Annotated in this window: 36 protein-coding genes, 1 tRNA gene and 1 riboswitch; of the genes, 29 read left to right on the top strand and 8 right to left on the bottom strand. The window is 39.3% G+C overall.

Translation table 11 applies throughout. The annotated features are described in order from the left end of the window. The first annotated feature begins 412 nt into the window (after positions 1 to 412). Together B4C08_RS10880 and B4C08_RS10875 are read left to right on the top strand one after the other, a co-directional pair. On the top strand, positions 413 to 2020 hold the full coding sequence (locus B4C08_RS10880) for an NAD(P)/FAD-dependent oxidoreductase (RefSeq protein WP_296665310.1): 1608 nt from the start codon (positions 413 to 415) through the stop codon (positions 2018 to 2020). Continuing rightward, positions 2008 to 3162: an ATP-grasp domain-containing protein gene (locus B4C08_RS10875; protein ID WP_296665309.1), complete on the top strand. Its 1155-nt coding sequence runs from the start codon at positions 2008 to 2010 to the stop codon at positions 3160 to 3162. Before B4C08_RS10880 ends, B4C08_RS10875 begins: the two co-directional genes overlap by 13 nt. An 8-nt stretch (positions 3163 to 3170) precedes the next feature. Here the strand turns inward: B4C08_RS10875 and B4C08_RS10870 are convergent, their stop codons facing one another. Beyond that, positions 3171 to 4181 (bottom strand): radical SAM protein, encoded by a 1011-nt coding sequence (locus tag B4C08_RS10870; protein ID WP_296665307.1) that lies wholly within the window; start codon positions 4179 to 4181, stop codon positions 3171 to 3173. Positions 4182 to 4184: 3 nt separating this feature from the next. After that, positions 4185 to 4586: a hypothetical protein gene (locus B4C08_RS10865; protein WP_296665305.1), complete on the bottom strand. Its 402-nt coding sequence runs from the start codon at positions 4584 to 4586 to the stop codon at positions 4185 to 4187. Positions 4587 to 4664: 78 nt separating this feature from the next. On the opposite strand from B4C08_RS10865, the gene B4C08_RS10860 reads away from it, so the two are divergent. The 4 genes from B4C08_RS10860 (at position 4665) to B4C08_RS10845 (ending at position 7438) form a co-directional block, all read left to right on the top strand. Then, positions 4665 to 5204, top strand: coding sequence for an NUDIX hydrolase (locus B4C08_RS10860; protein WP_296665304.1), 540 nt, complete (start codon positions 4665 to 4667; stop codon positions 5202 to 5204). Further along, positions 5194 to 5475: a hypothetical protein gene (locus B4C08_RS10855; RefSeq protein ID WP_296665302.1), complete on the top strand. Its 282-nt coding sequence runs from the start codon at positions 5194 to 5196 to the stop codon at positions 5473 to 5475. Before B4C08_RS10860 ends, B4C08_RS10855 begins: the two co-directional genes overlap by 11 nt. Before the next feature lie 49 nt (positions 5476 to 5524). Further along, a tRNA-Cys gene (locus B4C08_RS10850) sits at positions 5525 to 5596 on the top strand. A 156-nt stretch (positions 5597 to 5752) separates the two neighbouring features. Further along, entirely contained in the window at positions 5753 to 7438 is a 1686-nt protein-coding gene (locus B4C08_RS10845; RefSeq protein WP_296665300.1) for a glycoside hydrolase family 3 protein, read from the top strand. A gap of 44 nt (positions 7439 to 7482) precedes the next feature. Here the strand turns inward: B4C08_RS10845 and trxA are convergent, their stop codons facing one another. Further along, positions 7483 to 7791, bottom strand: a complete 309-nt coding sequence (gene trxA / locus B4C08_RS10840) for a thioredoxin (protein WP_296665298.1) — start codon at positions 7789 to 7791, stop codon at positions 7483 to 7485. A gap of 14 nt (positions 7792 to 7805) precedes the next feature. Further along, on the bottom strand, positions 7806 to 8003 hold the full coding sequence (locus tag B4C08_RS10835; protein ID WP_288984750.1) for a ferredoxin thioredoxin reductase catalytic beta chain: 198 nt from the start codon (positions 8001 to 8003) through the stop codon (positions 7806 to 7808). Positions 8004 to 8265: 262 nt separating this feature from the next. Here B4C08_RS10835 and B4C08_RS10830 point away from each other — a divergent pair, with 262 nt between their 5' ends. After that, entirely contained in the window at positions 8266 to 10338 is a 2073-nt protein-coding gene (locus B4C08_RS10830) for a tRNA uridine-5-carboxymethylaminomethyl modification enzyme MnmG/GidA (RefSeq protein WP_296665296.1), read from the top strand. Continuing rightward, a complete protein-coding gene (locus tag B4C08_RS10825; RefSeq protein WP_296665294.1) occupies positions 10338 to 11354 on the top strand; it encodes a Gx transporter family protein in 1017 nt (338 codons plus the stop codon). The genes B4C08_RS10830 and B4C08_RS10825 overlap by 1 nt, the downstream gene beginning before the upstream one ends. Here B4C08_RS10825 and B4C08_RS10820 read toward each other — a convergent pair. Together B4C08_RS10820 and murJ are read right to left on the bottom strand one after the other, a co-directional pair. Next, complete coding sequence (locus B4C08_RS10820) at positions 11351 to 12484, bottom strand: M24 family metallopeptidase (RefSeq protein WP_296665291.1); 1134 nt, start codon at positions 12482 to 12484, stop codon at positions 11351 to 11353. The two genes, B4C08_RS10825 and B4C08_RS10820, sit on opposite strands and share 4 nt — an antisense overlap. 18 nt (positions 12485 to 12502) lie before the next feature. After that, on the bottom strand, positions 12503 to 14113 hold the full coding sequence (gene murJ / locus B4C08_RS10815) for a murein biosynthesis integral membrane protein MurJ (RefSeq protein ID WP_296665289.1): 1611 nt from the start codon (positions 14111 to 14113) through the stop codon (positions 12503 to 12505). A gap of 82 nt (positions 14114 to 14195) precedes the next feature. On the opposite strand from murJ, the gene B4C08_RS10810 reads away from it, so the two are divergent. From B4C08_RS10810 to B4C08_RS10795, 4 genes are all read left to right on the top strand, one after another. Then, entirely contained in the window at positions 14196 to 15926 is a 1731-nt protein-coding gene (locus tag B4C08_RS10810) for an adenylate/guanylate cyclase domain-containing protein (protein WP_296665287.1), read from the top strand. Beyond that, positions 15905 to 17404 (top strand): hypothetical protein, encoded by a 1500-nt coding sequence (locus tag B4C08_RS10805; protein ID WP_296665285.1) that lies wholly within the window; start codon positions 15905 to 15907, stop codon positions 17402 to 17404. The genes B4C08_RS10810 and B4C08_RS10805 overlap by 22 nt, the downstream gene beginning before the upstream one ends. 96 nt (positions 17405 to 17500) lie before the next feature. Next, complete coding sequence (locus tag B4C08_RS10800) at positions 17501 to 18310, top strand: pseudouridine synthase (protein ID WP_296665283.1); 810 nt, start codon at positions 17501 to 17503, stop codon at positions 18308 to 18310. Beyond that, positions 18303 to 19982 carry a formate--tetrahydrofolate ligase gene (locus tag B4C08_RS10795; RefSeq protein ID WP_296665281.1) on the top strand — a complete coding sequence of 560 codons (1680 nt, stop codon included), beginning with the start codon at positions 18303 to 18305 and terminating at the stop codon, positions 19980 to 19982. Before B4C08_RS10800 ends, B4C08_RS10795 begins: the two co-directional genes overlap by 8 nt. 117 nt (positions 19983 to 20099) lie before the next feature. Here B4C08_RS10795 and thrH read toward each other — a convergent pair whose 3' ends face one another. Then, a complete protein-coding gene (gene thrH, locus B4C08_RS10790; protein WP_296665280.1) occupies positions 20100 to 20705 on the bottom strand; it encodes a bifunctional phosphoserine phosphatase/homoserine phosphotransferase ThrH in 606 nt (201 codons plus the stop codon). 338 nt (positions 20706 to 21043) lie between these two features. Between thrH and cimA the strand changes: the two genes are divergently transcribed. From cimA to B4C08_RS10705, 17 genes are all read left to right on the top strand, one after another. Then, positions 21044 to 22645 (top strand): citramalate synthase, encoded by a 1602-nt coding sequence (cimA, locus tag B4C08_RS10785; protein ID WP_296665279.1) that lies wholly within the window; start codon positions 21044 to 21046, stop codon positions 22643 to 22645. Positions 22646 to 22743: 98 nt separating this feature from the next. Next, the gene (gene leuB, locus B4C08_RS10780) at positions 22744 to 23829 is read left to right on the top strand and encodes a 3-isopropylmalate dehydrogenase (RefSeq protein ID WP_296013388.1); all 1086 of its coding nucleotides are present in this window, start codon (positions 22744 to 22746) and stop codon (positions 23827 to 23829) included. A gap of 230 nt (positions 23830 to 24059) precedes the next feature. Then, the gene (locus tag B4C08_RS10775; RefSeq protein WP_296665277.1) at positions 24060 to 26186 is read left to right on the top strand and encodes a hybrid sensor histidine kinase/response regulator; all 2127 of its coding nucleotides are present in this window, start codon (positions 24060 to 24062) and stop codon (positions 26184 to 26186) included. Between the two features lie 82 nt (positions 26187 to 26268). Further along, positions 26269 to 27537: a diaminopimelate decarboxylase family protein gene (locus B4C08_RS10770; protein WP_296665275.1), complete on the top strand. Its 1269-nt coding sequence runs from the start codon at positions 26269 to 26271 to the stop codon at positions 27535 to 27537. A gap of 38 nt (positions 27538 to 27575) precedes the next feature. After that, the gene (locus B4C08_RS10765) at positions 27576 to 27989 is read left to right on the top strand and encodes a bacteriohemerythrin (protein WP_296013382.1); all 414 of its coding nucleotides are present in this window, start codon (positions 27576 to 27578) and stop codon (positions 27987 to 27989) included. Positions 27990 to 28205: 216 nt separating this feature from the next. Then, positions 28206 to 28415, top strand: a complete 210-nt coding sequence (locus B4C08_RS10760) for a FeoA family protein (protein WP_295795719.1) — start codon at positions 28206 to 28208, stop codon at positions 28413 to 28415. A 62-nt stretch (positions 28416 to 28477) separates the two neighbouring features. Continuing rightward, positions 28478 to 28699 carry a FeoA family protein gene (locus tag B4C08_RS10755; protein ID WP_295795717.1) on the top strand — a complete coding sequence of 74 codons (222 nt, stop codon included), beginning with the start codon at positions 28478 to 28480 and terminating at the stop codon, positions 28697 to 28699. A gap of 1 nt (position 28700) precedes the next feature. Continuing rightward, the gene (feoB, locus tag B4C08_RS10750) at positions 28701 to 30968 is read left to right on the top strand and encodes a ferrous iron transport protein B (protein WP_296665273.1); all 2268 of its coding nucleotides are present in this window, start codon (positions 28701 to 28703) and stop codon (positions 30966 to 30968) included. A gap of 238 nt (positions 30969 to 31206) precedes the next feature. After that, a complete protein-coding gene (locus B4C08_RS10745; protein ID WP_296029426.1) occupies positions 31207 to 31365 on the top strand; it encodes a hypothetical protein in 159 nt (52 codons plus the stop codon). A 76-nt stretch (positions 31366 to 31441) separates the two neighbouring features. After that, positions 31442 to 31540: riboswitch (glycine riboswitch) on the top strand. A gap of 79 nt (positions 31541 to 31619) precedes the next feature. Continuing rightward, complete coding sequence (locus B4C08_RS10740; RefSeq protein ID WP_296665271.1) at positions 31620 to 33041, top strand: alanine/glycine:cation symporter family protein; 1422 nt, start codon at positions 31620 to 31622, stop codon at positions 33039 to 33041. 111 nt (positions 33042 to 33152) lie between these two features. Beyond that, positions 33153 to 33479 carry a hypothetical protein gene (locus B4C08_RS10735; RefSeq protein WP_295795708.1) on the top strand — a complete coding sequence of 109 codons (327 nt, stop codon included), beginning with the start codon at positions 33153 to 33155 and terminating at the stop codon, positions 33477 to 33479. A 23-nt stretch (positions 33480 to 33502) separates the two neighbouring features. Further along, positions 33503 to 34078, top strand: a complete 576-nt coding sequence (locus B4C08_RS10730) for an RNA polymerase sigma factor (RefSeq protein WP_296665269.1) — start codon at positions 33503 to 33505, stop codon at positions 34076 to 34078. Then, positions 34075 to 34527 (top strand): hypothetical protein, encoded by a 453-nt coding sequence (locus B4C08_RS10725; protein ID WP_296665267.1) that lies wholly within the window; start codon positions 34075 to 34077, stop codon positions 34525 to 34527. The genes B4C08_RS10730 and B4C08_RS10725 overlap by 4 nt, the downstream gene beginning before the upstream one ends. A gap of 20 nt (positions 34528 to 34547) precedes the next feature. Further along, positions 34548 to 36686, top strand: coding sequence for a glycogen debranching protein GlgX (glgX, locus tag B4C08_RS10720; protein WP_296665266.1), 2139 nt, complete (start codon positions 34548 to 34550; stop codon positions 36684 to 36686). A 103-nt stretch (positions 36687 to 36789) separates the two neighbouring features. Beyond that, on the top strand, positions 36790 to 39237 hold the full coding sequence (locus tag B4C08_RS10715) for a glycogen/starch/alpha-glucan phosphorylase (protein ID WP_296665263.1): 2448 nt from the start codon (positions 36790 to 36792) through the stop codon (positions 39235 to 39237). 127 nt (positions 39238 to 39364) lie between these two features. Then, positions 39365 to 40261 carry a DMT family transporter gene (locus B4C08_RS10710; protein WP_296665261.1) on the top strand — a complete coding sequence of 299 codons (897 nt, stop codon included), beginning with the start codon at positions 39365 to 39367 and terminating at the stop codon, positions 40259 to 40261. Positions 40262 to 40386: 125 nt separating this feature from the next. After that, positions 40387 to 41691: an OmpP1/FadL family transporter gene (locus B4C08_RS10705; RefSeq protein ID WP_296665259.1), complete on the top strand. Its 1305-nt coding sequence runs from the start codon at positions 40387 to 40389 to the stop codon at positions 41689 to 41691. Here the strand turns inward: B4C08_RS10705 and B4C08_RS10700 are convergent. Then, positions 41688 to 42233, bottom strand: a 546-nt coding sequence (locus tag B4C08_RS10700; protein WP_349675603.1) for a helix-hairpin-helix domain-containing protein, incomplete at its 5' end; no start/stop codon positions are given. The genes B4C08_RS10705 and B4C08_RS10700 overlap by 4 nt on opposite strands.

Genomic DNA, 42233 nt, shown 5'->3' with positions numbered 1-42233 from the left:
AATAGTCCGACTTCTTCTGTTGTTGCCGGCACAACATCGGAATGCAAGAGCGCGCAGACACTTTCGTACAGCGGCACTCTGATTGATATGCTTAACGCTTATGTTTCTGCAAGCTCTGATTTCGGGCTCAAGAAATGGAAGTCAGGAGCAGACGGCTCGCTTGCATTGGATTTTTAGTTTTTAGATTACCGTGTCAGGCACGGTAATGACAGTAAGTCGTTTTGTCATCTTAGGGTACATTAATGACAGGACGCACGTGATACTCCGGTCAAGCCGGAGTATGACATAAAATCATTATTGCCGAATTAAAATAAACTTGTCATATTTAGGCAAAGAATGCCATCTTCTAGCTTGACCCGAAGATTTTTTTGTGGTTGTTGATTCCTCTTTCTTTTCTATATAAACTGTCTGCATGATAAAAGAAGTTTCCATTGCGATTCAGCCAGAAAAAGAAAAAGACGAAAAATTCATACAAAAAGAAATCCGCCTTGCATTAAAAAAACAAGGAATCAGTTTTGAAGAAAAAGATATTTCAACTGTATTTGTAAAAAAATCGATTGACGCGCGCCATAGAAATATTAAATTTTTTTTGCGCTACAAAGTTTACATCGGAGAAAATCCTGCTGATGAATTTGCTTTGCCTGACTGGAAAACTGCGGACGGAAAAAAATCTGTCGCCATAATAGGTTCTGGACCTGCAGGACTTTTTGGCGCACTGAAACTTTTGGAGCATGGAATCAAGCCGGTTGTTATTGAGCGTGGCAGCGAAACTTCAAAACGAAAACGCGACATCGCCATGATAAGCACAACTGGAATTGTGGATGAAAATTCGAACTATTGTTTTGGCGAAGGCGGAGCTGGAACTTTTAGCGATGGAAAACTTTACACACGCAGCAATAAGCGCGGAAATATAAATGGCATTTTAAAAATTTTTGAGCATTTCGGGGCGGACAAAAAAATTCTTACAGACGCTCATCCGCACATCGGCACAGACAAGCTTCCGGCAATTGTAAACAACATTCGGAATTTTATTTTGCAAAAGGGCGGAGAATTTCTTTTTGATACTGAATGTGTTGATTTCATTTTAGAAAAATCCGGCGATGAAAAAATTGTAAAAGGTGTTGTTGTAAAAAATCAGGGGGAAACAAAAAATATTTTTGCGGATGCAGTTCTTTTGGCAACAGGACATTCAGCATCTGACATTTATGCTTTGCTTGCAAAAATTTCCCCGGAATCTCTTGAAGCAAAAACTTTTGCAATGGGTGTTCGTGTTGAGCATCCAAGAACTTTGATTGATTCAATTCAGTTTCACGGAGAAAAAAAACAGGAGCTTGGAGCTGCGGAATACAGGCTCACTTCACAAATTGACGGTCGCGGTGTTTACAGTTTTTGTATGTGCCCCGGAGGTTTTGTTGTTCCAAGCAGCACTGGCCCTAACGAAATTGTCGTAAACGGAATGTCTGCCGCAGGACGCAATAGCAAGTGGAGCAACTCGGCAATTGTCGTAGAAATTCGTCCAGAAGATATTCCTTTGGAATTTGTTGAAGAAGCAAAATCAATTGGAACTGAAAAAATTGCAGGTCTCCTTTTTAGAAAATTTATTGAACAGAAAACTTTTGAAAATGGAAAAGGTCAAAAAGCTCCGGCTCAGTGTCTTGTGGATTTTTTGAAACACAAGGCAAGTGAAACTCTTCCGCCTGCAAGTTATGCTCCAGGTGTTGTTGCAAGTCGTTTGGATAAATGGCTTCCTGCTCAGATTTCAAATCGCCTTGAAAAAGCTTTTGTAGAATTCAACAAGCTGATGAAAGGCTTTGTCTGCAATGATGCGCTTTTGATTGCTTCGGAAACACGCACAAGTACTCCTATAAGAATTCTGCGCAGCAAGGAAAAGTTTGAGTGCATTGGTTTGCGAAATCTTTTTCCGGCTGGAGAAGGAAGCGGATACTCTGGCGGCATTGTAAGTTCTGCAATGGACGGTGAAAATGCCTGTGAAAGGATTGCATTGCAATGGAGCAAATAGTTTTAGCCGGGGCTTCTTTTGTTTTTGGCTTGGACGAAATACGAGAAGCTTTTTTGAGTATTGGAATTGAAGCCTTTTTTGCGGAAGTTCCCTATATGCTCAAGTATCAAGAAATTCCAGAAAAAGAAAAAATAGAATTTACTGATAAAATTCCAGAAAATAAAATTGTTGTTCCTCTGTCTGAATATTGGATTTCTGAATGTATAAAAAATATTGAGAGTTGTAAAATTTCAAAAAACGCATTGCTGGCTTCACGCTCCAAAAAAAAACTTTATGACTTGTTGAACTATTTTAAAGTTCCAAGAATTTTTGATTCGATTCAGCTGGCAAAAGATTTTGTTAATCAAACTGGAAAAAGTATAATTGTAAAACCCGACGGACTTTTTTCTGGCTACGGAATAAAAATTGCAAGCAAAGAAAATATTGGTGAAGTTGAAAAATTTATTTTTAATGCCCGAAATGTGAATAACCGTGCGTTAAAACTTTTTGAAATTGAAAATAAAAATGCGCTTGTTACAGAATATATTTTGGGAAAAGAATACAGTGCGGACATTTTTTATTTTAAAGGAAATGTTTCTTTAGTCCGACTTTGCAAAAAAGAAATTGTTTTTATTCATGGAACGCCGTGCACTGCGGTTTATCAGCTTTTAAATCCTAGCACAGAAATAAAAGTAGCCCTTGAAAAATGGTGCGATGTTTTATTTGAAAAAGAAAATATTTCGTTTGGACAGTTTGATTTTATTGAAGACCAGGAAGACACTCTTGTTCCGATTGATTTTGCGCCTAGAATTGGCGGTGGAATTGAAGAGCTTTTAAAGTGCTGCAAAAAAAATGTTTATGCTAGCGCAGTGCTGAATGTTTTTGAACAAAATGGAAATAATATTTTTTCTTCGGATGAAAATTGCCTTTCTCAGTTCAATTATCTTCCTACAAAAAGCGGAAAAATTTTCAACGACAGCTATAATCTTCTTTCAGGAAAAAAAAATATTTATAAGCACAAGAAAGACTTTGTTCCTGAATGTCCTTCAAGTTCCGCAAGCAGAATCGCAGTTGTAATTGCGCATCATAAATCACCTGTTGAAAAAGAAATTTTAGATTCACTTTTAATCGGCAGCGAGCATATTGAGTTTTGGAAAAAGTAAGTTAAAAATCAGTTTTTTAAAAATTTTTCTTTCCAGTGCCAGACTGGTTTTGCAAGCGCATTGCTGAAAGGCTGTGTTTTGTTAAAATCTGGAAGCCAGCTTGTGTCGTCGCTTAAATCTTGATAGAACAAATATTCAAAGTTATAAGCTTCAATAATGTCGCGTAGGATTTCATCTTCGTCTTTGCTGATTAAACGATTTTCAAAAGTGCTAAGTGAATTTTCTCTCCAGTTTTTTTCTGCTTCGGTTTTTGAGTTGAATGGAACTGGCGTGTACTGCGACATAAGTGAAATGCAGCTTTTTCCGTCAGCATTTTTTTTCAGCCATTCAAGCGCAAAAATTGTGTCATCAATTTTTCCAGGCAAGGCAAGATGTCTTATTATAACGCCGCCTTTTATTTTTTCTTTCTTTTCAGCGTTTTTTGAAACTTCCTCTATTTCAAGCGGAAAATTTTTTATCATCCAACTGATGCTTTTTTTTGCAACAAGCGGATAATCTTCTGCCATAAAAAGTTTTTTGCTTGCTTCACTGCTGATTGTTTTAAAATCCGGAAGCCATATATCAACGACATCTTTTAAAAGCTCAAGAGCTTCAACTGATTCATAAGCACTGGAATTCCATGCAACTGGAATTTTAAGCCCTGAATTTTTTGCGATTTCTAGGAACTGCGCGATTTTTGAAATGTGATGGCTTCCTGTAACTAAATTTATATTTTCTGCTCCCAGCTCTTGAAGCTTGAGACAAATTTCTGCAAATTCTTTTTCATCTACATTTGCGCCCATTCCTTGCTGGCTTATCTGATAGTTTTGGCAGAATGCGCATTTTAAAGTGCAACCTGTAAAAAATATTGTTCCGCTTCCGCCGAAAACTGTGATTAGCGGTTCTTCTCCAAAATGCAATCCTGCAGAAGCGATTTTCAAATTTTCTGTTTCTCCGCAGAATCCCGTTTTTCCATTACTTCTGTCTGACTTGCATTTTCTTGGGCACTGAACACATTGCTGGTAAAAGTTATTTTCCATTGATTACATTGCCTGCTTGTCTAAAAAAATCATCATCATATTGTTTAAAGTTTCAATTGGAATTTCTTCTGCCTCGCAATTTGTAATTTGGCAAAGTTCTTTCCAGTCGTCATTGCTCAAAGCTTCTGTTGAAGAAACGTCATTGTCTATGAGAGCCTGCATTGCTCCAAGAATTTTTACGTGCTCTTCTGTAGGTTCGTTTTCTAGCTGACTTGAATTTAAAATGTATTTATTCATCCAGTAATCAGAAAAAGCATCTGCTAGCGACTTTAAATTTCTATTTGAGTTTGAAAATAAATTTTGAATTTGAATGCAGACTTTTTTTCCGTCATAAACAGGATTTTCTGAACGGTAATGTTTTTTGATTTTTTGAACATCTGAAAAAAATTTTTGAATGTTATCCATGAAGTAAATATACATTTAATTTGTAAAAAATAAAATAGCAGTTTTTCATTGCGTTTGTTTTGTGCTATAATATTTTTTATGGAAAATAATAAATTTAATTTTTGTCCTGATTGCAGCTCAAAAAAAATCCAAACGCTTTTGAATGGAAGGCAATGGTGTTGTCCTGACTGCGGACTTGAACTTTTTAATAATGTCGCTTCTGCTGTGGGCGTAATTCTTGAAAATGAAAAACATGAAATTCTTTTTGAACGCCGGGCAAAAGAACCTAGAAAAAATTTCCTTGCATTTCCCGGAGGATTTTGTGAACCTGATGAAGAACCTGAAAAAAGTGCAATGCGTGAGTGTTCAGAAGAAATTGGAGTTGTGCCTGAAAATATAAAATTTGTTGGAGCTTTTCCAAATACTTATGTTTACAAAAAAATAATTTATAAAACCTGCGATATGTTTTATTCAGCGTCTTTGCCTTCTAATTTTGAATTTAAAACTCAGCAAAGCGAAGTTGTTTCACTTGAATGGATAAAAGCTGAATCTTTGGCGGATATAGAAAAAATTCCTTTGGCATTTGAGTCTGCAAAAAAAGCTCTTTTAAAATATCTGGAGATAAAAAATGCGCGCTAGTTTTTTTGTTTGTATTGCAGGAATTGCAGTTTATCTTTGCGTTTTGCTTTTTTACTTCATGAAAATTTCAGCGAAAAAAAATGCCATGAAAAAGGAAGGCAAGAAAATTCAAAAAGCCAGTGCATCGTTTGTAAGCAGTTTGCTTCTCTGCGCACTTGTTGAACTTCTTCCTATTTTGATTCCGCTGAAAATTTATGTGATTGCAATTGTATGTTTGTGCGGCATTTTGGGCTCTTATCTTGTTCTAAAGGAACGTCTTGAAAAATTGTAAATTCCACTAGACAAGAATCTTTTTTCTTGCTATAGTATTTTCACGTTATGGCGTCATACCCAAGTGGTAAGGGACTGGTCTGCAAAACCACTATGCATCGGTTCGATTCCGATTGACGCCTTTCGCAATTGAAGATGTCTTTTTTAAGGCATCTTTTTTTTGCGCTTACGGATTTTACAAGCAAAGCTGGAATCCGATTTTATATATTGCTGCCTTCGGGCGGCATTTTTTTTATAAAATTGCATTTTTTGTCTGTTTAAGCTAAAATATTTTCTCAATGAAATTAAAAGTTGTAGCATTTTTTTTCTGTTCAGTAATTTTTACAGTTGCTTTTGCTGATTCTGCAAAGATAGATTTTTGGAGTGATATTCCGCCAGAACCACTTTCTCAGAAGCTTGTTGACTCTATGAGCGATGAAGAACTTCTTGCGCAGATTCTTATGTTCGGTTGGGCTGGAGCCGAGCCGAGTGATTTGCTGAATTCTTGGGTAACTCAGCGCGGACTTGGAAGTGTAAAAGTTTTTGGGTGGAATACTGACAATATTCAAAAAGTCGCAAAGTCAGTGCGGATTCTTCAGCAGGAGGCAGCAAGCAGGCCTTTAAAGATTCCGCTTTTTGTTGCTACAGATCAGGAAGGCGGTTGGATTCGCCATGTAAAAGGTGAAACTTCTGATACCCCGGGGAACCTTGCAATTGGAGCTTCTGGGTATCCGCTTGATGCTTATTATTCTGGCTTTTATATAAACCGTGAAATCCGTGCGCTTGGAATTAACATGAATTTTGCTCCTACTGTGGATTTGTATACGAATTTGAATTCAAGTGTGATTGGTCCGCGGTCATTTGGTTCTGACCCTGTTGATTCTGGAATTTTAGGTGAGGCTTTTGCAGCAGGTTCAATGGACGCTGGTGTTATTCCGACTGCAAAACATTTTCCAGGACATGGCGACACGAGTCTTGACAGCCACGGAAGGCTTCCGCAGATTGAAATTGATGCGCGGACTTTGGTGAACCGTGAGCTTGTTCCTTTTGAATATTTGATAAAGGCAAAAATTCCTGCAATTATGAGCGGGCATCTTTCATTTCCTCAGATTGAAAGCGACGGAACTCCTGCAAGCCTTTCTAAAAAATTTCTGACTGATATTTTGCGCCGCCAGATGAATTACGATGGTCTTATAATTACTGATGACATGATGATGAACGGAGCGACTTTGTTTGCAGGCTCTTTTCATCGTGCTGTAATGATGGCAATTGAAGCAGGAAACGATATTATAATTTCTTCTACGACTGCCGGGCTTTATGACAATATGTGGACTAGAAATCTTGAGCGGATGAAAACAAATTCGAAATTTAAAGAACGTGTAAAGGATGCTGCCCGGCGTGTTGTTTTTGCCAAACTAAATTATTTTAAAAGTGAAAATCATGCGCCGCTTTATCCTGATGAGAATTCAATTTTTGAGCACATTCCAGATAAAGACGGTCAAAAATTTTTTCTTGAGCAAGCCTGCCGTTCAGTGAGCGTTTACAAACAAGGTTCAGCTTTGCCGTTGAAGCCTGCAGAAGGTGAGCGCGTTTTAATAGCAGGTCCTTTTCTTTCGCTTTATAGTGAAGGTCGAAAACGTTATCCAAATGTTTCGACTTTTCATTTCAGCTATGAATTAAAAAACGACAATAGCAATTTTGATAATTGGAATGCGGCTTCTTTAGTTTCCGTGGCGGATAGCTATGATACAATTATTATCTGTGTTTACGACAAGCACACGGCGAATATTGCGAAACGTTTGCGCTACATGGACAAGCGGATTGTTATTCTTTCTATTATGTCTCCGGTTTTTGTTCTTGATGATTTTGATTGGGCGGACACAATCCTTTGCGGATACAGCTACTCAAGTTATTCGTTTGCGGCTTTGTTCGGAGCTTTGAGCGGAGAATTTGTTCCGCAGGGAATTATTCCTTTAAAGCGTTAAAAAATCCGTCTAACGATAAAAAATCTTCAGGCGGATTTTAAATGCTATTCTATGAATTTTAGAATTTCATCTTTTGGCTGATAACCAACGCTGGTTTTTACTGCTTTGCCGTTTTTAAAAAGCACAAGCATCGGAATGCTTACAACTCCAAATTGTGTTGCAAGAGCTGGCTCTTCATCGACATTTACTTTTCCAACTTTTAAATTTTCTGATTTTTCCGCCGCGATTTCTTCAATTACGGGAGACAGCATTCTGCAAGGTCCGCACCAAGTAGCCCAAAAGTCAACAAGAACCGGCTTGTTTGAATTTAAAACTTCTTCTTTGAAATTTGATTCTGTGATTTTTACTTCCATAATTTCCTCCAAAATTATTTTGATTTATAATAAAGCATGCAATGGCAAAATCCTTCAAAGTCAGGATCTTTTATCTGGTCTCTGAATTCCTTGCACATACATTTTGTGTCTGGAGTTTTTTCAACTCTGCACGGACAGTAGCCGCCTTTTTGTTTTAAGCCTTCTTTTACAGTTTGCGCAATTTCAGAATTTGGATTTTCAGTTATTTTCATTTTTCCTCCAAATAAATTGAATAAATCATGTTTCTTAAAAAATCTTGTGCAAATTTTTCTGTCATAATAAAAGATACAAAATGTTTTCGCGTAAGACAAGTTGATTCTAAATGCTGCTTGTAAAATGTGTTTCTTCCATTTAAGTTTAAAATTTGGTATACTTGGCACATTTAGAAAATTGAAGATTCGGGCTTTTGAGTTTTTATTTTACGCTGAAAAATTCTGCTTTTAAAAACTTCCCGCTTTTTTAAATAGAGGAACTATGGCTTTTTATGATTCATTCGATGTAGCGGTTTGCGGCGGAGGTCATGCTGGAATTGAAGCTTCCCTTGCTTGCGCTAGAATGGGACTAAAGACGATTTTAATTACACAGTCGATTGACTCAATTGGAAGAATGAGCTGCAATCCTTCAATCGGCGGAATTGCAAAAGGAAATATTGTCCGGGAAATTGATGCTCTTGGAGGAGAGATGGGAAAATTGATTGACCGCTCAATGATTCAATTTAGAATGCTGAACAAAAGCCGCGGTCCTGCAGTTCAGGCTCCTCGTTCACAAGCAGACAAAATTGTTTATTCATCTCTTGCGCGCCATGTTGTGGAATCTACGGAGAATCTTTCAACTTTGATGGACACTGTTGTTGATGTTTTGACTGTAGCTTCGGATGTGCCGTTGCCAAAAGACAGTTCTGGTTCTATGGAAGCAGGCTCGATTCCAGGAGAAAAACGTTCAGGCTCTTCATACACTTTTGCGACACAAGCTTGCCGTAGCGGAATGAGGCAAAAAATTATCGGTGTAGTTACAGAGCGTGGAAGAATTATTCCTTGCCGGGCTGCAGTTCTTACAACGGGAACTTTTTTAGGCGGAAGAATTTTTATCGGTGAATACGATGCTCCCTGCGGACGTTTAGGCGAGACTGGCGCATTTGGCTTGACTGAAAGTTTGAGCCGTCTTGGATTTACAACAGGCCGGCTTAAGACAGGAACTCCTCCGCGGATTTTAAAGCATACAGTTGATTTTTCAAAATTTGAACTTCAGGAAGGAGATAAAGAAATTGTTCCTTTTAGCTTTGATGATGAAAAAATTGAACGTCCGATGGTGCCGTGCCATTTGGTTTATACAAATGAAGAAACTCATAAAATAATCAGGGAAAATATAAACCGCTCGCCATTGTATTCTGGAAAAATCAGCGGAGTTGGTCCTCGCTATTGTCCGAGCATTGAAGACAAAGTTATGCGTTTTGCTGAGCGGAACAGACATCAGCTTTTTGTTGAGCCGGAAGGTCTTGAAACTGATGAGATTTATCTTAACGGATTAAGTTCCAGTTTGCCGGAAGAAGTTCAAGATGCTTTTTTGCGGACTATGCCTGGGTTTGAAAATTGTGTTGTAAGCCGCCCGGGGTATGCTGTTGAGTATGACTATATTGAGCCGACACAGCTTTTTCCTTCTCTTGAAACAAAACGTGTTGCAGGTCTTTTTAATGCCGGGCAAATCAATGGAACTTCAGGCTATGAAGAAGCTGCAGGTCAGGGACTTGTTGCTGGAATAAATGCTGCGCTCTATGCAAGGGAACATAAAAAATTATGCGGACCGATTTGCGCTTCTGATTCATCATTTAGGTCTTCTCCTGCAAGTTCTGAGCCGGGAAGATTTATGCCCAAGCCAGTTTTCAATTCTGATGAACTTAAAAACTTTGCTGAAATTTCCGCGAATGAAACTGAATCTTTATCCAGAAAATTGATGGAAACACAAAAAGAATTTGGCTTTGATTCTTTTGAAAAAATTCCGTCTTACGAGCCGCTTGTCCTTGGTCGTGATGAAGCTTACATTGGCGTGCTTATTGATGACCTTGTTACGCTTGGAACAAAAGAGCCTTATAGAATGTTTACAGCCCGAGCTGAATACAGGCTTAAGCTTAGGCATGACACTGCTGACAGACGATTGCGGAAAAAAGGCTTTGATGCAGGTCTTATTTCAAAGGCTCAGTTTGAACAAATGAATTTGAAATATCAGAAAGTTGATGAAGCACTTGAATTTTTGAGCAAGCATCCAGATGCTGAAAATCCTGGAAACTTTAACTGCCTTGAATGGATTTTGGCGCAGGAAGATTTTAAGTACCGCTATTATATTGAAAAACAGGATTCTAGAGTTGCAAAAATGCATCGCATGGAAAACGCAAGAATTCCTTTGGATTTTGATTATTCAAAAATTGTCGCATTGTCTTCAGAAAGCCGCGCAAAACTTGAAAAAATTCGGCCTCTTACTTTGGGACAGGCTTCAAGAATAAGCGGAATTAGAAACAGCGACATAATGCTTTTGATGGTTTATCTTCGCTAATGAAAAAAATCGACTGGAATAAAATTGCTTTTTTTTCTGCTCTTTGTTTTTTTCTTTCTGCTGTAGAATATGCAGTTCCAAAGCCATTGCCTTTCTTTAAAATTGGATTTGCAAATCTTCCGATTTTGATAAGTCTTCCGGTTTTGAAAAAACAAGAAACATTGATGCTTGTTTTATTAAAAATTTTTTTGCAGGCAATTATAACCGGAACTTTGTTTTCTTATGTTTTTATTTTTTCCTTTGCAGGTTCTGTTGCTTCCGGAATTTCCATGATGCTTGCATATTTTATTTTTAGAAACAAAATTTCTTTTATTGGAATTTCTGTTTGCGGCGGACTTGCAAATAATATTGCGCAGATTTTTTTAGCCGGTATTTTTATGTTTGGCTCGAATGTGAAATTTATTGCTCCTCCAATGCTTTGTGTTTCATTTTGCACTTCGTTAGCTCTTGGAATTTTTACAGGAAGATTTTGCAGAAAATCAGTTTGGTTTAAAGAGCTTGTTATTGGAACTCCAGCAAGAATTGATTCGGCGTTTTCAGAAAGTGAAAAGATGAATTTTTTTAATATTTTTATTTCTGCAATTGGTTTTGCAATTCTGATTTTCAGAAATTCAGTTTTTGAAATTTATTTTGTTGTTCTGTTTTTTGCCATTTTAGTCTTTATAAAAAAAAGAACTTTGAAAATTTTGCCATCTATGTTTTTGATTTTTTTTGTTGTTCTTTTTTCATTGTTTTCTCCGCATGGAAAAATTTTATTTACTTTTGGAAACTTGAATATAACTTTGGGGGCTTTGATTTTAGGACTTGTAAAGGGCGGGCGACTTTGCGGTTTTGTTTTTGTGTCGCAGTTTTTAATTTCAAAAAACATTTTTTTTCCCGGCAGAGTAGGAAAGTTTTTTTCTAATATTATGTCTTGTTTTTCAAAACTGTCAGAGATAAAAATCCGGCTGACAAAAGAAAATTTTATTTATCAAATTGACAGCCGGCTTTGCAAAGTTTGGCGGAATGAAATTTAAATTCTAAAAATTTCTGAGTGCGTTAAAACTTCATTGCCAGTTTCTGTTATTAGAATGTCATTTTCAAGACGAGTTCCGCCAAGATTTTTATCATAAAGTCCAGGCTCAAGTGTTATGATATTTCCAGCTTCGAAAACATCATTTTCGTTTGCTCTCATGCTTACAAATGGCTCTTCGTGAATTTCAAGGCCTGTTCCGTGCCCCAGTCCGTGCGGCATAGTTCTGTTTATTTTTGCAAAAATTTCATCAGCTTTTTTTACTGCGTGTGAAATTTTTTCGTTCGGCATATAAAGTTTTTTGCATTCATCAGCGGCTTCTTGCACGGCTTTTAAAAGCTCTTCTTGTTCTTTCAAAAGCGGGCCTTTTGCAATTGTGATTGTGCAGTCGCTTGCGTAGCCTTCGTAGCAAACTCCATAATCCAAAATTGACAATCCTTGAGTTCCCCAGTTTCCTTGTGTGTATCCCGGGAATGCGTGAATTGCAAAACTTCGATCTGGTCCTGCGGCGAGTGTGTCAAAACTTGTGCGTTCTGCGCCTTTTATTCTTAGCTCCCGTTCTGCAAAAAGCGCGACATCCGTTTCTGTTTTTATTTTTCCTTGACGCAAATTTTCCACAATAATTTTTGTCATTTCATCTGTGATTGCAGCTGCTTTTTTTGTACATTCAATTTCATAGTTGTCTTTTATTGCGCGAAGTGATTTTACAAAGTCGTGTGCAGAATTTTCTTCAGCGTATATTTTAAAACTTTCAAGTTTTTCTGAATACTTTTTAAACTGAATGTATGGAGTTTCTGGAGAAATGCAGAGTTTTGATTTTTTTTCAGAAATGGTTGATGTTAAAATTTCTTTTGCTGCATTTATGTAACTTCTTTTAAATTTTTCAGAAGGAATTATTTCATCTGCAAACGCTTTGTCTTTTGCTAAATTTTCATCCCACGGAATTAAAAAAGATTTTCCATTATCCAAAATAATTAAAGATGCGTCGCTTGGATGTCCGCAAAGATAACGCACGGCAACATCTCTTCTCTGTTCAGAATCTTCAAAGATTGCCGCCTTGATATTGTTTTGCTTTAAATATTCGCTGACCTTTTTTCGTCTGTCTTCATAAATTTGCTTTAAATTGAAATTCATTTTTTTTCCTCTGAAAGTTTATTTTCGCCTTGAAATTTTTTCAAATGCTATTTTTAAAAGTGAATCTTTTGAAATAAAAAGAAGCACAAGTCCTATTGCTCCAAAAATTGCCGCAGTTATAAAAACAGGAATTCCTTGCGAAATGATTCTTGGATTTCCGCTGAAAAAATTTATAAAATAGTTTTTTGTCAGAACAACCGGAATAACTGCAATTACCGAAAATGCCGCAATTTTTATTGCATACAAAACTGCAAGCTTTAAAATATTTCCAACATGAATTGATTTTGTTCTTCTTAAAAAAACAAAAAGCATCAATGTGTTTGCCGCGCTTGCAATTGTGAGTGCCAGAGCAATTCCTTTTCCCTTAAATCTAATAGAAAGAATTGAAGCTAGCGCAATGTTCACGGCGAAATTTATAAGTCCTGCAATTGTGGGACTCTTTGTGTTCTGCTGAGCATAAAATGCTGGAGAAACAATTCTGTTTACGGCAATAAAAAAAAGTCCTGCAATGTGAAAGTTAAAAACTTCAACAGTCATTTTGGTTGATTCAGAATTGAATTTTCCGCCTGCAAAAATTAACGTGATAATGTTTTCGCCCATTGCAAGTGAATAAAAAGTTACAGGAATTGCAATTAACGCCATAATTTTTATTGACTGAATTAAAAGCGTGTTAAAATTTTCCCACAGATTTTTTTTTGCAAATCCGGTCAAGTCTGGAAGAATTACAGTTCCGATTGTTACGGCGCAAATTCCCAAAATCAATTCTTGAAGCCTGAGTGAATATTGAAGACTTGAAACGATTCCTTCCCCTGCGCGCGCTGCTAATGCCGAGGACACAATGTCATTTATCTGGTAGCCTGCCATTCCAATTATTGTTGGACCAATCAGCGCAAAAACTTTTTTGCTTCCTTCATTTGAAAATGCTTTTTTTAAATTTACAAAAGTTATTTTCCAGTTGTTTTTTAAAACGAACGGAAGCTGAAAAAGAGCCTGAATTGTTCCGCCTGAAATTACACCGATTGCCATTGCCCTTGCAGGATTTTCCGTGAAGCGTGAAAGAATGAATGTTGATGAAATTACAATTATATTGAAAAGAATCGGAGTGAATCCTGACGGTGAAAATATTTTAAGTCCGTTTAAAATTCCCTGAAAAAAAGCTGCCACGGAAATTACAAAAAGATACGGAAACATTATCCTTGTCAAAACAACAGCTTCTTCCATTGAATTTTTGTCAGCGTAAAAAATCCGCAGAATGAACGGCGCAAAAATAATTCCTGCGATTACAAAAACTGATGTCAGGAAAACAACCAGCGTAAAAGTTGCGTTTATAAAATCCTGTGTTTTTTGTTTTCCCTCTGAAGTTCCGCATTCTTCAAGATGATTTTTAAAAGTCGGAATAAAAGCAACGGAAATTGAATTTTCAGCAAAAAGCCTGCGGAAAAGATTCGGAATCATAAAGGCTATTCCAAACGCATCTGAAAAAGCTGAAGTTCCTAAAAAACGTGCCTTTGTCATTTCCCTTGCGAGTCCAAGAACTCTTGAAGCCAAAGTAAGCATTGAAAGTGAAATTCCTTTTGCTAAAAGTGAATTTTGCGCATTTTTTTCTTTATTTTTTTGAGAAGTAGACATATAATATATAGAATAATCCGCTTAATAAAATAAAGCAATTACCAAAGGATTATTTTTAAAGGAGAGCAGCGGGAGGAAAATTTTGAAGACTGGAAAACGTCATTTAAAGTTTTTTCAATATGTTGGCGACACTCCGATTGTTCCTACAAAATTGAAAATAATTATTTTCTTTGTGGCAATGCTTTTGCTTTCCACTTTTTCAACAAATCTTGTTGCGATTATGCTTTCACAAAGAAAAACAATTCAGCTTTCAAATATCGTGCTTGTTGACAAACTCACGGAACTTTACAACGTTGCAAACAGCCAGAAGCAAATTGAAGCTTATTCGCAGGATACGGAAACTTCAATTGATTCAATTGCTCAAAGCGCGAAAAACGGATTTGCAAAAGACGAAAAAAACAGCGTTGCACTTGGTGTGAATCCAGACGGTTCTCTTTTATTTTTTGCAACTCCAAACGAAGAGTTAAAATGGAAACGCTTTACAGATAAAGATTGCATCGAGATGATGGAAAATTCTGAAACACATGAAGGCTCTGTTTCTTTTATTTCTCCTGATGGCGATGAATATTTTGGAGTTTACAAATATCATCCGGACTGGCTCACTTATATAATCCGAGCAAACCGCCGTGCTGACACAAACCGCGCGATGTATCAGGTTTTGTGGATTACCGTTGTGCTTGTTCTTATAATGTCTGCATTTTTTATTCTTATGGGAACAAAAATTCTTGACGGGCTTCTTTCAAATATCAATAAGTTTTCAACACAGCTTTACAAAATGCAGCAGGACAAGAAACTTAATCTCATTGATATTTCAGAATCTCCGAACGACGACATTACTTACCTTGCCGCAAACTTTAATTCGCTTTCTTCTACAATAACAAATCTTCTTCAGATTTTCCAAAAGTTTGTTCCTGAGAATGTCGTTCGTAAAGCGCATGAAGAGCAGTTTATCCGCTTGGAAGGAAGCCAGCGAGAACTTACAATTCTTTTCAGCGATATAAAAAGCTTTACTTACCGAACTGAAGTTTTGGGGAATGACATCATCGGACTTTTGAATGTTCATTATGATTCGGTTATCAGAAAAGTCAGCGATAACAATGGAATTATCGGCTCAATTATTGGAGATGCGATTCTTGCAAGCTACGGAATTGAAGAGCATATTGAAACGAACAAATCTTATGATGCAATAAAAACCGCATGGGAAATTACCGCTGTCACTTCGGAACTTAGAAAGAAAATGTCGGACCGCCGTGCTGTCCTTGAAAAAGAACGTCCGCTTACAGAAAGTGAGGAGCGTGTTTATCAGGCTGTAATGCTTGATGTTGGTGTTGGAATTGACGGAGGAAATGTTTTCTACGGAAACATCGGTTCTTCAAAACGAATGGCAAACACTGTAATTGGCGACAATGTAAACTCAGCTTCAAGATTGGAAGGCCTTACAAGAATTTACAAAGTTCCAGTGATTGTAAGTTCGTATATTATGGAAGAAACTCTTCGCGACAATGAAGCTGCTTCGCGCTATAAATTTTATGAAATTGATACAGTCCAAGTTAAAGGAAAAACTGAAGGTGTGAAAATTTATTTCCCGCTTGATAAAGAATGCTCTCTTGAAGAATGGAAGTTTGAAGAACTTGACGAGAAATTTAAAATTTTTGAATACGGACTAAAGGCTTATTATGACGGTGATTGGAAAGCTGCAAGAGCTGAGTTTAAAAAATCAGGCTTGGATGTTGCAAAAGTTTTCCTTGAAAGAATCGGAATGAAATCTTCACCAGAAGACTGGAGTGGAATATGGACAATGACAACAAAATAAATTCAATGGTTCCTGCGGCTGTAAATGTTCACAAGGAAGTTGCGCTTCTTCTTGAAAATGAGCTCAACAGAATTGCAATGGACAACAAGCAGGATTCTTTCAGCATAGAAGATGAATTTTCAAAGACAAAGAAAAACAGCTTTTCGTTTATGTGGCAAAATATGTGGCTTAGGCTTCTTATTTGTTTTGGAGTTGTTTTTGCGATTACAGTTTTTCTTGTGCTTTTTGTTTCAAATTCAAACAGAGAAATAAAAGTTGAAGTGAGCGAATTTAAAAGCTTGAATCTTACTAGCTTGCTGAACAAAGTAAATGACATTGACCAAAAAATCCACGAGATTGAAAATGCAAAAAAAGCGATTGAAGAGCAGCGCAATGCAGAAATCGAGCGAATCGAAGGAATCCGTGCCGCCGCATTGAAATCACTTGCCGCATTGAATATTAAAAATAAAAACCGGCGTCTTCAGCAAGAACAGCAGATTGAGCAGACTTACAAAGCTGATTTGGCTTCCTTGGAAAAATACAACAAGTTCATTGCAAACTACAATGACGAGTTAAAAATGTATACAGAGCAGCGGAATGAATTTGATGCAACAAGAGTTCAGGAAGCGGAAAAGCAAAAGGCGATTATAAACAGTGAACGTTTTTTGCATGAAAAGGAAAAAGAAAAAATTATCAATGACTATGAAGCTCGCCTTGAAGATTCAAGAAATCTTTTGAAGCAGACTCAGGCTGAAGATTTAAAGCGGCAGGAAGAGCTTCTTGCATTTACAATCAATCAGTATGATCCGCCGATTCCAAAAGACAACCCGGATGCAAAGACTCTTGTTCAAGTTGCAAAAGATTTCACTGATGAATACACAGGGCCGGTTTACGAGGATATTGAAATTCCTGTTTCTGAGGATGCGTCTGAAGAATTTAAAGAAGTATTTGAAATTCAAAGAGATTTGTATGATTCAATTGAAAAAATTTCAGAGCTTTTGGAGATGCTTCCATTTAAAGATGAAAATGCGGTTGCTTCTTTTGTGCGCTCGATGAAGCGTTATTCATACACTGCCGGAAATCAAATTTCAGTTGCAAGTGTTTCTGAAGTCAACAGGCTCATTGCGGAAAAAACTTCCGTGGAAAATAATTATGAACGCGTTTCTTCAGATTACAATGAATTTCTTGAAGCGATTTGTTCAGAACCTTTTGGAAAAACTACTGCCAACGGAATTATTGCGAAGCAAGGAGATTTTTCTGGCACAGAAATTTATGTTTCCGAATTTAGCCGTGGCATTTTCACTAATCCTGAATACCGCGATTTTATTTTCCCTTGTTCACTTTGGCGCGGAAAAGACAAAATTGCAATTGGAGAAATTTCTTTGAACGACGACGGAAAATATGTTTTGTCAAATCTTGCTTTTGGCGGCGGACTAAAAATAAGAACTGGCGACAGAATTATTTTTGAAGAGCCGGTAAATCCAAAAGCTAAAAAATAAGCGAAAATAAAATTTTATATTTTTTTGCAGTGCGGCGGCATTTTGTGTTGTTTGCGCTGCATTGTTTTTTTCATAGTTAAAAATTAGGTTAAAGAAATGTCTGATTTAAAAAACACGGAACGTCTTGATAAAATACTTTCAAACAATGGAATTGGAACGCGCCGGGATGTAAAGCGTCTTATAAGAAGCGGAAAAATTTCTGTAAATGGGATTATTGTAAGAGAACCAGAATTTCATGCAGACGGAAACTGCGACGAGATTCTTGTGGACGGAAAAATTCTTACTGTTGAACAGAATGCATACTTTATGATGAACAAGGCTTGCGGCGCGGTTTGCTCTACAAAATCCGACAGAAGAAAAACTGTTTTTGAATATATTTCTTTGGAAGACAACAGAAAATATCCGGGCGGAAATCTTAGCACAGTTGGAAGACTTGACGCGGACACAGAAGGGCTTCTTGTTATTACAAGCGATGGAAATTTAATTCACCGGGTTACATTTCCAAAGTATGAAGTTCCAAAGACATATCTTGTTTATTTGCGTGATTCAGTTGATGATTTGGAAAAACTCAGTTACGAAAAAAAACTTGCCTGCGGACTTCACATTGAAGCGGAAGGAAAAGACGGAGAAGCTGATTGCCGTCCTGCCGTAATTGAATGGAAAGAAAAAAATCAGTATTATACCAAGACTAGCGAAAATCCTTCAGAAGTTTGCTGCCTTACTGTTACGGAAGGAAAATTCCACGAAGTAAAGCGGATTTTCAAAGCTTTGGGAAACGAAGTTGTTTACTTAAAAAGAATAAGAATCAATAATCTTTTTTTGGACGAAACTTTGGAAGAAGGAAACTACAGACCGCTCACAAAGGAAGAGATAAGACTTTTAGACGTAGAGGAAAAAAATGACTGACATTGAAATTGCCCAGAAAAATGTAATGGAGCCAGTTGAAAAAATCGCAGAAAAAATTGGAATTGGCCGGGAATCTTTGGAGCTTTACGGAAACTACAAAGCAAAAATTTCCTTTGAAAAACTCAATGCCTTGCAGAAAAAATCGCTTGACTCTTCTTCCCGCGGAAAACTTATTTTGGTTACTGCGATGACTCCGACTGCTGCTGGCGAAGGAAAATCAACTGTAACAATTGCGCTTGGCGACGGTCTTAGAAAAATCGGAAAAAAATCTGTAATTGCTTTGCGCGAGCCTTCTCTTGGTCCTTGCTTTGGAATAAAAGGCGGAGCTTGCGGCGGCGGATATGCGCAGGTTGTTCCAATGGAAGACATCAATCTTCATTTTACTGGCGACATCCATGCAATCACAGCTGCAAACAATCTTATGGCGGCGCTTATTGACAACCATATTCAGCAGGGGAATTCTTTAAACATCGATCCTCGCACAATTTCTTGGAAAAGATGTGTGGACTTGAATGACCGTTCTCTTAGAAATGTTATTGTCGGACTTGGCGGAAAAATCGATGGCGTTCCGCGTGAAAGCCATTTTCAGATTTCAGTTGCAAGCGAAATAATGGCGATTGTCTGTCTGTCAAAAACAATTTCAGAATTAAAAGAGCGTATTTCAAAAATTACAATCGGCGCAGACTACAGCAAGAATCCTGTTACATTCGGAAGCCTTGGCTGTACTGGAGCTGTCGCCGCGCTTTTAAAAGATGCAATACGCCCGAACTTAGTTCAGACACTTGAAAAAAATCCTGCGTTTATACATGGCGGACCGTTTGCGAATATTGCCCACGGCTGCAATTCTATCAATGCCACACTTTGCGCGCTTGCTCTTGGAGACTATGTTGTTACAGAAGCTGGTTTTGCCGCCGACCTTGGAGCTGAAAAATTCTTTGACATAAAATGTCGCATGAATGGAATTTCTCCAAATGCCGCTGTAATCGTTGCCACAGTACGCGCTCTAAAAATGCACGGTGGTGTTGCAAAAGCAGACCTTGGAGCTGAAAATATTCCGGCTGTTGAAATTGGTTTTGCAAATCTAAAGACTCACATTGAGAATATGAAAAAATTCGGAGTGCCTGTCGCAGTTGCTATTAATAAATTTATTACAGATACAGATTCAGAAATTGAGCTTGTAAAAAAACTTTGCTCGGAAAATGGATGTAATGCCGTAGTCTGCGAGGGCTGGGAAAAAGGCGGAGATGGGGCTGCTGACCTTGCGCATAAAGTTGTTGAGCTTTGTGATTCTCCTTGCGAATTCAAAAATATTTATCCGCTTGATATTTCTCTTAAAGAAAAAATTGAAATTCTTGCAAAGGAAATTTACAGGGCTTCTTCTGTTGAATTTGAAGGAAAGGCTTTGAAAAAACTCAAGCAGTTTGAAGAGCAGGGATTCGGTTCGCTTCCAATCTGCATGGCAAAAACCCAGAATTCAATAAGCCACGACAAATCTTTACAGGGCGCGCCAAAAGATTATGTGTTCCCAATTCGCGATGTTCAGCTTTATTCTGGAGCGGGATTCGTTGTTGCGTTTGCAGGCGACATTGTTGATATGCCAGGACTTCCGAAAACTCCTGCCGCGCTGAATATAGATGTTGATGACAACGGAATAATTTCAGGACTGTTCTAGGAGCAACTCCTCTAGTTTGCTTCGCAATGTTTGCGAAGCAAACTAGGTCTGGAATTTCATATTGTAGCTTTTCATTGATTATCGGGGTCGCTGCCCGATAATGACAACTTTCACAGTTTATTTCTTTAGCTGGGCTTTTATCGCGTCAAGAAGTTCACTGTATTCTTCAAACGCTGGAAGGTCTGGATTTTCCGACTTTATTTTATCTGTGCTTTTAAATAAAAATCCTGCCTTGCTCGCCTTAATCATTCCAAGGTCGTTGTAGCTGTCTCCAGAAGCGATTGTGTCGTATCCGATTGACTGAAGAGCTTTTACAGTTGTCAGCTTGGAATTTTCAATGCGCATTTTAAATCCTGTGATTTCCCCGGAAGTAGAAACTTCAAGCGAGTTGCAGAAAATTGTAGGCTGTCCGAGTTTTTTCATCAGCGGAGAAGCGAACTGCGTGAATGTGTCGCTGATTATTATTGTCTGGCAGATTGATCTAAGCTCGTCAAGAAATTCTTTTGCGCCCGGAAGCGGATCAATTTTTTCAATTACTTCCTGAATTTCTTTTAGTCCAAGTTTGTGCTCTTTTAGAATTCCAATTCTCCAGTTCATGAGCTTGTTGTAGTCCGGCTCGTCGCGTGTTGTGCGTGTAAGTTCTGGAATTCCAGAAGCCTTCGCAAATGCAATCCAAATTTCAGGAACAAGAACGCCCTCTAAGTCTAAGCATGTAATGTACATATTTTTCTCCGAATAAATTTTGCCTTATTTTATCAGAATCGGAATCATTGTGCAATTTTCAAACGTTTTTCTGTTAAATTTGCATAAATATGCAGGAATAAATGGTATTCTTCAAGAATATTGTATATTCCTGAAGATTTTGTATAAATATTGAAGAATAGAAGATATTCCAGAGTTTTTATGCATATTCTTCAGGAAAATTTCATATTCTTGAGTTTTTTGACGAATTCCAAGTGGAAAATACAATATTCCTTAAGTTTTTAACAAATTCCAGAAGAAAATCAAATATTCTTGAAGCACGCTATTAAAAAAAAAGTATTTCTGATATATTTTCCGCTATGGAAGAAAGAAAGATTGAAATACTTGATTCTACTTTGCGCGACGGTTCGCAGGGAGAAGGAATAAGCTATTCTGTTCAGGATAAAATTCACATTGTGCAGGCTTTAGATGACTTGGGCATAAAATACATTGAAGCTGGAAACCCCGGCTCGAATCCCAAGGATATGGAATTTTTTCAGCGTGCAAAAAGCCTTAAACTGAAAAATTCACAGATTGTCGCGTTCGGCTCAACAAGGAGAAAGGATTCTTCATGCGCAGAAGATGCGAACTTGCAAAGCCTTCTTTCTGCGGAAACAGAAACTGTTGTTATCTTCGGAAAGACTTGGGATTTTCAGGCTACGGAAATTCTTCACGCTTCCCTTGAAGAAAATCTTGAAATGATAAGAGATACATGCGCATATTTAAAGCAGCGCGGGCGCAATGTTGTTTTTGACGCCGAGCATTTTTTTACAGGCTTCAAGTCGAACAAGGATTACGCTTTAAAAGCTCTTGGCGCTGCGATTGAAGGCGGGGCGAGTGTTCTTTCACTTTGCGAGACAAAAGGCGGCGCAATGATTGAAGAGTGCAGAGAAGGTGTTCGTGCCGCTGTTGAAAAATTCGGGGCAGGAGCTGTGATTGGAATTCACACTCACAATGATTCAGGCCTTGCTGTTGCAAATTCTCTTGTTGCAGTCGAAGCTGGCGCAACTCATGTTCAGGGTGTTCTTCTTGGATTCGGCGAGCGTACAGGAAACGCAAATCTTTCTACGATTATTTCTAACCTTCAGCTTAAAATGAACTGCAAGTGCATTCCAGAGGAAAGCATAAAACTGCTTACTCCAATCTGCAAGCGCGTTGCGGAAATTACAAACATAACGCTTGACCCAGGGCTTCCGTATGTGGGGCAGAATGCTTTTGCGCACAAAGCCGGAATGCACATCGATGCGGTTTTAAAAAATCCGTTTGCTTATGAGCACATTGAGCCTGAGTCAGTTGGAAATTCCCGCGTGTTCCTTATGAGCGAAGTTGCCGGAAGAAGCATGGTTATTGAAAAAATCAGAAAGTTTGATTCGTCGATTACAAAGTCAAGTCCGGTTGTTTCAGAAATCATGGCGAAAGTAAAAGAGCTTGAGCATCAGGGCTATCAGTTTGAAGGCGCAGACGGAAGCTTTGAGCTTTTGGTCCGTAAATCGATTGGAAAATATCAGCCGTTCTTTAAATTGCGCTACTATAAAACTTCCGATGAGTCTCCGCTTATTGAAAAAGGGCTTTATTCTTTTGCCCAGCTTAAAATTGAAGTTGACGGCCATGAAGAAATTGCCGCCGGCGAAGGAAACGGTCCTGTTAATGCTCTTGACTTTGCGTTGCGTACTGCACTCAAATCGTTTTATCCGAGCGTGCAGGATATTCATCTTACAGATTATAAAGTCCGCGTTCTCGACGGAAAATCAGCTACAGCCGCAAGTGTCCGTGTTTTGATTGAGTCTACAGACGGAACTGACAGCTGGACGACAATTGGTGTGAGCTGCGACGTTATTGAAGCTTCCTGGCTTGCCTTGGTTGACTCTTTTGAATACAAACTGATTAAAGATATTGAAAAAAAGTACCACAAATTCATTTAATGTTCTTTACATAAATGTTGCTTTGAGGTATTTTATAAATACTTTATAAACTTTAGTATTAGTAAAGTTTGTTTTGACTTTTTATAGGAGCTTGATTTATGGAAAAAAATATTGCTTTGATTCCCGGAGATGGAATTGGCCCTGATGTTGTTGCAGAAGCTGTAAATGTCTTGAATGCAGTCGCTTCAAAATTCGGTCATAAATTTAATTATGAAACTGTTACTGCCGGCGGATGCGCAATCGATAAGTTTGGAAAGCCGTTGCCGCAGGAAGAACTTGACAAATGCCTTAAAAGCGATGCAGTTCTTCTTGGAGCTGTAGGCGGTCCAAAATGGGACAACCTTCCGTCTGAGCTTCGTCCTGAAAAAGCATTGCTTGGTCTTCGCGGCGGAATGAAAGTTTTTGCAAATCTTCGTCCGGCTGTAATGTGGAAGCAGCTCAAAGATGCCTGTCCTTTAAAAGATGAAATTGTCGGCGACGGACTTAATATTCTCATTGTCCGCGAGCTGATTTCTGGAATTTACTTTGGAGACAGAGGAACTGCCGCAGACGGAAAATCTGCCTGGGACACAGAAAAATATACTTGGAGTGAGATTGAGCGCATTGTCCGCATGGGATTTGAATTCGCACAGAAACGCCAGAAACGTCTTTGTGTAGTTGACAAGGCGAACATCTTGAATTCAAGCCAGCTTTGGAGAAAAGTTACAGAGTCTGTAAAAGGCGACTATCCTGATGTTGCTCTTTCTTACCTTTACATTGACAATGCTTCTATGCAGCTTGTGCGCAATCCGCGCCAGTTCGATGTAATTGCAACAAGCAATATGTTCGGCGACATTCTTTCTGATGAAGCAAGCCAGATTACAGGCTCAATCGGAATGCTGGCTTCAGCTTCTTTGGGCGACGGAGGTCCTGGACTTTACGAGCCGATTCACGGTTCTGCTCCTGACATTGCCGGAAAAAATCTTGCAAATCCTCTTGCAACAATTCTTTCTGCTGCTATGCTTTTGCGTTACAGCTTTGGACTTGAAAAAGAAGCCAAGGTTATTGAAGATGCCGTTAACTCCGTTCTTGATGAAGGCTACAGAACAGGCGATATTGCCGGAAGCCATTTTGAAGAGCTTAAGTCTTCTGGAAAACTTGTCGGCACAAAAGAAATGGGGCAGCTTGTTGTAGAGCGCATTTAGTTTTGTTTTTGCTGTCATTATCAAGGATGTTTCTTTGTCATTGCCGGACTCGCTCCGGCAATCTTGTATATAAATGTACATTGAATTTCCGTATCAACTGCGGGAATGACAGTAAAAATTTCAATAGATTATCGGGTAAAGCCCGATAATGACGTTAATTTATAAAACTCTAAATTCTGCTTTTTTGTTTTTATTTGTGTTTTCTTTCATTTGGGATTACAATTAAGAAAATGCAAAATATTTCTATTTTTTCAGATGACAAGGAACATGAGTTTTCCCAGATAAAAAAAAGTGTGAGCGCCTACATTTTGGATAGCGGCGATACAAGAACAAATCAGTACAAAAAAGCAATCGCTGCCGACGCAATGATTCTTTACGAATTCAATCTTTCAAAAGACTTGATTGTAGGAAATCCTGTACAGAGAATGAGCGATCGGATTGTTCAGCTTAAGCCTGCGATGGGACTTCCTGAAAACTGTTCTTACACTGATTTTATTGATGCGCTTTGCTGGGACTTGTCGGATGAAGAAAAAAAACGTTTCCTTGAAAAGATGAATGTCTACTGCCTCTTGGATTCGTTTATAATGGAAAAATACGAAATTCAATTTGACTCAAGCAGGTCAACTTACAACGGCGAATCTTTTTGGACGCGTACAACAATAATTCTTACAAAGGACGAAAACTCAGGCGACATAATGGGACTTGCCGTTGTAAAAAATATTACAAGCGGCTACAGGCAAAAGGAAGAAAAACTTTATCAGCTGGAAATTATCAACGCGCTTACGATTGAGTACAGCAATGTTTTTATGATAAACGTGATGTCTGGAATAATCCGCATTGTAAGAATCAACGACAGGGTGAGCTCTTTTTACAATGAATCTTTGGAAGGTCTTCCTTATGATGATGTGCTTGATTTTTATGCTAGCGTTTCAGTTTATGAGGATGACCGCGACATGATTAAGCGGGCTTTTTCGCGTGAAAATGTTTTAAAGCAGCTTTCCAAGCGAGAAAGTTATTACGTAAATTTCCGCTCGTATATAAACAGCAAAATTTCCTACATGAAGCTTACGGTTGTTAGAATTGGAAATATCCGCGAAACTGGAAATGTTCTTATGGGCTTTATGAATGTTGACACGGAAACAGAGCATGAGATGAAACAGCGCAAGGCATTGCAGGAAGCGTTGTCTATGGCGGAACTTGCAAGCCATGCAAAGTCTCGTTTCCTTTCCAACATGAGCCACGACATAAGAACTCCTATGAATGCAATTATCGGTTACACTTCGCTTGCAGAAAAACACATCGGGAATCCGGAACTTATAAAGTCAGATCTTGCGCGCATAAAGACAAGCTCAAACTATTTGCTTTGCCTTATAAATGATGTGCTTGATATGTCCCGCATCGAAAGTGGAAAAATAAAAATAAAACTTACATCGAATACAATAGAAGATATTCTTGCGGAAGTTGACAGTGTTATTCAGCCGCAGCTTCAGTCTAAGAAACTTAATTATTCAATTTTGCGCCACGGAAACTTAAGGCGTAAAGTTTTTTGCGACAAACTTAGGCTCAAGCAGATTCTTATAAACATTCTTGGAAACTCTGTAAAATACACAGGAGAAAACGGTTCGATTAAATTCACTGCCGCGGAAACTCCTTCTGTTTCTGACGGATATTCTTCGTATCAGTTTAGAATTAAAGACAACGGAATTGGAATGTCGGAAGAATTCCAGAAAAAAGTTTTTAATCCGTTTGAGCGGGACGAAAATATTGAAAATTTTCATGTTCAAGGAACTGGACTTGGTCTTTCAATTTCAAAAAATCTTGTTGAAAAAATGGACGGTTCAATTTTCCTAAAAAGCAAGAAAGATGTTGGAACAGAATTTCTTATTTGCTTTGACTTTGAAAATGCCCCGGAATCAGAATCTGACAAAAAAGAAATTTCATCTTCCTTGAAAAAAAATGTAGATTTAAAAGGAACTAGAATTCTTTTGGTAGAAGACAACAGCCTTAACCGCGACATCGCAAGAGAACTTTTAAAAGGCGCAGGCTTTGTTATTGACGAGGCTGAAAACGGAAAAATTGCGCTGGATATGCTTTCCGCCTGTCCAGACGGATATTACAAAGTTGTCCTTATGGATGTGATGATGCCTGTTATGAACGGATACGAGGCTTCTATGAAAGTCCGCGAAATGAAAAGCAAGTCCAAGTCTTCTATTCCGATTGTGGCGATGACGGCGAATGCTTTTGAAGAGGACAAGGAGCAGGCTTTGAAATCTGGAATGGACTATTTTGTTTCTAAGCCATTTGACATAAAGTCGCTGCTTTCTCTTTTGTCTGAAATTCTTGTTGATGCAAATTAAAATCTGGTTTTTAAATGTCTTGTCTTCCCTCCAAAAAAGTGTAATACTAGCGTAAAATTATTAGCTTGTTTTGGAGGATTTTATGAGTTTAGATTTTCCGTTGAGCCATGCCCAGCTTATTGAGCTTGCAAAGAAATTTCCGACTCCTTTCTATATTTATGATGAAAAAGCAATCCGCGAAAATGTAAAGTATTTTTATAAAGCGTTCAGCATTTTTCCTTCGTTCACGGAATATTTTGCAGTCAAGGCGCTTCCAAATCCTTACATTCTGAAAGTTCTTGAAAGCGAAGGTTGCGGCGGAGACTGTTCTAGCTTGCCGGAGCTTATGCTTTGTGAAAAATCTGGAATAACCGGGCACAGAATAATGTTTACAAGCAACGACACTCCTGCCCAGGAATTTGTTTATGCACAGAAACTTGGAGCAATTATAAATCTTGATGACATTACCCATATCGACTTTCTGAAAAATGCTCTTGGCGGAAAACTTCCAGACACAATCTGCTTTAGATATAATCCGGGACCTTTAAAAGAAGGCGGAAACTCCATAATCGGAAAGCCTGAGGAAGCCAAGTACGGACTTACAAAAGAGCAGATGATTCAAGCTTATAAAATCTGCAAGGCGGAAGGCGTAAAGCATTTTGGAATTCACACGATGGTTGCTTCCAATGAGCTTAATCCTGATTTCTTTGTTGATACTGCGCGCATAGTTTTTGAACTTATCCTAGAAGTACAAAAAGAATGCGGTGTTAACATTGAATTTGCAGATCTTGGCGGCGGAGTTGGAATCCCTTATAAGAGCGGGCAAAAAAAAGTTGATCTTGATTATGTCGCAAAAGGGATAAAAGTTCTTTACGATAAAATGATTGTTCCGGTTGGACTAGATCCTTTAAAACTCTGCTTTGAATGCGGACGCCCGATTACAGGACCTTACGGCTGGCTTGTTACAAAGGCAATTCACGAAAAAAATATCTACCGCAACTATATTGGAGTTGACGCAAGCATGGCAGACTTGATGCGCCCTGGAATGTACGGAGCTTACCATGAAGTTACTGTCAGCGGAAAAGAAAATGCTCCTAAAGATTTTGTTTATGACGTTTCTGGAAGCCTGTGCGAAAACTGCGACAAGTTTGCGGTTCAGAGAAGTCTTCCAAAAATTGAAATAGGAGATCTTTTGATTATCCACGATGCCGGCGCGCACGGAAGAGCGATGGGCTTTAATTACAACGGAAAACTTCGTGCCGGAGAACTTCTTTTGCGTTTAGATGGAACTGTAAAAGAAATCCGCCGCCGTGAAACTGTTGAGGATTATTTTGCTACATTGGATTTTGAAGGACTGAAAAATTTCAGCTGATTCTGACTTTTATAAATTTGCCATTGGAGGTAAAAAAGATGGTTGAAAAAATTGAATGGAGCGACTCTTATCTTTTGGGAATTCCTGAAATTGACAATCAGCATAAAAAACTGATTCAGATTGCAAATGAACTTTATGCTACGGCTACTGGCACTGATGAAGCTTATGGTCTTAATATGGCGAAAGTTCTGAAAAAGCTTACAGACTACACGGTTTATCATTTTTCAAATGAAGAAGAATTTATGCGCAAGTACGGATATTCAGGCGTTGATATTCACAAGACTGCGCATGACAACTTTATAAATGAAGTTAACCATCAGATTAAGCAGCTTTCTTCCGACCGCAAAGATGACGGCGCAAGGTTCTATTCTTACATGGTTGGCTGGATTTTGAATCACATTGCAAAAGCCGACCGCGTCTGGGCTGCGTTTGTAAAGCCAAAGATTTCATAAGCGAGTTTTTTATTTTTTAGTTGAAAGACTTCCGGTTTCTTTTGAGGCTGGAAGTCTTTTTTGTTTCCATTAGAAAATCAAATTCATTTTTCAGCAATTCAGAATTTATTGACATATCATTTTAGTTAGTGTAAGATAACGAAGATTAGAGCAGGTTAATTTTTATTTGTTTTAGGTAATTTTTGTTGCTCTTTGTTAACTTGCTAGGAGGTTTTTATGCCATTATTGTTTGCAAATCCTGGAGATGAAGTAAAAATTTCTGGTGTGAATGGAAATCCGCAGGTAAAGCAGCATTTGAATGAACTTGGGTTCAATGTTGGTTCTTTAGTCACGATTGTTCAGAAAGTAAAGACCGGCTTGATTGTAAAAGTCAAGGAAGCCCGTGTCGCATTGGACAGCAGTTTGGCGTCTAAAATCATTGTCTGATTTTCTAAAACTCAAATCGAAAGTTGAAACTTTCTCATTGGCTTTTTATAGGAGTAAAATAAATGGGTACATTGCGTGAAGCACAGGTTGGTTCAACTGTAAAGGTAAAAAAGTTGAACGGTGAGGGCGCTTTAAAAAGGCGTCTTATGGACATGGGATTTACAAACGGATGCGAAGTTTATATCCGCAAAGTCGCACCTCTTGGCGATCCTGTTGAAGTTACAATTCGTGGCTATGAGCTTAGCGTTCGCAAAGATGACGCTGAAAATATTGAGGTAGAATAAAATGTCAGAAATCAGAATTGCTCTTGCAGGAAATCCAAACTGCGGAAAAACCACAATGTTCAACAACCTTACAGGCTCAAACCAGTATGTAGGAAACTGGCCTGGAGTTACTGTTGAAAAGAAAGAAGGAAAAATGAAAGGCATGAAAGATGTTGTTGTAACAGACTTGCCTGGAATTTATTCACTTTCACCTTATACTTCAGAGGAAGTTGTTTCCCGCGATTATCTCATCAAAGACAATCCGGATGCAATCCTTGACTTGGTTGATGCTACAAATATTGAAAGAAACCTTTATCTTACAACTCAGCTTCTTGAACTTGGAAAGCCTACTGTAATTGCCTTGAACATGATTGATGTTCTTAAGAAGTCAGGCGATTCTGTTGATACAGAAAAACTTCAGGCTGAACTTGGATGCGCTGTAATTGAAACAAGCGCGCTCAAAGGAACTGGTGTAAAAGAAGCTGCCGCTGCTGCAAAGAAAGCCGCTGAGTCTGGAAAAGCTTTTATTCCATCTGCTGTTTTCTCAAAAGATGTTGAAGAATATATTTCAAAAATGGAAGCTCTTGTTCCTTCAACTGTAAAATCAGAATTGAAAAGATGGTATGCTATAAAGCTTCTCGAACGCGATTCTGTTGTGCTTGGTCAGCTTGCTCTTTCTTCTGCGGATTCTGCAAAGGCTGAAGAAATTTCAAAGGCATTGGAAAAAGCAAAAGATGATGATGTTGAGTCAATCATAACAAATGAACGTTACGTTTACATTCAGGGAATTGTAAGCCGCTGCGTAAGAAAGTCTGGACAGAAAATGACTCGCTCAGACAAAATCGACCGCATCGTTACAAACCGCTGGCTTGGAATTCCAATTTTCCTTGCTGTAATGTGGGTTGTTTATTACATTGCGGTTTCTTCGCTTGGAACAGTTTTGACTGACTGGGCAAATGACGGACTCTTTGGAGACGGATGGAACTTCCTTGGAATTGAAGGACTTGCTATTCCTGGAATTTCAGCTTCCGTGGAAGAGGCTCTCACAAATGCTGGAGCAAACGAAGTTCTTATTGACTGCATTGTTAACGGAGTTATTGGCGGTGTTGGAGCTGTTCTTGGATTCGTTCCTCAGATGGCTGTTTTGTTCCTTCTTCTTTCCTTGATTGAAGACTGCGGATATATGGTTCGCATTGCATTCGTTATGGACCGAATTTTCCGCAAATTTGGTCTTTCAGGAAAATCGTTTATTCCGCTTCTTGTAGGTTCTGGCTGTGGCGTTCCTGGAATTATGGCAAGCCGCACAATCGAAAATGACAACGACAGACGTCTTACAATCTTTACTACTACTTGGGTTCCTTGTGGAGCAAAGCTTCCTGTAATTGCGCTTATCTCTGGTGTTATCGGTGCAAAACTCACTGGCTGGGATGGCGGCTCTCTTACACTTTTGATGTACGTAATCGGAATCGGAGCTGTTGTAATGGCTGCAATCATGCTCAAGAAAACAAAGCCTTTCCACGGAAAAGCCGCGCCTTTCGTTATGGAACTTCCGCAGTATCACCTTCCGCAGCTTAAGACAGTTCTCATGCACACTTGGGAACGCCTTAGAGGATTCATTGTAAAAGCCGGAACAATTCTTTTTGTTGCTTGTCTTGTAATTTGGTTCCTTTCTTCTTACGGATTCGCTTCTCCAAAAGATGAAGTTGTAGAAAACGGCGAAGTTGTAGAAGAGGCAGTTGAAGGCGGATTTGGACTTGTTGACGCAGATGAGTCTTTGCTTGCTGATGTTGGAAATGTTATCCGCTACGTATTCAAGCCTCTTGGATTTGGTGAAAAAGTTGGCGGATGGCAGAGCGCGGCAGCTAGCTTGTCTGGATTCAGCGCAAAAGAAGCTATTGTTTCTACAATGGGTGTTCTTGCAAATGTTGATGAAGAAAACGTTGAAGATGATGCTGTCGTTGCTGAAGCTATCGGCGGATGGTTTGCTACAGCTTTGGCGGCCTTTGCATTCCTTATGTTCAACTTGCTTGATTCTCCTTGTCTTGCCGCAATTGCTACAATGGCAAATGAACTTAAGAGCCGCAAGTGGTTCTGGTTTGCAATTATTTTCCAAAATGTTTTTGCTTATGTTTTGACATTGATTGTTTACCAGCTTGGAATGCTTTTTGTTCACGGACACTTTGGCGTAGGAACTGTATTCGCCTTTGTTTTCCTTGCAGGAATTATTTTCGCTTTGTTCAGAAAAGATCCTTGCAAGGGACAGTACTTTGATTCAAAGAGCGCGTCATAAAAATTATGGGCGGCTCCATAGGTAAATTTTCTATGGGAATAATGATTGCCGTGTTCGCAGTTCTTTATGTTCTGTGCGTTGCGGTAATCACAATCGTAGAAAAAATAAAAAAGCACAAACAAAAGGATGAAGCTTGAGAAAGTTTTGTTCTTGAACTGAATAAGGCTTTCTAGGAATTTTTTCTTGGAAAGCCTTGTTTTTTTTATCAAGTTTATTTATTTTTTTTCAGAGGCTGATTATGATTGGAAACATTGTAGGAATTCTTGTGCTTGCAGTATGGCTTATTGCTGTTGCTGTTTACATAATAAAGCAGAAAAGAAATGCGCGTTTAAGCGGAAATCACATCTGCATTGGTTGCCCTGGAGCCGCCGGTTGTAAAAAATGCCATTGCAAATAAAATAGAAAAAATTTTCTGTTGATTAAATTAAAAAAAAATGATAGCTTGAATTGTCAAAAAAACAGCGTTGTTGATTTTTTGATTCTCTGGAGAGTCTCCATAAATCCTTGTGGAGCGCCGAAGGGTTAAGGCTATTCAAGCCGACATCTCAGGCAAAGTGGACAGAGCATAAAAAATGTCCGTTCATCACTCTTTGGAGAGCCTGTCTAGGTAAAACTGGGCGGCTCTTATTTTTTTTCTTGAGAGGACACAAAATGTCTTTTGAATCAATCCTCAACAAAATTGATGATGTCGTATGGGGACTTCCCACCATCATCCTGATTCTTGTCACAGGCCTTCTGATGACAATCCGTACACGTGGAATCCAGTTTACTAAGCTTGGACGCGCATTCAAGGGAATCTTCAAGGAAAATGAAGGTCACGGCGAGCTTTCAGGATTCAGCGCGCTCTGCACGGCTCTTTCGGCTACAATCGGAACTGGAAACATCGTCGGCGTTGCAACTGCTATTCTTGCAGGCGGTCCTGGAGCTCTTTTCTGGATGTGGTTTGCCGCAATTCTTGGAACTGCCACAAAATATGCGGAATGCATGCTTTCAATCAAGTACCGCGAGGTCAAAGAGGACGGACACGTTCTTGGCGGACCTTTCTATGTTATTGAGAAGGGAATGGGCAAGAACTGGAAATGGCTTGCAGTTCTTTTTGCGATTTTCGGAACATTGGTTGGACTTTTTGGAATCGGAACTTTTACTCAGGTGAACGGAATCTGCGGCGCGGTTCAGAATGCTTTTGATCCTAATAAGGCTGCGGTTGCTTTCTCAATCGGCGCAAACTCATATTCCTGGGCAACTGTAATTGGCGGTGCGGTAATCACTGTTGCGACGGCTCTTGTTGTAATCGGCGGACTTAAGAGAATTGCAAAAGTCGCTGAAAAAGTTGTTCCTGCGATGGCGATAATCTACGTGTTCCTTGGGCTTTCAGTTCTTATTATGAACGCGACAAAAATTCCTGACGCATTCGCTTTAATCTTTAAAGGTGCATTTGGTGTTGATACAGGTGTGAAGGCAATTGCCGGTGCGGCTGCAGGAACTATCATAAAGATGGCAATGCAGAAAGGTATTGCGCGCGGAATCTTTTCTAATGAGGCGGGACTTGGTTCAGCTCCGATTGCAGCTTCTGCGGTTCAGACAAACGAACCTGTAGAGCAGGGAATGGTAAACATGACCGGAACTGTAATCGACACTCTGATTATCTGTACTATGACAGGACTTTCAATCGTAATCGCTGGCGGAGACGTATGGAACAGCGGACTTTCCGGAGCGGCTCTCACTTCGGCTGCGTTCTCAAAAGTTCTCGGCGGCGACCAGCATTCGGTTCAGTTCCTGCTCATGCTCTGCCTTGTGTTCTTCGCATTCACGACAATCCTCGGCTGGGACTACTATTCTGAAAAATGTCTTGAGTACCTTTCAAACGGAAACATGACAGTTGTAAAAGTCTACAGATGGCTCTACATTCTTGCAGTTGCAATCGGACCTTATATGACGATTTCAGCAGTATGGACAATTGCTGACATTACAAATGGTCTTATGGCAATTCCGAACTGCATCTCGCTCATTGTTCTAAGCGGCATCGTGGCAAAAGAAACTAAAGACTATTTCGATAGAAAACCAAAGCTTTAATGCTACGCTGAATTTTTCTTTTAGAGGCATGGTGTTTTTTACATCATGCCTTTTTTTCTTGCAACTTTTTTTGTAAAAGCGTGTCTTATATTTTAAGAGGTTATAAATTTTATGAACCAGATTGTTTCGCCTGCTGCACAGGTTATTGTTTCGATTATTCCGATTGTGGGAATTTGTTTTGCGGCATCAATTATTTTTTTCGCCTTGCTATGGAAGCACCACGAAAACGTAATGCTGATTCAAAAAGATTCGTACAAGCCGCCGAGAATTGATTTGCGGAATTTTTCTTTGCTTTTGGGGCTTTGTCTTGTCGGCGTGGGAATTGTTCTTTCTCTGATGTTCTTGCTTTTAAAGCATCTTTCCTGGGGACTTTTGGGCGGACTTATTCCGCTTGCAGTCGGAGTAATGCTTTTGCTTTTCCACAGGATTTCAAAGTAATTTTTCAGTTTTAGTTTTTATCTATGAAAAAAACAATTTCTTCGTCGCTGGAAAATCTTGTTATTCGAAAACGGGATTTCTATTATGTGCAGGAAACTTTGAATGGTTCTTCCCGTGCGTTTTCCAAGTTGACGGGTTTTTATTATAAACGTATTTTTGCAATTGGAATGCGGTTTTTTCATAATCAGGCTGACTCTGAGGATTTTGCGCAGAATGTTTTTTTGAAGGCTTATGAAAAGCTTTCAACTTTTAAAGGCGAAAGTCTTTTTTCAACTTGGCTTACAAGAATTGCTTTTACAACTGCTATGAATCAAAAAGAAAGAAGCCACAATGCGGAAACTCTTTCTGATGAAAATTTGATTCCGGGCAAAAACAAAACACCCGAGGAAGAGCTTATTTATTCTGCGACTGTGGAAGCCGTAAAAGGCTCTCTTGAAATTTTGCCTGAACGTTATGCTGAATGTGTGCGGCTATATTTTTTTAACAGCATGAGCCATGAGGAAATTTCAAAAGTTACAGGAATTCCCGTGAACACAATCAAGTCGCATATTTTCCGCGCAAAAAAAATTCTTGGAAAAAAGCTGGAGGATTATAAATGAAAAAGAACTGCGATTTTTATATGGATAAATTTTTTGCCTTGGACAAAAACGAGAGGCTGCCTGTAAGCCTTACATTGCATCTTTTATTTTGCAAAAAATGCAGAAACTTTGTAAGAAAATTTTCACTGCTAGAAAAAAAATGTTCCAAGGAAAATATGAAAAAGATTTCATGTGATTCAAAAAATGTTGTTGAAATAATGCGCCGTCTTGATTCAGCTTATGAAATGTACAACTTGCAAAAAGAGCGTGTTTCGATGCGACAGTGGCTTGTGGCTGGCGCGACTTTAATTTTGTGCGTTCTCCTTTTTGAAACGCTTGCATTTTTTGCTTCCGCGGAATTTTTTGTTTTTCCTTTGTCACTTTTTTTTGCGTTTAGTATAATTATGTATTGTGCGGCTTTTGTTGGAACAAATATGGATTTTTTCATTAAAAAGTGGAAAATCCAATGAAAAACTGATATAATCTTGGCATGGAAATTTTGAACTCTCTACCCGGAACACCACTTCCACTTGGAGCTTCTGTTGCTGAAGGCGGCGTTAATTTTTCAGTTTTTAGCCGGAATGCCACAAAGGTATTTTTGGAATTTTATTCTGCCAGCGAGGACAGCGAGCCTTATGCTCAAGTTGAATTCAGTCCTTCTGAAAATAGAACCGGCGATATTTGGCATGCGTTTGTGCCAGGAATAAAGCCAGGCTCTCTTTATCTTTTTAGGGTAGACGGACCGTTCGAGCCTTCAAAAGGCCACAGGTTCAATGTGCATCAAAGGCTTTTTGATCCTTATGCAAAGGCGATTACTCCAGTTTCTGTTTTTTATAATCTTCCGCCCGATTATTCTGCGCCGCTTGACAAGAACGATATTGAGCATGGAAAAAATCAATGCGCAAAAGTTTTTCCCAAGTGTGTTGTTGTTGATAATAAAAATTTTGACTGGCAGGGAGACAAGCCTATTAATAGGCCTTTGTCGGAAAGTGTAATTTATGAAGTTCATTTAAAAGGCTTTACTGCCGGAAAAAATGCTGGAGTTTCTTGCCCGGGAACTTACGCTGGCTTTATTGAAAAAATTCCTTATCTTAAGGATTTGGGAATTACTGCGGTTGAGCTTCTTCCTGTTTTTGAATTTGATGAATTTGAAAATTCAAATGTGAATCCGCGCACTGGCGAGCGTATGAAAAATTACTGGGGCTACAGCACGATAAATTTCTTTTCACCGAAAGCTTCTTTTGCGGCGGACAAGACTCCAGGCGGCTGCGTAAATGAATTTAAAACTTTGGTTCGTGAACTTCATAAAGCTGGAATCGAAGTTATTCTTGATGTTGTTTTCAACCACACTGCTGAAGGAAACGAGCATGGCGTCGCTTTGAATTTCCGCGGATTTGAAAATAGCGTTTACTACACTCTTGTTGCTAGCCACAAAGAATACTACATGAATTTTTCAGGCTGCGGAAACACCGTGAACTGCAATCATCCTGTTGTAAGAAATTTTATAATCAACAGTTTGCGCTATTGGGTTTTGAATTATCACATTGACGGATTTAGATTCGACTTGGCTTCAATTTTGAGCAGAGGGCAGGAAGGCGAGCTTTTGAAATTTCCGCCGCTTACAAATGCAATTGCTGAAGACCCTGTTCTTGGCAAGACAAAAATAATTGCAGAGCCTTGGGATGCTGGCGGAGCTTATCAGCTTGGAGGATTTCCAGGCGGAAGATGGGCTGAATGGAACGACCGTTTCCGTGATGACATAAGAAGATTTTGGCGCGGAGACGAATATGTTTCTACAAATGCGGCTACAAGAATCAGCGGCTCAAGCGACCTTTTCACAATTTCTGGACGCGCTCCTTACCACAGCATAAATTATGTTTGCTGCCATGACGGATTTACAATGAACGACTTGGTAAGCTACAACGGAAAACATAACGATGAAAACGGCGAAGGCAACCGCGATGGCTCTGACTCAAACTGGAGCTACAACCACGGCTATGAAGGCCCTACATTGAATCCTGTAATTGAAAAAATGCGCAACCGACAAATGCGCAACTATATGCTTACTCTTTTGATTTCGCAAGGAACACCGATGCTTTTGGGCGGAGACGAATTTCGCAGGGGGCAGCAGGGAAACAACAATGCGTATTGCCAGGACAATGACATTAGCTGGTTTGACTGGGGAAACTGCGGCTTGAATTCCGCACTTGTCTCGTTTACAAGAAAAGCAATCGGGCTAAGAAAAAGTCATCCTGTTTTCCGCCGCACTGAATTCTTTAAAGGCAATATGGCAGGAAAGCAACCGGACATTCAATGGTATTCTGCCGACGGAAGCAATCCTGACTGGAGCAAAATTTCAAGGTTCCTTGCATTCAGGCTTTTGGGGACATTTGATTCCGGGACAGAAAAAATTTCAGACAATGATTTTTTTATCGCCGCAAACACAGACCGTCAGGATATAATGCTTAGAATTCCTGCGATTACAGATTCCCGCAAATGGTACAGAATCGCAGACACTTCGATTGAAGATGAAACGTCGCTTCTTTCTGTTGAAAATGCTGAAACTTTGCTTTCTCAAGACCGCTATGTGCTTCCTGCCAGCTCTATGCTGATTCTGGTCGCAAAATAAAATTATGCGGGAACTTGAATAAGGAAACGTTTCCATATTATACTAGGTAAACATAATGCCGTTTTGCTTTTTAGCTTAACAGGCTGATTGGAGGAATATAAAAATGACTTTTGATGCAGAGCAGTTTAAGGAAAATCTCACAGCCCGTCTGCGCCGCCAGTATGGAAAAGACATCACACAGGCAAATAAGCACGACTTGTTTGATGCAGTAAGCGCGAGCGCGCTTGAAATTATCATGCCAAACTGGATGAATACCCGCAAAGAGTATGAGGCTAAGCCTACAAAGCAGCTTTATTATTTGAGCGCAGAGTTTTTGATGGGACGCGCGCTGGGAAACAACCTGATTAATTCTGGCATTATGGAGCAGGTAAAAGATGTTCTTAAAGACATGAACATCAGCTATGATTTTATTGAAGATGAAGAGCCTGATGCTGGTCTTGGAAACGGCGGTCTTGGTCGTCTTGCGGCTTGCTTCCTTGATTCCCTTGCAACTCTTGAATATCCGGGACACGGCTACGGAATCCGCTATGAATATGGAATGTTCGAGCAGCATATTATCAACGGCGAGCAGGTTGAATTCCCTGATAACTGGCTTAAGCACCGCGATCCTTGGGAAGTAAAAAGAAGCGACCTCGCTGTAACTGTAAAATTCGGCGGACAGATTAAATATGGAAAAACTCCTGACGGACAGGACAGATTCTATCTTGAAAACGCAGAGGAAATTACAGCAACTCCTTACGATATGCCGATTGTTGCCTATGGCTCAAACACAGTAAACACATTGCGCTTGTGGCAGGCTTCAAGTCCTAATGGATTCGATCTTCAGCTTTTCAACGATATGCAGTATCATCGCGCAGTTGAACGCCAGAACGATGCTGAAAATATCAGCCGTGTTCTTTATCCAAACGACAACGGTCCAATGGGAAAAGAGCTTCGTTTGCGCCAGCAGTATTTCTTCACTTCTGCATCCCTTCAGGATTTGGTTCATCACTTTGTAAATACTTACGGAGCTGATTTCTCAAAGTTCCCTGAATACCATGTTATTCAGCTTAATGATACTCATCCTGTAGTTGCAATTCCTGAGCTTATGAGAATTCTCATTGATGAATACAATGTGGGCTGGGATGATGCTTGGAGCGTTGTTCAGAAAACTTTTGCTTACACAAACCACACAATTCTTTCTGAAGCTTTGGAAAAATGGACAATTGAAGTTTTCCAGAAACTCCTTCCGCGTATTTATCAGATTGTTGAAGAAATCAACCGCCGCTTTGTAATTGAACTTCGCCAGCAGTTCCCTAACGACTATGAAAAGCAGAACCACATGGCAATTATCCATGACGGAAAAGTTTACATGGCATGGCTTGCAATCCACGCAGGTTTCAGTGTAAACGGTGTTGCTGCCCTTCATACAAAAATTCTTAAGGAGCAGGAACTTAAGGACTGGTATAAAATTTATCCAGAAAAGTTCAACAACAAGACAAACGGTGTTACACAGAGAAGATGGCTTTTGTTCGCAAATCCTGAGCTTTCAGAATTCATTACAAAGAGAATTGGACACGGCTGGGAAAAAGAGCTTTCTCTTCTTAAAGGCCTTGAAAAATATGTTGATGATGATGCTTCTTTGGAAGAGCTTATTGCAATCAAACGCCACAACAAGGAAAATCTCGCTGAATACTTAAAGCACAGCCAGAACGAATTCCTTGATCCGGAAAGCATTTTTGATACACAGGTAAAGCGTCTGCATGAATACAAGAGACAGCTTTTGAATGTGTTCCATATCATGTATCTTTACAACAAGATTGTTGAAGATCCAAGCTACAATCCTCCTGCACGCACATTTATTTTTGGCGCAAAGGCAGCTTCTGGTTACCGCCGTGCAAAAGCAATCATCAAGCTTATCAACACTGTTGCAGAAAGAGTCAACAATGACCGCCGCGTTCGTGGCAAGCTTCGTGTTGTGTTTGTTGAAAACTACCGCGTTTCAGTCGCAGAAAAAATCATTCCGGCTTCTGATGTTTCCGAGCAGATTTCAACAGCGGGCTTTGAGGCTTCTGGAACTTCAAACATGAAGTTTATGATGAACGGCGCGCTCACAATCGGTACTTTGGACGGTGCGAATATTGAAATTGTTGAAGAGGCTGGAGAAGACAACGCATTTATCTTCGGTCTTAAGGCTGATGAAATTGTCAAGATGAAGCAGGAGCATTCTTACAATCCTACAAAATATCTTGACAGAAATCCGGCTCTTGCAAAAGTTGTAAATCAGCTTGTTGACGGAACTTACGATCCAAGCGGACTTTTGTTCAAGGAACTTCACGATTCGATTGTTTACGGTGTTGAAGGACAGCAGCCAGACGTTTACTTTATTCTTGCTGACTTTGATTCTTATGTTAAGGCTCACGAAAAACTTGCCGCTGAATATGCTGACAAAAAAGCCTGGGCGAAAAAAGCTTTAATCAACATTGCAAACAGCGGAAAATTCTCAAGCGACAGAACAATTGAAGACTACGTAAAAGACATCTGGCACTTGAAGAAAGTAATTGTAAAATAACTTTTGACGTTGCCGTGTTTTTGCATGGCTGTTCTTACTCCGTGTGGATTTTTCTGCACGGAGTTTTTTTTAGGCTTTATCCAAGTCATATTGACCTTTAGGCTGAAAAGTCATTATCTTATCCGCTATGGAAAAACGTGAACTTTCTATTATTTTTGGAACGGGACTGGTTCTTACTGCCGCAATCTGGGGATTTGCTTTTGTTGTTGTAAAAGACAGCTTGGATTTTGTCGGACCTACTTGGATGGTTGCAATCAGATTTACAATTGCAGCTATCTGCTTTGGCTTGATTTTTATAAAAAGATTTCAGCATTTAAATAAAGATATTTTTTTTCACGGATGCTTTTTGGGACTTCTTCTGTTTTTGGGCTATCTTACCCAGACGATTGGCTGCAATTTTACAACGGCAGGAAAAAACGCTTTCCTTACAACTTTTTATGTGATTCTTGTTCCTCTTATCGGCTGGCCTGTGTTTAAGAAAAAGCCTGGCTGGTATGTCTGGGTTGCGGCGGCTGTGGCGCTTACAGGAATAGGCTTGCTTGCCCTTGACGGAGACGGCGCCTGGTACGTTATGAACCGCGGAGATGTTCTTACTTTAATATGCGGAATTTTCTTTGCGCTTCACATAATAGCAGGTTCGTTTTTTGTAAAGAAAGAAGATGTGTTTCTGCTTACATTTTTTCAGTTTGCGGCGAGCGGAGTTCTCGGATTTTTAACTGCGCCTTTTTTAGACGGAAACTTTGATATTTCACTGATAAAAAATTCAACCGTTGTTGTTTCAATGCTTTACCTTGGAATTTTCAGTTCAATGGTTTGCTTCGTGCTTCAAAATGTCGGACTCAAATATGTGCCTTCCGCGCTGGCTTCTCTCTTCCTTTCGTTGGAAAGTGTTTTTGGAGTTCTTTGCAGCTGCATTTTTCTTGGTGAACGCCTTACACTAAAAATGTTCGTTGGCTGCGCCTTAATTTTCTTTGCAATAGTTCTGGCGGAAGTGATTCCAAATTTAAGGCAAGGCAAGAAATGATCTTTTTAATGACATAAAATTATATTATGTCATTATGACGTTTTTTTAATAAATGTCTTGATAAACTCCTTTATCCGTGATATTCTTTTCTCCAGTTAAACTTTACGTTTATTGGAGTAACTATTATGAAGAAAATTGCTTTACTTGCTTGCATTGCTAGTTTCGGATTTGCCTTTGCTGGCGGTGTAGATAACAAGACTAACTTGAATCAGGGGTACATGAGAAATCCTAGCCGCAATACAGAAACATTGCGCCCAGAAGCTGTTTTGTATAATATCGGCGGAACAGCATTTATGAATGACGGACTTTACTTTGAGCTTGGAAACCAGTTTGTTTTAAAGAATTACTCTGACAAGCTTGACGGCCAGAAGTTTGAAGACGATGAAAATGTTTACTTTTACCCGAATGCAGAAGTTGTTTACAAGAAAAATAACTGGGCTGCATTCTTTGGCTTTGGCGTTTTTGGGGGCGGCGGAACTCTTGACTATAGCGATGGAACTGGACTTACTACATTGGCTCTAAAACAAGGAATGGCATCTGCTGTAACATCACAAGTTACTGCGGCGGTTATGGCTGGAAAACTTCCGGCTGCGCAGTCTCAGGCTTATGCCCAAAAACTTTTGGAGCAGCTTTCTTCTCATTCCCTTGAAGTTTATTCAGTTCAGCTTGGAGAAATCCTTGGAGCTTCTTATAAAATCAACGATATGATTTCTGTTGCTGCGGCAGGAAGATTTATGCACGGCGAACAGAACATTACACTCAAATGCGACGGCTTGCAGTCAGTTAACGGCGGAAGCTCAAAAATCGGATACGAGTCAAACGGATATGGATTCGGCGGAATTTTCGGTGTTCATATCAAGCCTTGGAATACTCTCGATGTTGGAATTCAGTATCAGACAATTACAAAACTCAAGTACAAATACGATGACTTGACTGGTGCCTATGCGTCTTCTTTCCTTAACGCAGATGAAGGCGACAACTTTAAAAACGATTTGCCGGCAGTTTTGAATCTTGGCGTAGGCTACACTTTCTTTGACAAGCTGAACGCCAGCATGAGCTTCAACTATTACTTTAACAAGCAGGCTACAATTGAAAGTCCGATTGACCGCTCTGAATATGACTACGATGATTCTTGGGAAATTGCGCTTGGTGCGGACTACAGACTTAATGAGCAACTTAGCTTTGGAACTGGTTTTTCTTATGGAAAGCAAGGTGCAAAGTCTGATGTAAACAATGTGTTCAGCCCGGTTCTTGACAACTTTGTTATTGGCGCTGGCGTTGAATATTCACCTGTAAAACTCGTTACAGTTTCTGGCTCTGCGATGTACTGCAAATATTTCAGCGAGGATTACAAAAAAGCAGGATACACAATGGAACTTTCAAAGGATGTTGTAATGCTTGCTTTGGGCGTTACTGTAAAGCCTTTCTAAAAATTATCAGGACTTGCAACTTCAAGGGCTGCCGATGCCAAGTTTTCATTAAGCTTGCTTCGTGCGGCCTTTTCTTTTGTTGTTCCGGCTGCTCCAATAGAAAGCCTTTGTTTTTGAACCAAAGAGTTTTGCTCTTGGAAAAGCTTTTTTGCGGAAAGCAAAATTTTCTGGGCGGCTTCTTCTGGCACTTTCAAAGTTTCTGAAATTTCATTTTCATTTGATTCTGCAAGGCTTTTGAGCGTGCCGAATTTCTTCATTAAAAGAGCGTCGCGTTTTGGACCGATTCCATGTATTTTTGAAAAAGGCGAAACTGTGTTTTCTTTTGTTCTAAGTTCTTGGTTTCGGCTTGTGGCGAATCTGTGAGTTTCATCTCGCACACGCTGAAGCAGCCTTAGCGCATCGCTCCGCTTAGGAAGGCAAATTGGCGTGCTGTTTCCGGGGCGGTAAATTTCTTCATCGCGCTTTGCAAGACCTGCAATTGGAATGTCAAGGTCAAGCGATTTTAAAATGGAATCAACCGCATTTACTTGTCCTATTCCGCC

Source organism: Treponema sp. UBA753, from assembly GCF_002297325.1.
Classification (GTDB): Bacteria; Spirochaetota; Spirochaetia; order Treponematales; family Treponemataceae; genus Treponema_D.
This window is presented reverse-complemented; position numbering and strand designations above follow the sequence as displayed.

Bases quoted from the DNA above. Each gene is read 5' to 3' on its own strand.
- B4C08_RS10880 (WP_296665310.1), top strand. From the start codon at position 413: ATGATAAAAGAAGTTTCCATTGCGATTCAGCCAGAAAAAGAAAAAGAC.
- B4C08_RS10875 (WP_296665309.1), top strand. From the start codon at position 2,008: ATGGAGCAAATAGTTTTAGCCGGGGCTTCTTTTGTTTTTGGCTTGGAC.
- B4C08_RS10870 (WP_296665307.1), bottom strand. From the start codon at position 4,181: ATGGAAAATAACTTTTACCAGCAATGTGTTCAGTGCCCAAGAAAATGC.
- B4C08_RS10865 (WP_296665305.1), bottom strand. From the start codon at position 4,586: ATGGATAACATTCAAAAATTTTTTTCAGATGTTCAAAAAATCAAAAAA.
- B4C08_RS10860 (WP_296665304.1), top strand. From the start codon at position 4,665: ATGGAAAATAATAAATTTAATTTTTGTCCTGATTGCAGCTCAAAAAAA.
- B4C08_RS10855 (WP_296665302.1), top strand. From the start codon at position 5,194: ATGCGCGCTAGTTTTTTTGTTTGTATTGCAGGAATTGCAGTTTATCTT.
- B4C08_RS10845 (WP_296665300.1), top strand. From the start codon at position 5,753: ATGAAATTAAAAGTTGTAGCATTTTTTTTCTGTTCAGTAATTTTTACA.
- trxA (WP_296665298.1), bottom strand. From the start codon at position 7,791: ATGGAAGTAAAAATCACAGAATCAAATTTCAAAGAAGAAGTTTTAAAT.
- B4C08_RS10835 (WP_288984750.1), bottom strand. From the start codon at position 8,003: ATGAAAATAACTGAAAATCCAAATTCTGAAATTGCGCAAACTGTAAAA.
- B4C08_RS10830 (WP_296665296.1), top strand. From the start codon at position 8,266: ATGGCTTTTTATGATTCATTCGATGTAGCGGTTTGCGGCGGAGGTCAT.
- B4C08_RS10825 (WP_296665294.1), top strand. From the start codon at position 10,338: ATGAAAAAAATCGACTGGAATAAAATTGCTTTTTTTTCTGCTCTTTGT.
- B4C08_RS10820 (WP_296665291.1), bottom strand. From the start codon at position 12,484: ATGAATTTCAATTTAAAGCAAATTTATGAAGACAGACGAAAAAAGGTC.
- murJ (WP_296665289.1), bottom strand. From the start codon at position 14,113: ATGTCTACTTCTCAAAAAAATAAAGAAAAAAATGCGCAAAATTCACTT.
- B4C08_RS10805 (WP_296665285.1), top strand. From the start codon at position 15,905: ATGGACAATGACAACAAAATAAATTCAATGGTTCCTGCGGCTGTAAAT.
- B4C08_RS10800 (WP_296665283.1), top strand. From the start codon at position 17,501: ATGTCTGATTTAAAAAACACGGAACGTCTTGATAAAATACTTTCAAAC.
- B4C08_RS10795 (WP_296665281.1), top strand. From the start codon at position 18,303: ATGACTGACATTGAAATTGCCCAGAAAAATGTAATGGAGCCAGTTGAA.
- thrH (WP_296665280.1), bottom strand. From the start codon at position 20,705: ATGTACATTACATGCTTAGACTTAGAGGGCGTTCTTGTTCCTGAAATT.
- cimA (WP_296665279.1), top strand. From the start codon at position 21,044: ATGGAAGAAAGAAAGATTGAAATACTTGATTCTACTTTGCGCGACGGT.
- leuB (WP_296013388.1), top strand. From the start codon at position 22,744: ATGGAAAAAAATATTGCTTTGATTCCCGGAGATGGAATTGGCCCTGAT.
- B4C08_RS10775 (WP_296665277.1), top strand. From the start codon at position 24,060: ATGCAAAATATTTCTATTTTTTCAGATGACAAGGAACATGAGTTTTCC.
- B4C08_RS10770 (WP_296665275.1), top strand. From the start codon at position 26,269: ATGAGTTTAGATTTTCCGTTGAGCCATGCCCAGCTTATTGAGCTTGCA.
- B4C08_RS10765 (WP_296013382.1), top strand. From the start codon at position 27,576: ATGGTTGAAAAAATTGAATGGAGCGACTCTTATCTTTTGGGAATTCCT.
- B4C08_RS10760 (WP_295795719.1), top strand. From the start codon at position 28,206: ATGCCATTATTGTTTGCAAATCCTGGAGATGAAGTAAAAATTTCTGGT.
- B4C08_RS10755 (WP_295795717.1), top strand. From the start codon at position 28,478: ATGGGTACATTGCGTGAAGCACAGGTTGGTTCAACTGTAAAGGTAAAA.
- feoB (WP_296665273.1), top strand. From the start codon at position 28,701: ATGTCAGAAATCAGAATTGCTCTTGCAGGAAATCCAAACTGCGGAAAA.
- B4C08_RS10745 (WP_296029426.1), top strand. From the start codon at position 31,207: ATGATTGGAAACATTGTAGGAATTCTTGTGCTTGCAGTATGGCTTATT.
- B4C08_RS10740 (WP_296665271.1), top strand. From the start codon at position 31,620: ATGTCTTTTGAATCAATCCTCAACAAAATTGATGATGTCGTATGGGGA.
- B4C08_RS10735 (WP_295795708.1), top strand. From the start codon at position 33,153: ATGAACCAGATTGTTTCGCCTGCTGCACAGGTTATTGTTTCGATTATT.
- B4C08_RS10730 (WP_296665269.1), top strand. From the start codon at position 33,503: ATGAAAAAAACAATTTCTTCGTCGCTGGAAAATCTTGTTATTCGAAAA.
- B4C08_RS10725 (WP_296665267.1), top strand. From the start codon at position 34,075: ATGAAAAAGAACTGCGATTTTTATATGGATAAATTTTTTGCCTTGGAC.
- glgX (WP_296665266.1), top strand. From the start codon at position 34,548: ATGGAAATTTTGAACTCTCTACCCGGAACACCACTTCCACTTGGAGCT.
- B4C08_RS10715 (WP_296665263.1), top strand. From the start codon at position 36,790: ATGACTTTTGATGCAGAGCAGTTTAAGGAAAATCTCACAGCCCGTCTG.
- B4C08_RS10710 (WP_296665261.1), top strand. From the start codon at position 39,365: ATGGAAAAACGTGAACTTTCTATTATTTTTGGAACGGGACTGGTTCTT.
- B4C08_RS10705 (WP_296665259.1), top strand. From the start codon at position 40,387: ATGAAGAAAATTGCTTTACTTGCTTGCATTGCTAGTTTCGGATTTGCC.